Here is a 52809-nt window from a genome sequence, read left to right as displayed (position 1 = left end):
GTCGTGACGGCGATGCCGCTCACGACGGCGGCGCGCAGGCCCGACAGGCTCGGGCTCGTCGCCGCGAGCCGGAAGGGGCGCCGCGCCGCTTCGAGCGCCGAGATGGAAGCAGACCGAAAGCCGCAGGGCGGGTCGAGCACGGCCAACGGAAGCTGCGCATCGACCGTCGCCAGCCCCCTGTCGGAGCAGAGCCAGATCATCCCTTCTTTGAGGACGAGCAGTTCGTCGGTCGCAGCCGCCTGCCGCATGGTGAGCAGAACGTCGACCTGCCCCTGATCAAAGGCCAAGGCCAGCTCCTTCGACCTGCCGATCCTGAGATCGAGGCGAACTCTCGGATGGGAGCGGGCGAAGCGGCGCAGGAGGTCCGGCAGCGTCGTATCGGCGAAATCCTGCGTGCTGGCGAGCGAAATCCGACCGTCGGCGCGCGCGCCGCTGAGGCTGAGCCAGGCATCCCGATGCGCGTCGAGAATGCGGCGAGCATGATCCACGAGTTCCTCGCCGACTGGTGTCAGCGAACGTCCACGGCCGGCGGGCGCCAGAAGCGGTTCGCCGATGAGCGCTTCGAGACGCTGCATCTGGGCCGTCACGGCGGAGGGGGACCGGTTCACGACCGCCGCGGCGCGGGCGAGCGAACCACCTTCGGCGAAGGCAAGAAAAGTGCGCAGGAGATCGGGGTCGATTGCATCCATAATTCGATTGTACAGAAGCATTCGTGCAAAACAATTTGATTTTTTCGATGTACCGCTGGTGGCAAGGTCTGTCCCAAGGCAACAGCATGAGAGAAGGAGCCTGATATGCCCATCATCAACATCACCGTCACCGGCCGGCCGGATCCGGATCGCTCCGCGGAGATCGCAGCGAAAGTGAGCGATCTTACCCAAGAGCATCTGCGCAAAGATCCGACCGTCACCGCCGTTGCGGTGACCTATGTCGATCCGCAGCACTGGTTCGCCGGCGGAAAGTCGATCGCCTCGCAGGAGACGAACAGTTTTTGGCTCGACATCAAGGTGGTCGACGGCACCAATACCAAGCAGGAACTGGCCGCTTACATCGAAGCCATCTTCGCTGGCTTCGAGATGCTTCTCGGAAAAGTCCATCCGGAGAGCTACGTGCTCGTTCACGAAGTTTCCGCCGCTGCCTATGGCTATGGCGGCAAGACGCAGGAATTCCGCTTCATCAGCGGCAAGCTCAAGTCGGCTGCGTAGAGCATTCCAGGAACATGCACAAAGGGCGCCCTTGCGGGCGCCCTTTGTGACATTCAATCGTCACCCCAGCCTATGCCGCCTGGCGGTCGGTGTGGCTCGTCGGCGTCACCATGGCGGCGATGATCGTCTGCAGGTCGATGGCGCCGATCGGCCGGCCGTCGGCATCGACGACATGGGCCGTGTTGATATGTGCGCCGGTCATCGTGCGCGCGGCCGTTTCGAGAACCGTGCCCGCAGCGAGCGGTAGGCCTTCCGGATTACCGGAGAGCGGCCGCATGATCGTCTCCACATGGACGACGCGGCCGCGGTTCACTTCCTTGACGAAGGCGGTGATGTAGTCGTCGGCCGGCGACAGTACGATTTCCTGGCCGGTGCCCTGCTGCACGACGCGGCCGTCGCGCAGGATCGCGATCTTGTCGCCGAGCCTCAGCGCCTCGTCGAGATCGTGGGTGATGAAGACGACGGTCTTCTTCAATTCCTTCTGGAGATCGAGCAGCACCGACTGCATGTCGACGCGGATCAGCGGGTCGAGTGCTGAATAGGCCTCGTCCATCAGCAGGATGTCGGCATCATTGGTGAGCGCCCGGGCGAGGCCCACGCGCTGCTGCATACCGCCCGAGAGCTGGTTCGGATAGTGGTTTTCGAACCCCTTGAGGCCGACGCGTTCGATCCAGCCGAGCGCCCGCTTTTCGCTCTCGCGCCGCTCGATGCCCTGGATCTCGAGCCCGTAAATCGTGTTTTCGAGAACGGTACGGTGCGGCAGCAGCGCGAATTTCTGGAACACCATCGCCGTCTTGTGTCGGCGAAACTGGCGAAGGTCGTTTTCGTTCATTTTGCAGACGTCGGTGCCGTCATAGAGCACCTCGCCCGCAGTCGGGTCGATCAGGCGGTTGATGTGGCGAATGAGCGTGGACTTGCCGGAGCCGGACAGGCCCATAACCACCGTGATGCAGCCGCCGGGCATCAGGATGTTGATGTCCTGCAGACCCAGGACATGGCCGTGTTTCTCGTTGAGCTCGGCCTTGCCCATTCCCTTTTTGACGACATCGACATAGTCCTCGCCGCGCGGACCGAAGATCTTGTAGAGGTTCTTTACCTCGATTGCGTGACTAGCCATGAATAACCTCCGAATGCTTCTGCAGCCGCCTGCCGAAGGCCTGGCTGGTACGATCGAAAATGATGGCGATGCCGACGAGGGCAAAGCCGTTTAGGAAACCGACGGTGAAGAACTGGTTGGCGATCGCCTGGAGCACGTTCTTGCCGAGTCCGCCGACGCCGATCATCGAGGCGACCACGACCATCGCCAGCGACATCATGATCGTCTGGTTGATGCCGGCCATGATGGTCGGCAGCGCCAGCGGCATCTGCACGTTCTTCAGCTTCTGCCAGGCGGAGGAGCCGAAGGCGTCGGCCGCCTCCAGCACTTCCTTGTCGACGAGCCGGATACCAAGATTGGTGAGCCGGATCATCGGTGGCACCGCATAGATGACGACGGCGATCAGCCCCGGCACCTTGCCGATGCCAAAGATCATCACCACCGGGATCAAATAGACGAAGCTCGGCATCGTCTGCATGACGTCGAGGGCCGGGTTGACGAAGGCCTGCACCCGGTCGGAGCGCGCCATAAGGATGCCGATCGGAATGCCGATCACGATCGAAATCAATGTGCAGACAGTGACCATGGCGAGCGTGATCATCGTGTCGTTCCAGAGTCCGACGAGGCCAATCGCCACCATGGACAGCGCCGTGCCGATGGTAATCTTCACGTTGCGGCTGCCGAAATAGACGACGGCAACCATGATGATCAGCACGAAAATCCAGGGCGAACCGACGAAGACCCGCTCCAGATAGTTCAGGAACCATTGAAGCGGCTGGACTACCGCGTCGATGGCATTGCCGTAGCTGCGCACAAACCCCTTGAACCCGTCGTCGACGCTCTTGCGCGCCATGCGAATAGTGCCATCGTCTATGGCCGGGAACTTGCAGAGCAGTTCCGGCAAGAAACTGCAGATAGCCATTTTTCCCCCTTCTTGGCCCGGAAGTCTTATGCCGCCGGCTGCGTCTTCGGAACGACCGCGTGCGGCACTCCAGCGCAGACCTGCTTGTGACCTCTTATGTGTCCCGGCGTAAGAAATGTGACAGCGGAACGGCGGTTCCGCTTTACTGTTTGCGACGTCAGCAAAAGCACTGTGCCGCTGTGAGCCTAATCAGGCCGTGCAATCGCTTGCCAAGGCACGGGCGGCGGCCGAATCGGCTGCCGCCCACCTGCGTTGCCTCTGTCAGAGGGCCGCCTTGACCTTCTCGGCAACCTCGGGACTGACCCATTGCGTCCACATGTCCTGATAGTTTTCGAGGAAGTGCTTCGCGGCGTCCTCGTTGGTTCCCTGGTTCTGGTCCATCCACGCCAGAACCTTGTTCACCGTGCCGTTGTCCCACTTGCGGACTTTGACATAGTCCATTGCAACGCCAGCCTTTTCGGCAAACGACTTCGTCACCACGGTGAACACATCCGAGATCGGATAGGAGTTGACCTTCGGGCTCGGGCAATCGGGAACTGCGGAGCAGGCGTCCCACTCCTTCTTGTCGTGCTCGACGCCGAAGGAGAGGCGGGTCATCTCGTATTTGCCGAGAATGGCAGTTGGCGCCCAATAGTAGCCGAGCCAACCGGTCTTCTTCTCGAAGGCGTTCGCGATCGAGCCGTCGAGGCCGGCGGCCGACCCGGTGTCGATGAGTTCGAAGCCGGCCTTGTCCGCTTCGAGTGCCTTGTAGAGATTGGCTGTCGAGACCTGGCAGTTCCAGCCGGATGGGCAATTGTGGATCGCCGCCTTGGAGGGGTCTTCCGGCGCCGGGAACAGGTCCGGGTGCTTCAGCGCGTCCTGAACGGTCTTGATGTCCGGATGGGCGTCGGCCAGAAATTTGGGGATCCACCAACCCTCGACGCCGCCTTCGCTGAGGAGCGGTGCGGCCTGGATAAGGCGGCCTTCCTTGATCGCTGCATCGAGCGGCGTGCGCACGGCGTTGACCCAGAGTTCCGGCGCCATGTCCGGTTGCGCCTTCTCGTTCATCGAGGCGAAGGTAGGCATAGTGTCGCCGGTGACGAGCTCCACGGTGCAACCGTATCCGTTTTCGAGGATGAACTTGTCCACGTGGGCGGCAACGCCCGCGGAGGCCCAGTTCATCTCGGCAATACTGACGCTGCCGCATTCCGCGGCTTGCGCCGAGCCCGCTACGGCGTAAAGACCCGCGGCGAGAAATGTGGACGCGAGAAATTTCTTCATCTTTGCAAGACCTCCCAGTCTTTGTGCAGCCAACGATCCAGGGTGCCGCAGGGTTACTGCTGTTCCGACACCAGACTTTATTCAGTGAGCAGCGCGAGGTTCGCCATCGGAAAGGCCAAAGTCATGCCCCGCTGCAGCAGTGTGGGAGTTCTTTCAAATCCTGGCCGCGGAACCCTGTCGCCGGCCGGATCTCCTCTGCACCGCTGCGGCAAGCCTAGATATTCCCGAAGAGAAATCAACCTCTTCAATCGGAGGGCGGCGTCGAATGGCGTTGTCAGGCGCTTGTCCGCGCCCCTTGTGGCGTGTGCAATTTTTTCGCCGTTGGCTGCGAATTTGAGCATTTACGACAACAATTGCCCCAAAATGCGGCCCGCAGGTCCGGGCCGTTTTCGAACATGGTTCAATCCGGACGTTTCCTGTCGCGATTGCGTCGCGGCATCGACCCGAAGATGTCGCGAAAAAAATTCAAAAAAAACCGCGATTCACCATTGATCAAGCCCTCAATAACCATCCGGTAACGATGTCAGGCTAATTGTTTGCCCTGCGGCGGGCGACTGCCGCAGGTCCGGATCAGGTATTGCGTGCCGGACCTTAGACTTCCCGATCTGGCTTGTTGTGCGGACGGGCAGGGCGCTCTCGAGCCCGAAGAGAGTAGCGATTTTCGGCGTGTTGTGCCGGAGAGATCATGTGTTATCTTGACGGCCGCATCCCCTCGGTGGAAGTCGGGTGCGGCTTTCGTGTTGAGGCCCCCTACCAAAACCGGCCAATAAAAAAGCCGCCCCGAATGGAGCGGCTTGAAGCGGGAAAGCGCCCGATTATCCGATGTTGTACGTACGGATGAAACCGAGCGGGCCGCGAGGCGCGTCCATCTCGACATTGCGCACGCGGGACTGGCTCGACGGCGCCTTCGAGTTCCAGGCGATCTGAACGAAATTGGGTTTGCTGAAGACGAACAGCATGACTTTTCTACCTTGGGAGTCCGGGTCACCCCGGAGGTTGTTACGATGGCGTCGATATAGGCGCGAGCCAGTGGAATTTAAATGCCATTGTCGCCATCGCATGTCGCAATTTCGCTAGTCCAGTCGCGATTTCGAACAAGCTCCGTGAGTGGCCGAAACGGGCCGTGATCGCGAATGGCGAAAGGAGGTTGAATCCCGTCGAAAACGGGCCTTTGCCGGCGATGGTTTCGATGGTACGGGAGGTCGCATGACACAGAAAATTATGCTGCAAGGGACCGGCTCGGATGTCGGAAAATCGGTATTGGTGGCTGGGCTCTGCCGGCTCGCCGCCAATCGTGGATTGAAGGTCAGGCCATTCAAGCCGCAGAATATGTCGAACAACGCCGCCGTTTCCGATGACGGCGGCGAGATCGGCCGGGCGCAGTGGTTGCAATCGCTGGCCGCGCGGGTGCCGTCCTCCGTCCATATGAACCCGGTGCTCTTGAAACCGCAGTCGGACGTCGGGAGCCAGATCATCCTCCAGGGCAGGGTGGCAGGCCAGGCGAAGGGCAGGGAGTACCAGGCGTTGAAGCCGAAGCTGCTCGGCGCCGTTATGGAGAGTTTCGAACTGGTCTCCGCCGGGGCCGATCTTGTCGTCATCGAAGGCGCCGGGTCGCCAGCGGAAATCAACCTGAGGCCCGGCGACATTGCCAATATGGGCTTTGCCACGCGGGCGGGCGTGCCGGTGGTGCTTGTCGGCGACATCGACCGCGGCGGAGTCATCGCCTCGCTCGTCGGCACGCACGCGATCCTGCCGGAAGAGGACCGGCGTATGGTCAGCGGCTATCTCATCAACAAGTTCCGTGGTGACGTGACGCTTTTCGACGATGGCATTGCGGCCGTTCACCGCTTCACCGGCTGGCCCTGCTTCGGCGTCGTGCCATGGCTGAAAAGTGCGTCCCGGCTGCCTGCCGAGGATTCGGTGGTGCTCGAAAAGCTCGCGCGCGGCGGCGGCAAGGCGCTGAAGGTCGCGGTGCCGGTCCTGTCGCGGATCGCCAATTTCGACGATCTCGACCCGCTGAGGGCCGAGCCGGAGGTCGATCTCGTTTTCGTTCGCCCCGGCACACCGCTCCCCGACGATGCCGGGCTCATTGTCATTCCCGGCTCGAAATCGACGATTTCAGACCTCAAGGATTTTCGCGCCGAGGGCTGGGATCGCGACCTCGAACGCCATGTGAGGCGCGGCGGTCGCGTGATCGGAATTTGCGGTGGCTACCAGATGCTGGGTGCGCGCGTCACCGATCCGCTCGGAATCGAAGGCAGCGAACGCGAGATCGCCGGCCTCGGCCTGCTTTCCGTCGAAACCGAGATGGCGCCGGAAAAGACCGTGCGCCACAGCCGGGCCTGGTCGCTGGAACACGACGTGGCGCTCGATGGCTACGAGATCCACCTCGGCAGGACTGCGGGCGCCGATTGCGACCGCGCGCCGGTTTCGATCGACGACCGCCGTGATGGGGCGAGGTCCGCCGACGGCAAGGTGATGGGCACTTATCTGCACGGGCTCTTCGGCAGCGACGCCTATCGGGCCGCGCTGCTCAGAAGCTTCGGCATCGAGGGCGGTGGAGGCAACTACCGCCAGTCCGTCGATGCGGCGCTTGACGATATCGCCGGCGAACTCGAAGCCGTGCTCGACCCCGCCTGGCTCGACCGGCTGCTGGTCGGTGAGCGCGAGACGGCGTGAAGTCACGCGGAGCGCCGAAGAGGCCCAGGGCGCTGCGCCCGGCGGTGCCAATTTGTTGCTTCTCCGGATTCCGCATTTAAGCTACGCTTAAAATGTTCTGGCCAGATGCCGCAGGAGCGGCTGTCCTTGTGGAACAGAAGCTCGCAGTGATCTTCGCCGCCGACGTCGCTGGCTACAGCCGGCTTGTCGCTGCCGATGAGGAAGGGGCGCCTGCGACGCTTGGCACCTACAGCGCCGCGACCCGCGATCTCGTCGCTGAGCATGGCGGGCGCATATTCGGTTCGGCCGGCGACAGCGTCTTGGCGGAGTTCCACAGTGCCGTGCAGGCGGTGCGGGCCGCGGTCGCGATCCAGCGGGCGCTGTACCGTCGCAATGCCGATCTTAGTCCCGATCAGAGGATGGAATTCCGCATCGGTCTCAACCTTGGCGATGTCGTCGTCGAGGGTGACGATCTTCTCGGCGACGGCGTCAACGTGGCGGCCCGGCTCCAGGAGGTGGCGCTGCCGGGCGGCATCTGTATCTCGGGCGCGCTTCACGACCAGATCGTGGGCAAGCTCGACTTCCCGACTGTCCATCTTGGCGACCGTAGCCTGAGGAACATTCCGCGTCCCTTGCCGGTCCACAGGGTCGATTGGCGTCGCGAGGATCCGGTCGAAGCTGGTGTGCTCGGCGGACCGCTCAACCTTCCCGACAAGCCCTCAATCGTCGTCCTTCCGTTCGTCAACATGTCCGGCGATCCGGAGCAGGAGTATTTTGCCGACGGGCTGACCGAAGACATCATCACCGCGCTTTCGCTCTATCGCTGGTTCTTCGTCATCGCGCGGAATTCCTCTTTCGCGTACAAGGGGCGCGCCGTCGACGTGAGGCAGGTCGGCCGCGATCTCGGCGTTCGCTACATCGTCGAAGGCAGCGTGCGCCGGGCGGGGACACGTCTGCGCGTGACCGGTCAGCTTATCGAGGCCGAGACTGGCGTCCATCTCTGGGCCCAGCGCTACGACCGCGAACTTGCGGATATCTTCGCCATCCAGGACGAACTCACCCAGAACGTCGTCGGCGCCATCGAGCCGGAAATCCTCATCGGCGAGAGTCGGCGCGCCTTGCTCAGCCCCACCCATAATCTCGACGCCTATGAATGTCACATGCGCGGCACATGGCTGCACAACGCGCAGGACACCGCCGAGCACTTCAAGGAAGCGATCGTCTGGCATCGGCGGGCGATCGCCCTCGATCCCGAGTTCGGTCGCGCGCATATGATGCTTGCCCGCTCGCTCCATGCGCGCTGCTTCCATGGTTTCAGCGACGATGTCGATCGCGACGGCGCCGAACTTTACGCGGCTGCCGAGCGCGCCGTCGCGCTTGAAGAGCGCGATCCCTATTCGCACTATGCCATGTGCCTTGCCCATTTCACCGCACAGCGCGCGCCCGCGGCCGTCGAAGAGGCGCAGCGGGCGCTCGACCTCAACCCGAACCTGGCCCTTGCCCATATGGCACTCGGCTGGGCGCGGATATTCACCGGACACTTTGCCGAGGCGCTCGATCCGCTCCACATGGCGCTGCGGCTCAGTCCGCATGACCCGCTGACCTATCTGTTCCTCGACAGGATCGCGCTCGCCCATTACCACCTCGGGAACTACGAGGAGGCGCGGCACTATTCGGAGCGAGGCGTTTCGCTTCGCCGCGCTTACTTCAACCGGGTGGTGCTACTTGCAAGCCTCGGTCAGCTTGCCCGTGAGGATGAGGCGCGCGAGCTCATCCCTGAGATCACCGGCAGCATTCCCGCCGACCTCGCCCACCACTGGCGGATGCTCACGCCCTATGTCGAGCGGGATCATTATGCGCATTTCATCGAGGGGCTGCGCAAGGCCGGCTTGCCGGTCATTGCTTAGGCTACTGTGCTGTCGGACGCGCCCTCAGACGTTCACCTGCAGAAGGCAGAACACGCGCTCGATAGCGCAGGGAATGGGGGCGATGATAGGTGTTTCGAAAAGCGGCTGCAATTGCTCGGCCGCCTGTCCGAGTGGGCCGCCACCGATGATGACGGCTTCGGCACCGTCGATTTCGATGCAGGCCCGGACTGCTTCGGCAAGCGATTGCCTGAGCAGTGTTTCGTCGGCGGCGAGGGCGACAGGATCGCCGGCCGTGCAGCGGATGCCGGTATAGAGATGAGCGACGCCGAGGTCGCGGGCCCGATCGCCGATCGCCTCCAGCAGGTCCGGTGTCGTGGTGGCGACGCCGAACCGTCGCCCGGCACGCGAGGCCTCGATCATCGACGCTTCGCAAATCCCGACGACTGGGATGTCGACGCGTTCCCGAAGCGAAGCTAGGCCCGGGTCGCCGAAGGCGCTGACGACGATGCCGAGGCAAGCCGAATCGTGCTTCGAGCCGAGCTCGATGACCTCGGCGGCGGACGCCTTCAACTGCTCCGGGGTTACGATCATCGGGGGGGTACGCTCAGCCGTGGCAATTGCCACGGCCAAGCGCCCGGTTGCAGCCTTGCGCGCGATGGAGACCATCATGTCGCTCGTCGCGCGCGAGCTGTTGGGGTTGATCAGGAGGATGTGCGAGGTCACGTTCTCAGTTCCACTCCGACGCGGACCTGTTGCTGGGCAGCCTTCGGCTGCTCCGCTTCGGCCGGTTGCTGAAGATCTTCCATCGACATGCCGTAGGTCTCCGGGCCGAGCTGTATGCAGAAGGCGAAGACCGCATACATCGCCGCCGCCAGAGCGAAGACGCCGACCATGCCGTAGCTGTCGAACAGTGCGCCGGAAATCGTCGGCACGAAGGAGCCGGCCGCCGATCCCGTTGCCAGGATGAGCGCCACGCCGAAGGCGCGGATGCGCGTCGGATAGAGCTCGGGAGCGTAGATCCAGATCGACGTGTTGAGCAGCAGCACGAAGAACTGGAAGACGGCGCCGAACAGCAGGACGAGGTAGATATTGGTGCCGAGATAGGCGATCGAGATCGCTGCCAGGCAGGCAAACACGGCGCCCAGCGTCAGGACTTTCTTGCGCGGGAAGTAGTAGCCGAAAGTGGAGGCGGCGATGGCGCCGAGCACGCTGCCGCTCTGGATGATCATGCTGTAGAGCAGGCTTCCGGAGAGCGTATACCCCATCGAAACGAAAATGACCGGCATCAGCGTCAGCACGGAGAGCTGGGCGCCGTAGCTCATCAGGATCGCGATCGCGACAGGAATGGTTCGTCCAAGGAACGGTGCCCGGAAGAGTTCCTTCCAGTCGCTTTTCTGCGGAGCCTCATCCTGGACGTGGTCTTTCGTCAGATATTCCTGGACGACCAGATTCCGGGGCCGAAGCGATCCGGAGGCAAGAATGGACAGGACCTTGTTTGCCTCGTCGATCTTGTTTTTCGATGCGAGGAAGCGCGGCGTCTCCGGGACAAAGCGACGATAGAAGACGACGAGCAGCGCGGGCAGGGCAAGCGCGGCGAACAACCAGCGCCAGCTGTTTTCGCCCGGGAAGAGCGTGAAGATCAGCAGGCCGAAGGCCGGGGCGAGGAAATTGCCGAAACCGCCGGCGCCGACATTGACGAGACCCGCCGCCGTGCCGCGGAATTTCGGTGAGCAGAATTCCGACAGCATCGTCACCGCGGTGGAGATCTCGCCGCCGACGCCGAAGCCGACGATCGCCCGGGCGAAGCAGAGCGTCGCGAAATTCGGCGCAAGCGCGCAGGCGGCCGAGCCGATGGTGAAGAGCAGAAGGTTGATCGTCAGCATCACCCGCCGGCCGTAGCGGTCGCCAAGTATGCCCGACAGCAGCCGGCCGAGCGCGGCGCTGCCGAAGGTGATCGTGTTGAGAAAGCCGATGTCGGTGCCGGTCAGCCCCCAATGCTCCTTCAAGATGGGACCGGCGACGCCGATGGTATTCTGTTCGAAGCTGTCGAACAGGCAGCCAATCAGAACGAGAGCCAGGATCTGCTTATGCGCTCCCGTAACACCGATTTTCGTGAAAGCCGATTCCAGTTGTCGTATAACCGGCGAACTCCCGCCGGACTGCACCATATTTTCCGCTGCCATGGTTTGTTCCCCTTGTTGGCTAACAATGTGAAAACCTAGTTTCATGAATCTACACTATGAAACGAGAATTTCATAACGAATTTTCGCCTGGTGGAAGGTGATTTGCATTGGCCGAACCGTAACAAAGACATACGGATGCCATGCGCCGCGTGATCTCCCTGGACACCAAAGGGAATGCAGATTTCATGCCAATGTTAGTGAAACGCTGGTTTCGCCTCTTGGAATCAAGCATCTATCGCCAGAACTTCAAAATTCGTGCGCGTGAAACTGTCGTTTTGTGTGATTAAACAATGTTCTGCAGTTCCAGGCAGGTGCCCGAACGGCAATCAGAGTTCTTCAAGCGCGTCGTTCAGCGCCTCGATGGCACGCAGGCGGTTTCGACCGGCGACGCCGGCGATCTCGATGCAGCGGGTTGTGAGCAGATGGCAGAGCGCCATGACCGAGACATGGTTGAAGAGCGGCCCCGGCGCCAACGTCTGGCAGCGGAAATGCCACTCCGCCTGGCTGAGAAAAGGCACGCCTTCATCGGTGATGTACAGCAGCTTGGCGCCGGATTTCTCCACTTGCGCCAGCAGGCTGTCCATCAGTGCGATGCGACGGCGCAAGCCGAAGACGATGACGACGTCCTCGTCCGAGAAGCTGACGAGATGTTCGCCCATCGTTTGCCCGCCGCCCGGAATGGCCGCGATGTTCTCGATAACCTGCGTCAATTGCCACTGAAGGTAGGTGGCGAAGGAATGGCTGGCGCGAAAGCCGATGACCCAAACCTTGCGCCCTTTGAGAATTGCTTCCGACGCGGCGTTTATCTGGGTCTCCGCAATGGCGAGAAATGTGGCCTCCAGGTTGGCGACGCTTTGGGCCACATGTGCGGCGACCGACTGTTCGCCGCCGGAATCGGTGGCGGTCGCCAGGAACAGCCGCGATCCGGTTTGCTTGTCCGCGCGCGCGTGCCGGCGTGCCGCCTCGTAATTCTCATAACCGAGCCGCTGGATGAAGCGCGATACGGTGGCCTTGGACACGTGTGCGAGCGCTGCGAGTTCCTGCGCCGAATAGCTGGCGATCTCGCCCGGAAAGTCGCAGAGGAAGTCGCCCAGGCGCCGCTCTGCCGGGTGTAGCTCCGGCAGAACCTCGCGCACGCGGGTGAGGAAGGATCGTTCCTTGGCGTTCATCGTTGATTCCGTGAAATCGTCGTTTCACGGGAATGTCCGATTTCCGAGCGGCCTTGGCAATAGCGATACCGCGAAACCGCCGCGTGGCTGTCCGTCATGGTTGCTGGCGTATTTCGGGGCGGCCCATGTCGCAGCCCGTCGATTGACTTTGCGGATTCTGCTTCATAATTAACGATAAAGGATGGTTCCCCCGCGCCGGAGCGGAGCGGGGGAGTAAATGGGAATGTGACGGGGCGGACCCAAACCGGGCGCCCTTATCGCAGCCGACCCCGCGACTGTAGAACGGTCAGGGTTCGCCATCGGGCCTGTCGCCTTCTCCTGACGAGCTGCATGGGGCAGTCTCGCGGGATCGGACGGCCGGCCGGAAAAGCCACTGGCATGGCATCGTGATCAGCCGGGCTGGACGCCTCTTCTTCTACGAATCGTCCGCCTTTCACGATACCGCAAATGCCGGGAAGGCGAGGCGGGCCCGTTCGGCTTCCGGCAGCTTGCATTCGGGCGATCGCTTGAACGCAAGCTGCTTCGAAGTCGTGACGCCGTGAGCCAGGAGACCTGCCATCCGTCAGGGCATTCCGCCCGAAGGGGAGACCGTTCCCCGATGCCAGCACGGAGGTTGTCGTGGCTCAAAAATTTCTCTTGCGAACACGCAGTCGGCGTGTTGGCCATTCATTTCTGCTGCAAGCCGTCAGGGCGCTGGGGCCGGCAGCATGATCATTCCCCATGCCGGACCGATTCTCGTCCTTGGCGGCGCCCGCTCCGGCAAATCCTCTTTCGCTGAAAAACTCATCGCGGCCTCCGGGCAGCCGATGCATTACGTCGCGACGGGGCGAGCCTGGGACGACGAGATGCGCGATCGCATCCGCCACCATCAGGATACGCGCCGCGGCAAAGGCTGGACGACGCATGAGGAACCGGTCGACCTTGTGGGATTGCTTCGCCGCATCGACGATCCGGCGCGCGCGATTCTCGTCGACTGCCTGACCCTCTGGGTCACCAACCTGATGATGGAAGAGCGCGACATGGGGGCGGAATTCGCCGCGCTCGCCGCCTTCCTGCCCGAGGCGCGGGCGCGCCTCGTCTTCGTTTCCAATGAGGTCGGTCTCGGCATCGTTCCGGAAAACCGGATGGCGCGCGATTTCCGTGACCATGCCGGCCGCCTCCACCAGATCGTCGCGGAGAAATCCGCCGAAGTTTACTTTGTCGCGGCCGGACTGCCGCTGAAAATGAAGGGTTGATCCATGACACTCGCTAAGGCCCAGCAGGGCAAGATCCCGGCCACCGTCATCACCGGCTTCCTCGGCGCCGGCAAGACGACGATGATCCGCAATCTGTTGCAGAATGCCGACGGCAAGCGCATTGCGCTGATCATCAATGAGTTCGGCGATCTCGGTGTCGACGGCGACGTCCTGAAGGGCTGCGGCGCGGAAGCCTGCTCTGAGGAGGACATTATAGAGCTCACCAATGGCTGTATCTGCTGCACGGTCGCCGATGATTTCATCCCGACGATGACGAAGCTGCTCGAGCGCGAGAACCGGCCCGACCACATCGTCATCGAGACCTCTGGCCTTGCGCTGCCGCAGCCGCTGGTCGCCGCCTTCAACTGGCCGGATATTCGCAGCGAAGTGACGGTCGACGGCGTCGTGACCGTGGTCGACAGCGCCGCCGTTGCCGCCGGCCGCTTTGCCGATGATCACGACAAGGTCGACGCGCTGCGCGTCAACGACGACAATCTCGATCATGAAAGCCCGCTCGAAGAACTGTTCGAGGACCAGTTGACGGCCGCCGACCTCATCGTTCTCAACAAGACCGACCTTATCGACGCCTCGGGCCTCAAGTCGGTGCGTGACGAGGTGGCCTCCCGCATCAGCCGCAAGCCGACGATGATCGAGGCGAAGAACGGCGAGGTGGCCGCCGCCATCCTGCTCGGCCTCGGCGTCGGCACCGAGGGGGAGATCGCCAACCGCAAGTCGCATCACGAAATGGAGCACGAGGCCGGCGAGGAGCACGACCATGACGAATTCGACAGTTTTGTCGTCGAGCTCGGCGCGATCAGCGATCCCGCCGCCTTCATCGACCGGCTGAAGGGCGTGATCGCGGAGCACGACGTGCTGCGCCTCAAAGGCTTTGCCGACGTTCCCGGCAAGCCGATGCGCCTGCTGATCCAGGCGGTCGGCAGCCGCATCGACCAGTATTACGACCGGGCCTGGGCGACGGGCGAAGCACGCGGCACGCGGCTCGTCGTCATCGGCTTGCACAACATGGACGAGGCCGCAGTACGCGCTGCGATTTCGGCGCTCGCCTGATCGGATAGAAGATGCACCTGCTTCTCGCCCAGAAAGGCACGATCGCGGATGGTAACGAGGCGATCGACCTGGGGCAAAGCCCGGCCGACATCCTGTTCCTCTCGGCCGCCGATACCGAGCTTGCCTCGATCGCCGCGGCCTATGGGCGGCGGGCGGGGGCGAGAACGCTGCGTATCGCCAGCCTGATGAACCTGATGCATCCGATGTCGGTCGACACCTATGTCGAGCGCACGGCGCGGCATGCGAAACTCATCGTCGTGCGCCCGCTCGGCGGCGCCAGCTATTTTCGCTACGTTCTGGAGGCGCTGCATGCGGCGGCGGTGATGGGCAAGTTCCAGATCGCGGTGCTTCCCGGCGATGACAAGCCGGACCCGGGTCTCGATCCGTTTTCCACGGTGCCGGCGGAGGACCGCGAGCGCCTCTGGGCCTATTTCACAGAGGGCGGCGCCGATAATGCCGGGCTTTTCCTCGATTACGCCGAAGCGCTAATTTCCGGCGGCGAGAAGCCGCAGCCGGCACGACCGTTGTTGAAGGCGGGTATCTGGTCGCCCGGCGAGGGGGTGATTGGTGTCGACCGGTGGCGCACGATTGCGACCAGCACTGAGAAGAGGGAAGCCGAACCCACCGTTGCCATCTGCTTCTACCGCGCCCTCGTCCAGAGCGGCGAGACGAAACCCGTCGAAGCCTTGATCGAGGCGCTTGCGGCTGAAGGCATGCGGGCGCTCCCTGTCTTCGTTTCGAGTCTCAAGGATCAGGTCTCGATCGGCACGCTGCAGGCGATTTTCGCTGAAGCCGCTCCGGACGTGGTGATGAACGCAACCGGTTTTGCAGTTTCCGCGCCTGGTGCCGATCGTCAGCCGACGGTGCTCGAATCGACCGGCGCGCCTGTCCTGCAGGTGATCTTCTCCGGTTCCTCGCGCGCCGCCTGGGAGGCTTCCCCGCAAGGGCTGATGGCGCGTGATCTCGGGATGAATGTCGCGCTGCCGGAGGTGGACGGCCGCATTCTCTCCCGCGCCGTCTCGTTCAAGGCGGCGTCCGTCTACGATCCGGCGGTGGAAGCCAACATCGTCGGGCACGAACCGCTTGCAGATCGCGTCCGCTTTGCCGCGCGGCTTGCCGCCAACTGGGCACGGCTGCGTCGGGCAAGGCCGGAGGCGCGCCGTGTTGCGATCGTCATGGCCAATTATCCCAACCGCGACGGGCGCCTCGGCAACGGCGTCGGCCTAGACACGCCGGCCGGCACCGTCGAAGTTCTTAAGGCGATGGCCGCGGAAGGTTATCCCATCGGCGACCTTCCCGAGGACGGCGACGCGCTGATGCGCTTCCTGATGGCCGGGCCGACCAATGCGGCAAGCCGCGACCGCGAAATCCGCGAGGTCATTTCGCAGGATCATTACAGGGATTTCCTCGCCTCTCTTCCGAACCAGATTCAGGACGAGGTGACGGCACGCTGGGGCGAACCGGAAGCTGACCCCTTCTTTCTCGACGGCGCCTTCGCGCTGCCGCTCGCGCGCTTCGGCGACGTGCTTGTCGGCATCCAGCCGGCGCGCGGCTATAACATCGATCCGAAGGAAACCTATCACGCGCCGGACCTCGTTCCGCCGCACGGCTATCTCGCCTTCTACGCCTTCCTGCGGCAGGTCTTCAAAGCCGACGCGATCGTCCACATGGGCAAGCACAGCAATCTCGAATGGCTGCCCGGCAAGGCACTGGCGCTTTCGGAGAATTGTTATCCTGAGGCTGTCTTCGGCCCAACGCCTCACCTTTATCCCTTCATCGTCAACGATCCGGGTGAGGGAACCCAGGCCAAGCGCCGGACCAGCGCCGTCATCATCGACCATCTGACACCGCCCTTGACGCGGGCGGAGTCCTATGGGCCGCTCAAGGACCTTGAGGCGCTGGTTGATGAATACTACGAGGCGGCCGGCGGCGACCCGCGACGGCTCAGGCTCTTGAGCCGACAGATCCTCGATCTCGTCCGCGACATCGGGCTTGATCATGATGCCGGCATCGACCAGGGCGACAGCGACGACAAGGCGCTGGAAAAGCTCGACGCCTATCTTTGCGACTTGAAGGAGATGCAGATCCGCGACGGGCTGCACATCTTCGGCGTCGCGCCGGAGGGGCGGCTGTTGACCGACCTGACCGTGGCACTGGCGCGCGTGCCGCGCGGCCTTGGGGAAGGCGGTGACCAGAGCCTGCAGCGGGCGATTGCGTTAGATCTGGGATTAGATGCTTCTCACCCGGCACAACCCTTCGACCCTCTCGATTGCGTTATGCCCGCCCCGTGGAACGGCCCGAAGCCCGCGTCTCTCGCCGCCGTCTCGGATGTACCCTGGCGCACCGCCGGCGATACGGTTGAGCGTATCGAACTCCTTGCGGCGAAGCTGGTGTCCGGCGAGATTGCCTGCCCGGCGGACTGGGTGGCGACACGTGCCGTTCTCGACGAGATCGACAATCGACTGAAACCCTCAATCGAAGGCTCGGGCGAGGCGGAGATAAAAGGCCTGCTTACCGGCCTCGACGGCCGTTTCGTGGCACCCGGGCCGTCCGGCGCACCGACGCGTGGCCGCCCCGACGTGCTGCCGACCGGCCGCAATTTCTACTCCGTCGACAGCCGCGCCGTACCGACGCCGGCGGCTTATGAGCTCGGCCAGAAATCCGCCGAGCTGCTCATCCGCCGCTATCTGCAGGACCATGGCGAATGGCCGTCCTCCTTCGGCCTTACAGCCTGGGGAACCTCCAACATGCGCACCGGCGGCGACGACATCGCTCAGGCTCTGGCGCTGATCGGCGCCAGGCCGGTCTGGGACATGGCCTCGCGCCGGGTGACCGGCTACGAGATCGTGCCGCTAGCGGTGCTCGGTCGTCCGCGCGTAGATGTTACGCTCAGGATTTCCGGCTTCTTCCGCGATGCCTTCCCGGAGCAGATCGCGCTTTTCGACAAGGCGATCCGCGCGGTCGGGGCTTTGGACGAAGACGACGCCGACAACATGATTGCCGCGCGCATGCGTGCCGAGACGAGACGGCTCGAGGAGAAGGGCGTGGAGCCGAAGGAGGCCGCGCGGCGCGCTTCCTATCGCGTTTTCGGCGCCAAGCCGGGTGCCTACGGGGCCGGCTTGCAGGCGCTGATCGACGAGAAGGGCTGGGACAAGCGCGGCGATCTCGCCGATGCCTATCTCACCTGGGGCGGCTATGCCTACGGCGCCGGCGAGGACGGCAAGGCGGAGCGCGGTTTGTTCGAGGAACGGATGCGGTCGATCGAGGCCGTCATTCAGAACCAGGACAACCGTGAACACGACCTGCTCGACAGCGACGACTACTATCAGTTCGAGGGCGGCATGGGTGCTGCCGCCGAGCATTTGAGTGGCACACGCCCGGCGATCTACCACAACGATCATTCGCGCCCGGAAAAGCCGGTGATCCGCTCACTGGAAGAGGAGATCGGCCGGGTGGTGCGCGCCCGCGTCGTCAACCCGAAATGGATCGATGGCGTGATGCGCCACGGCTACAAGGGCGCCTTCGAGATCGCCGCGACGGTCGACTACATGTTCGCCTTCGCCGCGACCACTGGCGCCGTCCGCGACCACCATTTCGAGGCCGCCTACCGGGCTTTCATCACCGACGAGAAGGTCCTCGACTTCCTGCGCGACAAGAACCCGGCCGCACTTGCCGAGTTGTCGGAACGCTTCCTGGAAGCGATCGATCGCGGTCTCTGGAATCCGCGTTCCAACTCGGCGCGTTTTGAACTGAACAGCCTGTCCGCAGACGTGGCCGCCCGTCGGCTGCGTGCCGGAAACAAATAGGGAGAGATCACCATGAGCGACGAAACGGTAAACAGCGGCGAAGTTGCGCCGGAAAAGGACGAGGCCCGCCATGCCATGAAGATGGCGAAGAAGAAGACCGCGCGCGAGAAGATCATGGCGACGAAGACGGACGAAAAGGGTCTGATCATCGTCCACACGGGCAAGGGTAAGGGCAAGTCCACCGCCGGATTCGGCATGATCTTCCGCCACATCGCCCACGGCATGCCGTGCGCTGTCGTGCAGTTCATCAAGGGCGCCATGCAGACCGGCGAGCGCGACCTGGTCGAAAAGCATTTCGGCGATCTCTGCCAGTTCTACACGCTCGGTGAAGGGTTCACCTGGGAAACGCAGGACCGCGCCCGCGATGTGGCGATGGCGGAAAAGGCCTGGGAAAAGGCCAAGGAGCTGATCCGCGACGCGCGCAACTCCATGGTGCTGCTTGACGAGATCAACATCGCGCTTCGCTATGACTACATCGACATCGCCGAGGTCGTGCGCTTCCTCAAGGAAGAAAAGCCGCACATGACGCATGTGGTCCTGACCGGCCGCAACGCCAAGGAAGACCTGATCGAGATCGCCGACCTGGTAACCGAGATGGAACTCGTCAAGCATCCCTTCCGCTCCGGCATCAAGGCGCAGAAAGGCGTCGAGTACTGATGGCACAAAGCTGGCAGTTCTGGGCGTTGCTTTCAGCCGTGTTCGCGGCGCTCACTGCCATCTTCGCCAAGGTCGGCGTCGCGAATGTCAATTCCGACTTCGCGACGCTTGTCCGCACGGTCGTCATCCTCGTGGTGCTCGTCGGCATCGTCGCGGCGACCGGGCAATGGCAAAAGCCGGCGGAGATTCCGGGGCGCACATGGTTGTTTCTCGCCCTTTCCGGCCTTGCCACCGGCGCCTCCTGGCTTGCCTATTTCCGCGCCCTGAAACTCGGCGATGCCGCTCGCGTCGCCCCGATCGACAAGCTCTCGATCGTCTTCGTCGCCACGTTCGGCGTGCTTTTTCTCGGCGAGAAGCTCAGCCTGATGAACTGGCTCGGCGTCGGCCTGATTGCCGCCGGCGCGTTGCTGCTCGCGGTATTCTAAGGCCCCGCGTTCAAATCAGACGCGAGCTGTATCACTTTGGATTACTGTATGATTTCGGGCATCTTCGCCACGGTTGGGACCGTCGTCATCCTCGTTCCGTTCCCGGGATCGGTCTCGACAGTCGCGGAATGAGCATCGGCACCCTGCTGGCGTAATCAGAATAACCGGAAAAGGTGGCCCGCAATACGCGTTCTTCATTGAACATTCGCCGGAATTGGAAGGCAAAGTGGGCTGCGCCCACCAGGAATGCCGCAAGCGACCAGTTCGCGATCAGAAAACCCACGGTACTGGTGGCTTCCGCGGCATAGAGCGGATGCCGAACGATCGCGTAGGGGCCGCCGGTGACCAATTCGCGCGCGGTGGCCATTATCGAGAATGAACGCCCAAGCCAAAACAGGCAGTAGATGGACAGCGCGAATCCGGCTGTGACGAGAACGGTGGAAAAGAGAAGCAGACCTGGTCCGATCGAGGCGGCAGGCAGGACAGGGATGATCATGAGGATGAATGTGCCGGCAAGAGCACTTAGCCTCGGCTCTGCACCTTCCGCATTTCGTCGCGGCGGCAGGCGGATCAGCGTGAGATACACGACCATGCAAAGGAACAGCAGGCCCAAGGCGCGCGAGGTAAGAGCCAGCCCCCAGTAATCGGTGGTCTCGCGATGGTTGATCATCACCATGATTGCCGCGCCCTGTTGGACGGCGAAGAAGAAGAAAACGACAATGATGAAACCTTTGCCGATCAGGTCTTCGAGTCTGTCGCTCATCAGCGTGCTTTCTCCGGAATTTGCGCCTCAGATGTCGATGCTCGGTGTGTTTGCATCTTGATCGGATAGGCGAGCTGCTGGTGATAAAGTGTCGGTACCGGCTCATCGGTGCCATAGGCAGTCGGCATTCGCGAGGGCATGTAGAGGGTGCCCGCCAACACGTCGATGAATGACAATTGCCCCGCGAAATTCTTGTCAAATGCCTGGCGCTCGTTCGCATGGTGCCAGTGGTGGAACTGCGGCGAGGCGAACAGCCATTTCAACGGGCCGAGACCGATCCGCGTGTTTGAATGGATCAACAGGGATTGCGCTTGGTAGAGGAAGGCATAGATCGCGACTGCGGAGCCCGAGAATCCAAGGGCAAATATCGGCAAAAGCGAGGCCGTCATCGTCGCGACTTGGTCTACCGGATGGACGCGATGTGCGGCGAGCCAGTCCATTTCCTCAATGCTGTGGTGGATCGCGTGGAACTTCCACAGCAAGGGAACGGCGTGGAAAGCTCGGTGCGCAAGGTAAAAACCCAAGTCCGCGATCAGGATCACCTCGATTGATTGGAGCCAGATCGGTTGCGCTTGCACATAGGCAGGGAGGCCTTCTTCCGGAATCATCACCCGTATTGCGATCATCAGCGAGCCAACGACAAGGAGCAAACCGAGTTTGATCAGGATTCCGTTGAAAAAGAGATAGATCACATCGTTGAGCCAGTGCCTGCGGAGCACCTTTTGTTCCGGATGAAGCGGAAGCAGTCGCTCCAGAGGAATGAAAATCAGCGCGATGATCAGGATCGATTTCAGGCCTAGCAATTCCATCATTGCGGATGACCCGGAGCTTGTCTCAAGACCTGTGCAGAGAAAAAAGTCGAGAAAAGAAGAACTGCCATGATCGAGACATAGGCGTTCACGGCGTGGTGCCAGCCGAAGTACGCTGAACCAGCGAGCATCAGTGCCGCAAAGGCGAGAAGCCCTGCGGTCCGGCGCATGCGGAGGAGAAAAAGCACGTCAGGGGTGGCGCCAGCCGCAGCAATGCTGGGCATCACGCAAACCCCGGCAAAGTAGCTCGCCCCAGCCTCGGTCATCGTTTTGAGTCCCCACTCGAAGGCAATAGAACCACGGCCGGCGAATCGCGGCAAGCTCAGCCTTTCGGATTAGTTAACGGCTCGAGTAGTAGCGGAGGTCGGCGGGTCTGGAGGGCGACCTCACATGCCGAGCCAGATCCGTAGCGGATGCGCCGGGTCGGCGAGCAGCCGGATTGCCAGCGCGATCGAGGTGATGACGAGCAGCGGCTTGATGATCTTCGCGCCCTTCGCCATCGCGAAGCGCGAGCCGACCTGCGCGCCGAGGAACTGACCGGCGCCCATCGTCAGGCCGACCTTCCAGAGCACCACGCCATAGGCAAGAAAAACGAAGAAGGCGCCGAGATTGGAGCCAAAGTTCAGGAACTTCGTGTGGGCGGTTGCTTTGATGATCCCGAAGCCGCCGAGTGTGACGAAGCCAAGCATGAAGAAGGACCCGGTGCCGGGACCGAAGACGCCGTCATAAAAGCCGATGAGCGGTACGAAGCTGAGGGTGAAGGTGAGTTTCGAGATACGGTGGTGCCTTTCGATCTCACCGATGTTGGGCTTGCAACCGAAATAGACGGCGATGGCGATGAGCAGAAAGGGCAGAGCGGCCTTGAGCGCGTCGGCAGGAACGACCGTCGCGAGCAGCGCGCCCAGGACAGAGCCGAGCGCCGCCGTTGCGGCCATCGGCAGCTGCTCTTTCAGACTCACGTGGCCATATCGCGCATAGGCGAGGCTTGCGGAACCCGAACCGAAGAGCGATTGCAGCTTGTTGGTGCCGAGTGTTTCGAGCGGCGGAATGCCCGCGATCAGCATGGCGGGAATGGTGATCATCCCCCCGCCGCCTGCGATTGAATCGATGAACCCGGCTATGAAGGCGGCAGCGAAGAGGAAGAGCAGGATGTGAAGGGCGAGATCGTGCACGGAAAGCTCGGGAAGCGGAGTTGTTTCCGCCTTGTGTCAGAGCTGGCGGGGAAATGCAAAGGGTGATGGTGTCCGTCGCCAGAGTCTTCCGCGCCGATTACGACACGTGGATGGCGCAATCCGGTTTGACCGGCCGGATGGGCTCCGGTAAAAATGACAATCATGCGACGGCGTCCGCTTCGAGCGGACTGTAAGAGCGTCCGGTGCGGCCGACCCATGCAGGGGGCCCGATCCGGTGCTGTCCAGACCGGTGCGGGTATCTGCCCAGGCCGGCGCTTCGTATGGAACGCCGACCGCTGCATGTATTCCCCGATGACTTGGGGAACCGTGCGGCAAATCAAGGAGCAGCTTGCGTATCGAGGCGGATGCGCGGCGCTGCAGAGGAGCCGCACAGCAGATGCCTTCGGTCAATGGACCAACCGTCACCACCACCAAGCTTGTCCTTGGCCTCGGCTGCGAGCGGAACACCGCGCCGGAGGAAGTGATCGCGCTTGCCGAGCGGGCGCTTGCCGAAGCCGGTGCCGACAAGGAAGAGATTGAACTCGTCGCCTCGCTCGATGCCCGCGCCGAGGAGGCGGCGATCCATGCTGTCGGCCGTCTTTTTTCGGCGCCCGTACGCTTCTTTGACGCCGCGGCGCTGGAGGCGGAGGCGGCGCGATTGCAGAACCCCTCGGAGATCGTATTCGCCCATACCGGCTGCCACGGTGTGGCGGAAGGCGCGGCACTTGCCGGAGCGGGCCTGGATGCGGTGCTGATCGTGCCGAAAATCCGTTCGGCCCGCGCGACGGCGGCCATTGCTGGCCCTGCGCACGAGGCTGGCAGGACTGCTATCCGGACGAAGCGCGCGGGGGCGACCTGATGGCGTTGTCCAGTGATCTGCAGGTGCCCTTTGATGAGCAGATTCAATGCTCTGTCGTCAGTTTCTATGAAAATAAATTACCTGCCTCGCGGGTTGAATCAGGTCTGCAGTCCCGCCGGACCTCAAGGATTATTTCATGACGGATGCACTTTTCGCCGGCCTGCCCGAACTTGAACCCGGTAGCGTCTGGCTGGTCGGTGCCGGTCCGGGTGACCCTGCCCTTCTGACGCTGCACGCCGCCAATGCGCTGCGCCAGGCGGACGTGATCGTCCATGATGCGCTGGTGAGCGGCGACTGCCTGAAGCTCGCAAAGTCCGGCGCAACGCTGGAATTTGCCGGAAAACGCGGCGGCAAACCCTCGCCGAAGCAGCGCGACATCTCGCTGCGCCTTGTCGAACTGGCGCGCGCCGGAAACCGCGTGCTCCGCCTCAAGGGCGGCGATCCCTTCGTTTTCGGCCGGGGCGGCGAGGAAGCGCTGACGCTCGTCGAGCACGGCATTCCGTTCCGCATCGTTCCGGGCATCACCGCCGGCATCGGCGGTCTTGCCTATGCCGGCATTCCGGTGACGCATCGCGAGGTCAATCATGCGGTCACGTTCCTGACCGGGCACGACTCCTCGGGCGTCGTGCCGGATCGGATCAACTGGGAAGGCATCGCCAAGGGCTCTCCGGTGATCGTCATGTACATGGCGATGAAGCATATCGGCCAGATCGCCGCGAATCTCATTGCCGGCGGCCGCTCGCCGGAGGAGCCGGTCGCCTTCGTCTGCAATGCCGCGACGCCGGAGCAGGTGGTGCTGGAGACCACGCTGTCGCGCGCCGAAGCCGATGTCGCGGCGTCCGGCCTCGAGCCGCCGGCAATCGTCGTCGTCGGCGAGGTCGTTCGCCTGCGCGCGGCCCTCGACTGGCTTGGGGCACGTGATGGCCGCGTGCTCGCGGCCGATCCCTTCGCGAACCGTGTTGTTCGGGATCGCGCATGAACGGTCTGTTGATTGCTGCCCCGAGCTCCGGCTCGGGCAAGACGACGGTGACGCTCGGGCTGATGCGGGCGCTGAGGCGGCGCGGCATCGCCATTGCGCCCGGCAAGGCCGGGCCCGACTATATCGATCCCGCCTTCCACACTGCCGCAAGCGGTGAACCCTGCCTCAATTACGATCCCTGGGCGATGCGCCCCGAATTGCTCGTCGCCAATGCTGCGCAGGCGGCTGCGGACGGGCGTACGCTTGTCGTCGAGGCGATGATGGGGCTTCACGATGGCGCCGCCGACGGCAGCGGCGCGCCGGCGGATCTTGCCGCGACCCTTGGCCTGGCCGTTATCCTCGTCGTCGACTGCGCCCGTCTGTCCCATTCGGTCGCGGCGCTGGTTCGCGGTTACGCGGACTACCGAGACGATATCCGCGTCGTCGGCGTCATCCTCAACAAGGTCGGCAGCGATCGCCACGAGATGATGCTGCGCGATGCGCTCGAGCGTGCCGGCGTGTCGATCTTCGGCGTGCTTCGACATGAGGGCACGCTGAAACTGCCGGAGCGTCACCTGGGCCTTGTGCAGGCGGGCGAGCACGGGAGCCTTGAACCGTTCATCGACCACGCCGCGGACCTTGTCGAGGCGAATTGCGATCTCGACGCGATCCTGGCTGCCGCGACACCCTCGCCACCGCAGGCGGCCAAATCGGAAATAGCCACTCTGAAGCCGCTCGGCCAGCGAATCGCCGTCGCCCGCGACGTCGCATTCGCCTTCTGTTACGCGCACCTCGTTTCCGGCTGGCGCGGGCAGGGTGCGGAAATTTCGTTCTTTTCGCCGCTTCAGGACGAAGCGCCCGAAAGCGGCGTGAGCGCGATCTATCTGCCCGGCGGCTATCCCGAACTGCACGCCGAAATACTGGCCGGGGCGACGCAGTTCCGCAAGGCCATGCAAGAGGCGGCGGAGGCAGGCGCGCGCATCTTCGGGGAGTGCGGCGGCTACATGACTCTCGGCGAGGGGCTTGTCGCAGCGGATGGCAGGCGTTACGAGATGCTCGGCCTCTTGCCGCTGGTGACCAGCTTTGCGGAGCGCAAGCGGCATCTTGGATACCGGCGCGTCGCGCCGCTCGACAACGCATTTTTCGATGGACCGATGACGGCGCACGAATTCCATTACGCGACGATTGTCTCCGAAGGGGCGGCAGAACCGCTCTTCGCGGTCCGTGACGCCGCGGGTGTCGATCTCGGCCATGCTGGCCTCCGGCGCGGCAATGTCGCCGGCTCCTTCATGCATCTCATCGATCTCTCGGACAGGCGATGACCGCTCCCATCCTTCATGGCGGCGGGATCACCGAGGCCGCCGCGCGTTTCGGTGGCACGCCGGGTGACTGGCTCGATCTTTCGACCGGCATCAACCCGTGCCCGGTTTCTCTGCCGGAGATCGACCGGCGCATCTGGCATCGCCTGCCGGACCGCTATGTCGAAGAGGGGGCTCGACTGGCTGCGAGCCGCTATTACCGAACCGGCGATATCCTGCCCCTGCCGGTGCCCGGGACCCAGGCGGCAATCCAGTTGCTGCCGCGGCTGGTGGAGACGAGCAAGCGCGCCGCCGTATTCGCGCCGACTTATGGCGAATATGCCCGCGTGCTCGCAGTCGCCGGCATTGCGGTCGACTCCGTCGAGCGCGCTGACGATCTCACCGCGGCGCATCGCCTTGCCGTGGTCGTCAATCCCAACAATCCGACCGGGCGGATCTTCCCGCCGGAGGAAATTTTTGCGATGGCCGAGGCCATGAAAGCGCATGGGGGCTTGCTCGTGGTCGACGAGGCCTTCGGCGATCTTGAGCCGGATGCGAGCGTCGCCCGATATGCCGCCGCATTCGACAATCTCATCGTCTTCCGCTCCTTCGGCAAGTTCTTCGGGCTTGCGGGCCTGAGGCTCGGCTTCGTCATCGCCGGCGCTCCCGTGCTTAGGGGGTTCGGCGAATGGCTCGGTCCCTGGGCGGTTTCCGGCCCGGCGCTTGCCATTTCCGCGAAACTCATGGAAGGCGACACCGATGCGATTGCGCGAGGCATTCTCGCGCGCAAGGCCGAGCTCGACGCGGTGCTCCGCACGGCCGGCCTGAAGATCGCGGGCGGTACGGGGCTTTTCACCCTAATCGAAAATGAGCGCGCCCACGAGCTTCATACCGCGCTCTGCGAAGTGCACGTCCTGACCCGCAGGTTCGACTACAACCCGCACTGGCTCAGGATAGGACTCACCCCGGACGAAAACGGTGATCGGCGCCTCGCCGATGCCTTGCAGCGGACAGGTGTGTAATGACGGCTGAAATTTTCCTCATCCTCATCGTTGCGCTGATAATCGACCGTCTCGTCGGCGATCCCGACTGGCTCTGGTCGCGCGTGACGCATCCGGTCGTTTTTTTCGGCAAGGCGATCGGGCTTTTCGATCGGGCGCTCAACCGCGGCAGCGCGGGAGCGGGCGCCCTGAAAATGCGGGGCTTGGCGACGATTCTGCTCCTGCTGATGGCGAGCATCGTAGTCGGCGTCGTTCTTAACCGCCTGTTCGGCGAGCTGGGTGCCATTGGCTTCCTGCTGGAAGCGTTCCTCGTTGCGGTCTTTCTCGCCCAGAAGAGCCTCGCAGAACATGTGGTGCGCGTGGCGCAAGCTCTGCGTGGCGAAGGCCTCGAAGGCGGCAGGGCGGCGGTGTCGATGATTGTCGGGCGCGATCCGAAGACGCTCGACGAGCCCGGCGTCTGCCGGGCGGCGATCGAGAGCCTAGCCGAAAACTTTTCCGACGGCGTCGTGGCTCCCGCCTTCTGGTACGCAATCGCCGGGCTTCCGGGCCTGTTCGCCTACAAGATGCTGAACACGGCGGATTCGATGATCGGCCACAAGAGCCCGAAATATCTGCATTTCGGCTGGGCCTCCGCACGGCTGGACGATCTTGCCAACTGGCCTGCCGCGCGGCTTTCGATCCTGCTCGTTGCCGCCGGCGCCCGCCTTTATCGCGGCATCGAGGCGGCGCGCAATGCCATCGCCGTTGCCTTGCGCGACCATGGCCTCCATCGCTCGCCGAATTCCGGATGGCCCGAGGCGGCGATGTCGGGTGCACTCGACATCCAGCTGGCTGGGCCGCGGACCTATAGCGGCGTGAGGGTCGACGAGCCGATGATCAACGAGCCCGGAAGATCGGTCGCGATCCCGGAGGATATCGATGCCGCGGTTTCCGTCTTCTACGGGGCATGCTCGGCCATGACGCTGGCTTTTGCCGCCGCGGCTCTGGTGGCATTGCTGTTCTGAATTTCTTCTGTTTTTGTCTGATCCCCGGTATATCAGATGTGATGACCTCATTGTGGAACGAGACATCCAAACGCCAGCCGCTCATCATCGCTCATCGCGCCGGTGGGGCTCTCGCCACTGAAAATACCGTCGGCGCTCTCAAGGCGGCAGCGGCGGCCGGCGCCGATGCCATCGAGACGGATGTCCGCCGGACAAGCGATGGAGCCCTTGTCTGCATGCACGATGCCGATCTTCGGCGGCTGTGCGGTGACGCGCGTGCAGTGGCCGAGCTCGATCTGGCAACCCTCCGCAGCCTGCTGCCGTCGGTAATGACATTAAGGGATGCCCTTGCTGCCTCTCATCCGTTGGGCATTCTGCTCGACGTCAAGCTGACGGAGGAACGGCTTCTTTCGCAAACCATCGGCGAAATCGTGCTCATGGACGCGGTCGAGCGAACTCTGCTTGGATTGCGTGACATCGGACTTATCGGTGCCGCGCAAGACATCGTGGCAGATATCGCTGTTCTTGCTTTCCTGGAACAGCCGGACTCCGCACCAGAGGCGCGGCGAGCGGGTGCAAGCTGGTTCAGGCTGTGGCAGCGCGATGCGACCGCCGAACGTGCTGCCACCGTGCGTAACGCCGGCATGCGGCTTGCCGTGATGGTTGGTCAGCCGCGGATGGTCCCTCGTGCCGAGTACCCGCCGTTTCCCGTCGGCTTGGTCGATCGGGAAGGGCTTGAACGGCTACGACAGATCGCACCGGACGCGATCCTTCTCGACGATCCGCGCTTGGCCGTGGAAGGCAGCTTCAAATAGAACTTCGATTCGCGGTGCAACGCACCGTGCTGTCAATCCATACCGGCGAAGCGCATCAGTCGGTCGACGTCGGGCACTATGACCCGGCGGCTGTTCTCGACGCGGATCACGCCGTCCTTGCGCAGCTTCGTGATCTGACGGCTTACCGTTTCGATGGTGAGACCGAGGTAGTCGGCGATATCGGCGCGCGACAGCGGCAGGTCGAACTCGGTTGCATCGCCATGCTCCGGATCGATGTGCGTGGCGATGAGGTAGAGGAAGCTCGCGACCTTTTCCTGCGCGGTCTTGCGTCCGAGCGTCAGCATCCAGTCGCGTGCTTCGTCGAGTTCCTTTAGAGCCTGCTCGTGCAACCGATGTTCCAGCCCGGGCGCCTCCGCGACCAGCCGCTCGACGACGGCGCGCGGGAAGGCGCAGATATCGATGCCGGTTGCCGCTTCCGCGCTCAATGCGCTCTCGCGAGTGAAGGGCCTGCCCATGAAGTCGGGTGCGAACTGCAGGCCGACGATCTGCTGGCGACCGTCGGAGAGCATCTTGCTCAGCTTCACCACGCCGCGAATGATGTTCGCATAATTGTTGGTCGCTTCGCCCTGGCCGACCATCTCCCTGCCCGGATCGATGCGTCGGCGGGTCGAATGGCGGCTGAGTTCGGTGAGTTGGCTTGGCGTGAGTGTACTGCACACGCCGCCGTGGCGCGCCTCGCATGCAACGCAGACGACCGGGATGTCCGAATTATGGATGTCCTTGCGGCTATGTTCGCTGACGATTTGCAATTCTTCCGTGCCCCACTGTGTAACAGCGTCCTTTGCGCGTTTGATAAGACGCGCGGCGCTGAAGGAACCAAAGAGGATTGAAGTTCTCAAATCAAGAGTTGACAGGTGCCAGTTCCGGAACCGCGAAACTATGTCTCAGATGAAATTGCGAAGTGTCAATTTTTCGAAGTTCGCGGCTTACTTGATCAAAATCAAAGGCGGCCGCGCCACTCTCGCTTATCTCTCCTTCACCTTCTTGGAGAGAAAGATGGAAGACGCACTCGTTCTGAAATATGCGGCGGCGGTGCCGCGCTACACCAGCTACCCAACCGCGCCGCACTTCTCCGGAGAAATCGGCAACGCGGAATACGAGAGCTGGCTCGGTGCGATCGGCGAGAGCGACAGCCTGTCGCTCTACGCGCATATTCCCTATTGCGACCGCCTCTGTTGGTTCTGCGCCTGCCATACGAAGCAGACGCTGCGCTACGAACCCGTGGCCGCCTATCTGGCGGGCCTCCACCAGGAGATCGAGGCTGTCGGTAACCGGGTAACGTCGAGCGCACGCGTGACCGCGCTGCATCTCGGCGGCGGTTCGCCGACACTCGTGCGACCTGGTGATCTTATCGCGCTGAAGAACCGGTTCTCGCGGCATTTCACCTTTGCCGAGGATTGCGAGATTAGCGTCGAGATGGATCCCAACGATCTCGACGAGGCGCGCCACGATGCGCTGGCGGCGATCGGCATGACCCGGGCGAGCTTCGGCATCCAGGATTTCGATCCGGTCGTGCAGAAGGCCATCAATCGCATCCAGACCTACGAGCAGACGCGCAATGCGATCGAGGCGTCGCGGGCGCGCGGCGTGCGTTCCGTCAATTGCGATGTGCTCTACGGTCTGCCACATCAAACGATGGCGACGCTCGAGCGGACCATCGAGGCAGTGTTGTCTCTCGGCCCCGATCGGGTCGCACTGTTCGGCTATGCCCATGTGCCGTGGATGAAGAAGCATCAGCAGATGATCCCGGAAGAGAGCCTGCCGGACGTACTCGCGCGCTACGCCCAGATGGCGCGGGCAGCGGAGATGCTCGTCGCCGCCGGCTACGAGGCGATTGGCATCGACCATTTCGCGCGTTCCTCCGACAGGCTCGCCGTTGCCAGCCGGGAAGGGCGGTTGCGGCGGAATTTCCAGGGCTACACCGACGACAGTGCTGAAACCCTGATTGGTCTCGGCGCTTCGGCGATCGGCCAGTTCCGCCAGGGTTACGTGCAGAACATGCCGGCGACCGGTGAATATCTGCGCCGGGTAGAGCAGGGCGGCCTTGCGGCTATTCGCGGCTACACCCTGACGCCGGAGGATCGGCTGCGGGCGCGGGTGATCGCTCTCGTCATGTGCGAGTTCGGCTTCTCCTTCGCTCGCATCGAAGCGGAATTCCCGGCGCTCGCCGCATCAGTCATCGACGAGGCACGGCTCTTCCGTGCGCGCGACACCGATGGCCTCTCGACGATCGAGGCTGGCGTCTTCAAGCTCACGGCGCGCGGGAGGCCCGTCGCCCGCTCGGTCGCCGCCGTCTTCGACGCTCATCTTTCGAACGGGCGCGGCCGGCATTCGGTCGCCGTTTAGCAACACCGTTTTTTTAATCGCCACGGCAATCACCACGGCAAAAGCCAAGAGGCATTGGCTTTTGCCGTGCATTTTTCTATAGGGATCGCCAAGACTCGATTTTCATGAGGTATGCGCGTGACAGCAACATTCGACAAGGTCGCCGATATTATTGCGGAAACCAGCGAGATCGATCGCGAGACGATCAAGCCGGAAAGCCACACGATCGATGATCTCGGCATCGACAGCTTGGACTTCCTCGACATCGTTTTTGCGATCGACAAGGAATTCGGGATCAAGATCCCGCTCGAGCAGTGGACCCAGGAGGTCAACGAAGGCAAGGTGTCGACCGAGGAATACTTCGTGCTGAAGAACCTCTGTGCGAAAATCGATGAACTTCGGGCTGCCAAAGCGGGATGAGGAAAGGTGTGAAGCGGGTTTCCGCCCGCATCCCGCTTTACTTTGTTGGAATCGATCACGTTTATGATTTTGGTTTTTCAAACCAAAATCACGTGATCTAAAGCCTGACAGACCTTCCACTGACGCGGTTCGTTCCGTTTCCCGATGCCGCCTGTCGCGTCCCGCGCTTGACAGGCGGCATCGGCGTTTTTACTTGAGCCCGAAACCAACGGGGGTCAGCCTTCATGCTCCTTGAATACTTCCAGATGATCGACCGCGTCGAAACGGTCGATCTCGCGGCGGGTCGCCTGACGGCACGGTCCGTCGTTCCGGAAAAGAGCCCCGTGTTCGAGGGACATTTTCCGGGTTATCCCTTGGTTCCAGGCGTGCTCCTGATCGAGACGATGGCGCAGGCCTCGGGTTTCCTCGTGCTTGCCGCGACGAAATTTGCGGCGATGCCCTTCCTGATGTCGGTCGACGGCGCCAAGATGCGCACCTTTGTAGAGCCTTCCACCGAGCTTGAGATCGAGGCGCTGCTGGAGCATGAAGGATCCGGCTTTGCCGTAACAAAGGCGAAGATCACCTCGGGCGGCAAGAAGATATGCGATGCCCAGCTGAAGCTGAGGACGATGCCGTTCGACCAGGTGCCGCTCGGCGATATCGTCCGAAAGCGCGCCGAGGAACTGGGACTGATGGCCGCGACGGCCGGTTCGGAGAACTGAAGATGACGAAATCCGCAAACGACGTGGTGATCACCGGCGTCGGTATCGTGACGAGCCAGGGCGTCGGTGTTGAGCCGCATGTCGCACTCTTGAGCGCCGCCGAGCCGCCGAAGGCGCGCATCGAGACGGAACGCTTCGCCCCTTATCCGGTGCATCCGCTGCCGGAGATCGACTGGTCGCAGCAGATCGCCAAACGTGGCGACCAGCGGCAGATGGAGAACTGGCAACGCCTTGGCGTCTTTGCCGCCGGCCTGGCACTCGATGATGCGGGCCTGAAAGACAATCTCGAAGCCTGCGGCAGCATGGACATGATCGTGGCCGCCGGCGGCGGCGAGCGCGACATCAACGTCGATTCGCTGATCGTCGACGAGGGCCTGAAGCGCAACGATCGGGAGCAGCTCCTGAACGAGAAGCTGACGACGGAGTTGCGTCCGACGCTCTTTCTTGCGCAGCTTTCCAACCTGCTCGCCGGCAATATTTCCATCGTCCACAAGGTGACCGGCTCGTCGCGCACCTTCATGGGCGAGGAGGCGGCCGGCATTTCCGCCTTCGAAACTGCCTTCGCCCGCATCAAGGCCGGCCAGTCGAGCCACACGCTCGTCGGCGGCGCGTTTTCGGCCGAGCGCATGGACATCATACTGCTGATCGAAGCCATCCAGGGCCATGCCCTCGGCGACTGGCACCCGATCTGGTCACGCAAGCCTGAGGATGGCGGCGGATTGATCCTCGGTTCCGTTGGCGCCTTCCTTGTTCTCGAATCGCGCCAATATGCCGAGGCGCGCGGCGCCCGCATCTATGCCTCGATCGAGGCGATCGGCGGCGATCGCGGCAGCCGTCAGGATGGGCGGCTGGAGGCACGTCTTGCCGATCTCGCGGCACCGGCAGCGGCCTTCGAGCCGCAGTCGAGCGTCGTCTTTTCCGGCACCAGCGGCTTCCACGATCTCGCCCGCCGCGAGAAGGCGTTTCTCGAAACGAAGCTCGCCTACCGGCCCGTTCGCGCCTATGGCGGTATCGTCGGACACGGCATCGAGGCGCAGTTTCCGGTGGGGCTGGCGCTCGCGGCGCTCTCTCTCGGCCATGCCGCAACGGTTCCGCCCTTCGATCCCGAGGCGGAGGCCGCGATGACGGCGCCGGCAAAGACGGCGATCGTGACGACCATCGGCCACGCCCGCGGCGAAGGCATCGCCGTGCTTTCAGCGGAATAAGGGGGCTCGAACCATGAGCAAGGCATATACGGATCATCTCGGCCGCCCGATCGTCGCCGTGACCGGCATGGGCGTCATCACCTCGCTGGGCCAGGGTCTCGAAGACAACTGGGCGGCGCTGACCGGCGGCGTTTCCGGCATCCACAAGATCACCCGCTTCCCGACCGAGGGACTTTCGACCCGCATCAGCGGCACCGTCGATTTCATCGAACTGCCGGCGGAAAATGCGGTCGAGCGCTCCTATGCGATGGCGCGCGAAACGACACTGGAGGCGCTGGCGCAGGCCGGTCTTTCCGGTGATTTCAACGGTCCGTTGTTCCTGGCCGCCCCGCCGATCGAGCCGGAATGGAGCGCACGCTTCGAGCTTGCCGACCGTTCGCCGCCGTCCGAGCGGCCGGGCGACGCCTATAACCGCTTCCTTGCTGCGATGCGGCAGAAGGCGGATCCGGTGTTTCACGAGGCGGTGCTCTTCGGTTCGATCTCGGAACGGCTTGCCGACCGCTTCGGCACGCGCGGCCTGCCGGTCACGCTTTCGACGGCCTGCGCTTCCGGCGCCACCGCGATCCAGCTCGGCATCGAGGCGATCCGTCAGGGCCGCACCGATCGGGCACTGACGGTCGCAACGGACGGCTCGGTCAGTGCCGAGGCGCTGATACGCTTCTCGCTGCTGTCCGCCCTCTCGACCCAGAACGACCCGCCCGAGAAGGCTTCGAAGCCCTTCACCAAGGACCGCGACGGCTTCGTCATCGCGGAAGGCGCTGCGACGCTGGTGCTTGAATCGCTGGAGGCGGCGGTTGCCCGGGGCGCGCGCATCTACGGCATCCTCAAGGGCTGCGGCGAAAAGGCAGACCTTTTCCACCGCACGCGCTCGTCGCCGGATGGCGGCCCCGCCATCGCGACGATCCGTGCCGCGCTCGAGGACGCCGGCATCGACGAGACGGGCATCGGCTACATCAATGCCCACGGCACCTCGACGCCGGAGAACGACAAGATGGAATATCTGTCGATGTCGTCCGTCTTCGGCGAGCGCCTGCCGACCATTCCGGTTTCGTCGAACAAGTCGATGATCGGCCATACGCTGACGGCCGCAGGCGCGGTCGAGGCGGTCTTCTCGCTCCAGACGATGCTGACCGGGACGCTGCCGCCGACCATCAACTACCAGAACCCCGACCCGGCGATTGTTCTCGACGTGGTGCCGAACGTGAAGCGCAGCCAGCAGGTCACTGCCGTGTTGTCGAACTCCTTCGGCTTCGGCGGTCAGAACGCCAGCCTTGTCATGGCGGCGGAGCCGGCTTGAGGATGGCGCAAGCGCTACCCCCCCTCTGGCCTGCCGGTCAGAGGGGGGTACAGCGCCGCCACCGGCATAGCGACACACTCACAACACGTGTATATGCCCTGAGAGTCGGCACGACCCCGCCCTTCGGCGATCCGAATATTCAAAGGAAAGACCATGCGCGCCCTGCAACTGCTCGATGACCGCAAGCTTGAAATCACCGACCTTCCGGAGCCGGAAACGCCGGGTCCCGGTGAAGTCACGCTCCGCGTCAAGGCCGTCGCGCTCAACCATATCGACGTTTGGGGCTGGCGCGGCATGGCCTTTGCCAAGCGCAAGATGCCGCTGGTGATCGGCGCGGAAGCGTCCGGCGTGGTCGAGAGCATCGGCCCAGGCGTCGCCAATGTCCTGCCCGGCCAACTCGTCTCGATCTACGGCGCGCGTACCTGCGGGCTCTGCCGCCCCTGCCGCGAGGGTCGCGACAATCTCTGCGAACATGTGGGCGGCGTGCACGGCTTCCACCTCGACGGTTTCGCGCAGGAACTGGTGAACCTCCCGGCGCGCCTGCTCGTTCCCGCGCCTCCGGGCGTCGACGCTGTCGGTGCTGCGCTGGCACCCGTCACGTTCGGCACGGTCGAACACATGCTCTTCGACAACGCCAAGCTCGAACCCGGCGAAACGATCCTCGTCCATGCCGGCGGTTCCGGCATCGGCACGGCCGCGATCCAGCTTGCCAAGAAGATCGGCTGCACGGTGATCACGACTGTCGGCTCGGACGACAAGATCGAGAGGGCAAAGGCGCTCGGCGCCGATCATGTCATCAACTACCGCACCGACCGCTTCGAGGGCGTGGTGCGCAAGCTCACCAAGAAGAAGGGCGTCGACGTCGTTTTCGAACATGTCGGGAAGGACACCTGGGCAGGCTCCATGCTGTCGATGAAGCGGGGAGGGCGTCTCGTCACCTGCGGCTCCACCTCCGGCGTATCGACCGACATGAACCTGATGATGCTCTTCCAGCAGCAACTGAAGCTGCTCGGCTCCTTCGGCTGCCGCATGGAAAACATGGCGAATGCGATGCAGAAGATGGGCCGCGGCCTCGTGCATCCGGTGATCGATACCGAAGTCGGCTTCAATGATATCGATCGTGCCTTGGAGCGGATGGAATCGCGGCAGGTCTTCGGCAAGATCATCCTTCGGATGGACTGAACATCGTGCGGATGCTTATCACCCGGCTGGTGCTGGCCGCCAACCATTTTCGGCAATGGCTGATTGCGCAGTTCGTGTTTCTGCTGCTGACTGTGCTGAAGCTCTTTCCGCCGGATACGGCGATCAACTTCATGGACCGCGTCGCCCGGTGGATCGGTCCGAAGACCGGGCGCTACAAACTGACACTGACCAATCTGCGCAACGCCTTTCCGGAGAAGAGCGAGGCGGAGCTCGAGGAAATTGCGCTCGACAGCTGGGGCAATATGGGTCGTATGGCGGCGGAATACGTCTTCCTCGACCAGCTCTTCGATTTCGATCCTCATCGGCCAGAGCCGCGCAGGGTTGAGGTCTCCGGTATTCCGCTGTTCCTGGACCTGCGCGACAATCCGCGGCCCTTCATCGTCTTTACTGCGCACAGCGGCAATTTCGAAATGCTGCCCGTCGCGGGCTCGGCCTTCGGCCTCGACGTCACGGTCCTCTTCCGCCCGCCGAACAATCCCTACATGGCTGACAAGGTCTTCGAGTTCCGCAAGGCGCGGATGGGCAATCTCGTGCCCTCCCATGCCGGTTCCTCCTTCGCGCTCGCCCGCCAGCTTGAGCGGGGCGGCGGTGTCGGCGTTCTGGTCGACCAGAAGTTCCGCAAGGGTCTAAAAACCAAGTTCTTCGGCGGGGACGTGCAGACCAATCCGCTTCTTGCCAAGCTCGTGCGCCAGTTCAACTGCGAGGTCTATCCCGCCCGCTGCATCCGTTTGCCGGGCGGCCGTTTCCGGCTGGAGCTCGAGCCGGCGATCACGATCCCGCGCAGGACGGACGGCAGCGTCGACGTCAATGCTACGGCCCAGATGCTGAACGACAAGGTCGAGAGCTGGGTGCGCGAATATCCGGGCCAATGGCTCTGGTATCACGACCGCTGGAACATCAAGCGCAGCCTCTAAAGGCGCCCCCCGCTAGCAGGCGGTGTTATAAATGACGGGAACCAGTTCAACGGCATGCGTGGCGCCACCGTGAACCACTTGTTCTCGGCCTTGCGAATAGTTGTAGTTCAAGCTGCGGTAAGGGCCGCTCCATTCGCTCGCCGTTGGATGGAGACCGTTGTTCGAGGTGTAAGGGTCCGTTGCCGATGCCGGCAGAGACTACGGGGCCGCCGGGAGAAATATCGCTAGCGCCGAAATCCGAATGCCAAGCCTATAAAGTCCCCGCATCATGCGTGCCCCCTCGATCCGGATATGGTCCCGAATTGCAATGTATCACGGAAGATCGGGCGCCAGCAGCGATCCTCAACTGGAGGAGGTAGCCCGAGATTCTCGCTGTGCGCTCTCGATTCTGGCTGCGGCTCGCTACTCGGCTGTCCTTCGCCGCGTCCCCGAGTAGTTCATTGCCATGATCCGAAAATGCTTAATGCGCGCGCTTTCTCCCTGTTGAACGATGCAGCAATGAGTGTAAACTCATCGTTGTGGTATGGGGGCTGCTGCAAGCGCTGTGGGGTGACAGGCCCACCGCAGTTTGGTGGGCGAGGGGAAATCATCAAAATCCGGATATCGTCTGCGACATTACCGTCTGTCTTGAAGTGCATCGACACGGCCTTGCCGTGGGGGAATGGGGATTCGAATTGAACGCACTGATTGAACTGTTCTGGTTCAAGTATTCGCAGTTGCAGTATGCCGTGAGCGTGGCTGACGAACATCTGATCGGCATTCTGGATCGTGAGCTCGATCCTATTCTGAGGGCGGTCTATGACGAGAAGGCCGCAAGCGTGGAAGACGCCCGGCTGCAGTTTCAGTTCCTGGTCGACATTCTGCGCGCCGAGGCGGACGACATGTCCTGCGTGCTGCGCCATTCGCACTTGCTTCAATCGCTGATCGATCGCTATTTCGCGGCGACGGGGGTGGCAGACCTCGCCGGTCTCGACCTCGACCGCCAGGCAAAATTGCCGAGCAAGGGGCGCGCCGACGAGGGATTGCTCAACGAGGCGATTCTCGACTGCTTTCCCGACCGGATCGCCGTCATCACGCCGGATTACCGCTATCTCTACACCAATCCCTTGAATGCAAATCATCTCGAAAGCAGGCCGATTGATCTCATCGGCCGGCACATCGTAGAGTTCATCGGCCTCCAGCGCTTCGAGCAACGCGTGAAGGCCCATCTTGACCGCTGCTTCGGCGGCGAAGTCGTCGACTACACCTTTGCCAAGACCGTCGATGCGCGCACGGTGGTGGTTCGCTGCCGCATGACGCCATGCCTGTCGAGCAACGGCAAGCTGATCGGCGCAAATCCTGGTCATACAGGAACATGTCGACCGACGCAGGGCAATTGCGGCCTGAGCGCTGAGGGTAGGGCTGTAGCGCGCCGATGTCGGCGTCGTGCCTCCGGGAAATCGATAGCCCGCGCTGAGAAAAACGCAACGCGGCGCGGGCGATGGGCTTCGATCCTGAGCCGCAGCGCCGTCGATCAATGGCGCTGCGGCAAGGCACAGCGAGGCAGTCGTTCACGGCGTGATCACCGGCTGCGATATCTGCGCTGTCGGATTCAAGAGCCGTGCGGGGTTACGGCCTAGCCATCATAGTGACCAAAATGCGGCCTCGGCAGACGTGACGGTCACCGCCATGTCCACGCCCTTTGTCACGATTGTGCCGCTTGCGCGAAGGTCCGTCACTGTCTTGAGCCCGCCTGCCTTGGGCGGATCGAGAGGCACTACGCTCCCGGCATCGGTTAAAATCCTGCCTCCTTCAGTCCTTCACGGTAGAGATCCTTGTGCCATTGCTCCTTGCTCGGAACGGCGGCCAGCCACCGGTCGACGCTTGGCCGGATGTTATCGCCGATCACGCGGATACGTTGGTCCATTGTTCGCGCCCTGCTATGGCCTTGCAGAAGATTGAGCGCGCGATCGAGTTGAACCCTCTCAGCCCGGACGCTTATCTCTGGACCGCTGCGGGAGCCAACTACGCTCTCAGCCATTTCGAGGCATCGCTGGATTACATTAGCCAGATGGAAGATCGCAGCTTGGCTGACAGGTTTTCAGCTGCCCACTGGGCGATGTTGGATCACATGGATAAGGCGCGTTTTTTTGTGCGCAGAGTTCGCGAAGCCAATCCGGCTTTCGACGCTAAGAGCATCGATGCCTCGCGAAATTGAACTGCTCCTCTGCTCAAAGAAACGTCGCAGTTCCTCAACGTCTTTTTCCGAGCCGAATATTTTTACGAGGAATTGGAGCGTATCCGGATCCGCGGGTTCGGCTCGGAAGAGGAGGATGGCCGCATCATTGACGACTTCAGATTCGGCTTGGGTGCGGGCCAAAGGTGCCGCTCGCTCCAGCGAATCTTTGAGGAGGCTCTTGTGCTGTTTTCTGCGTTCCGCAAGCCAGCTGTCAAAATCGGAGCTGTCGCAGTCACCGCGCCGATGAAGGACTGCTTCAATAGGTCTATGAGGCGCACGAGCCGAGCAACAGGCTCTGCCACACCCTCCTTGTCAATCGACAGGAGATCGGAGGACAGAGACCCCCGATCAACGTAAATCATGGCTTCCGTGAAGGAAAGGAACTGCGCTCCGAGTTCATTTTGGCGAGTCTTTATTCTCGAAACGGTCTTACGCAAGTTCGAAAGCGAAACGGCCTTGTCCTCGTTGCTCCACAAAAACGCGGCCAACTCCTGTCGATACGCGGAGCCGTTTGAGGTTGTGAGCAAGTAAACGAGAATCAGCAATCCCTTTTCCGGAAAAGCAACGTGGTTGCTTTCCGAGTCGACAAGCCTCAAACCTCCAAAGGTCTGCAGACAGGAAGCCATTTTGTCCTTCACGACGCGACCCGATGCAAAAGACGTGCCGGGGCCGGAGGAAAGCTGCCGACTATGTATCAGCGGCAGTTTGTTCCAACCGCGCATTAATTTCAACAACTGCGTTCATTTCTTGGCACGCTATCGTTAGGGTAGATCTCAGCAGCAAATTGCGCGACGATTTCGAGATGTTTGCGACTCTTGCACATCACGGAAGCTGAGCACGATCGACGGTAGGCGGGCGGAGTGCACCGGTTCGAAACGCTCACATCGCCGGTGTTCGAGAGACATACTATGGAAGGTCATGACGAAATCTGAGCGCATGTCTTTTTTGATTACCCAGATGAACGAGGTAGACCTCGAGGCGGCAGCAACCATCATTTCTCGCGCATACGCGGCGCCTCCCTGGAATGAGGACTGGTCAGTCGAAGCCGCAACTGAGCGTGTCTCGCAGCTCTTGGCCGCGCCAAGGCGAATAGCGTTAGCCGCTTGGGATGCAGATAATCTCGTTGGGATCGCAATCGGCACATGGCATCGACACTATGCGGGCCAGTTGCTGTACTTGGAGGAGGTTGCGGTGCTTCCAGCTGCGCAGGGTGCCGGTGTCGGAACGGCACTGCTCGGCGCCATCGTCGAGGCGGCAAAAGCGGCGGGATGTCACAAAGTGTGGCTGGTATCGCAACGCTCGGGTAAAGTATCCGAGTTCTACCGTCGGAATGGATTCGTCTCCAGCGACAAACTCGATATCTACTCCAAAGTGGCTTGAGTTCTAGCAGGCTAGTTGCGGGAGCATTAGCAGGGCGTTTCGCCTGAACGCCGGACAAGCACGCTGCGAAGGCACTCCTGCTCGAAGCTGATGTGGCGACGCACATTGGTGAAGAAGCCGCGCAGCATGTAGCCGGCGGTCTCGGCATTGACGGTCCTGTCCGCCGCGCCAATGCGACCGAGCATTTCGGTCAGTTCCTCGGCGAAACACTCGTCCTCGCAATGCTCGTATTTCAGGCGCTCAAGCAGGGCATGCACTGACGTGTCGTCCGGGAAGCGTTGCTCGATCCAGGCAAAGACCAGCCCTTCCTCGCCGGCATGAAAATCCCTGATCATCGGCCCGAGCATCTTTGCGGCATAGGCGCAGGTCTCGCGGTTGATCTCATCCGGCAGGCTGTCGGCAATGGCTTCCAGGCTGTCGCAGAGCGCGAGCTGGTCCTGATGGGCGCCGGCCAACCAGGTCAACGGCTCAACCGGCGACTCTGTAAAAGCCGGGGGAAGTGTGCCCAACGTACGGCCGTTGATTTTTGCTCTCATGCGCTCCGGCCCTTCCCGCCACCGCCTCATGTGCCGCCTCCATGATCGCAAGATGCATCGAAGGGGGAGTGCGGGCCTTGATTTGAATCAAGGTTGTCGGCGCGCGATTCTGACAGATCAGGGCAGGTTGCGGCGGCATGCGTCGGTGCTCCGTCGTCAGCGATTTGAGAAAGTTGGGGACCCAACCATGAAATACACATTCGAGATGATCGTGCTCGGGGTCGGCGCCTTCCTGGCGCTGGTTGGGGCCGGCTTCGCTCAAGATCGCCTCTTCGGGGCGCATATGTGGGTGCTATTCTTCGTGCTGCTCGGCGGCACGATCCTATTGCTGCAGCGGATCGAGTTCCGCCCGGCGATCGCGGGTGCGGCACCCCGGCAGTCGGAATATTTCGACGAGGTCGTGAAATACGGCGTCATCGCCACGGTCTTCTGGGGCGTCGTCGGCTTCCTGGTCGGCGTCGTCGCGGCGCTGCAGCTTGCCTTTCCGGACCTCAATGTCGAGCCCTGGTTCAATTTCGGGCGCGTCCGGCCGCTGCACACCTCCGCCGTCATCTTCGCCTTCGGTGGCAACGCGCTGATCGCAACCTCGTTCTACGTCGTTCAGCGCACCAGCCGCGCACGCCTCTTCGGCGGCAATCTCGGCTGGTTCGTGTTCTGGGGTTACCAGCTTTTCATCGTGCTGGCGGCAACGGGCTACCTGCTCGGCATCACTCAGAGCCGCGAATATGCCGAGCCTGAATGGTATGTCGACCTCTGGCTGACGATCGTCTGGGTCGCCTATCTCATCGCCTTCCTCGGCACGATCCTGGTGCGCAAGGAGCCGCACATCTATGTGGCCAACTGGTTTTATCTCGCCTTCATCGTCACGATCGCCATGCTGCACATCGTCAACAATCTGGCGGTGCCGGTCTCGTTCTTCGGTTCGAAGAGCTACTCGGCCTTCTCGGGCGTCCAGGACGCGCTGACGCAATGGTGGTACGGGCATAATGCCGTCGGCTTCTTCCTGACGGCCGGCTTCCTGGCGATGATGTATTACTTCATCCCCAAGCAGGTGAACCGCCCCGTCTACTCCTACCGGCTGTCGATCATCCACTTCTGGGCGCTGATCTTCATGTATATCTGGGCGGGTCCGCACCATCTCCATTATACGGCGCTGCCAGACTGGGCGCAGACCCTCGGCATGGTCTTCTCCGTCATGCTCTGGATGCCCTCCTGGGGTGGCATGATCAATGGCCTGATGACGCTTTCGGGCGCCTGGGACAAGGTCCGCACCGATCCCATCGTCCGCATGATGGTCATGTCCGTGGCCTTCTATGGCATGGCGACGTTCGAAGGGCCGATGATGTCGATCAAGACGGTCAACTCGCTCAGCCACTATACCGACTGGACCATTGGCCACGTGCATTCCGGCGCGCTCGGCTGGAACGGGCTCATCACCTTCGGCGCGATCTATTATCTCGTCCCGAAGCTCTGGAACCGCGAGCGGCTCTACAGCATGCGCATGGTCAACTGGCACTTCTGGCTCGCCACCCTCGGCATCGTCGTCTACGCCGCCGTCATGTGGGTCGCCGGCATCCAGCAGGGGCTGATGTGGCGTGAATACGACGACCAGGGCTTCCTCGTCTATTCCTTCGCGGAATCGGTCGCGGCCATGTTCCCTTACTATGTGCTGCGTGCTGCCGGCGGCGGCCTGTTCCTCGCCGGAGCGCTGCTCATGGCCTTCAACGTAACAATGACGATCCTCGGACGCGTGCGCGACGAAGCCCCGATCCTCGGTGCGACGCCGCTGCCGCAGCCTGCGGAATAGGAGGACAGACCCATGTCCATTCTCGATAAACACGCCACCCTTGAACGCAACGCCACGCTCCTCCTGGTCGGCTCGCTGCTCGTCGTTTCGATCGGCGGCATCGTGGAAATCGCGCCGCTCTTCTATCTCGAAAACACCATCGAGAAGGTCGAAGGCATGCGGCCCTATTCGCCGCTGGAACTCGCCGGACGCGACATCTATGTCCGTGAAGGCTGCTATGTCTGCCACAGCCAGATGATCCGGCCGTTCCGCGACGAAGTCGAGCGCTACGGACACTACTCGCTGGCGGCGGAGTCGATGTACGACCATCCGTTCCAGTGGGGCTCGAAGCGCACCGGGCCCGATCTCGCACGCGTCGGAGACCGCTACTCCAACGAATGGCACGTCCAGCACATGATCGAGCCGCGCTCGGTCGTGCCTGAATCGGTGATGCCGAGCTACGCTTTCCTCAAGGAAACGCCGCTCGAGGTGACGAACGTCGCCATGAACCTCAAGGCCAACAGGGCCGTCGGCGTTCCCTACACGGACGAGATGATCGATAACGCGGCTCAGGACCTGAAGGCGCAGGCCGATCCCAACGCCGACACCGCCGGTGTCGAGGAGCGTTACCCGAAGGCCAAGCTCGGCGACTTCGACGGCGATCCGCAAAAGTTGACGGAGATGGATGCGCTCATCGCCTATCTCCAAATGCTCGGCACGCTTGTCGACTTCTCCTCCTATGACGACACCACCGGCTACCGCTGAGGAAGGAAACCGACATGGAAACCTACACGCTCATGCGCCACTTCGCCGACAGCTGGGGCCTCGTCGCCATGATGGTCTTCTTCCTCGGTGTCGTCGCTTTCATCTTCCGGCCGGGCGCCAAGAATGCCGCCCATCAGGCCGCCTTTATCCCTCTGAAGGAGGATTGATCCATGGCGGATAAACACATTGACGAGATCAGCGGCGTCGAGACCACCGGCCATGAGTGGGACGGCATTCGCGAGCTCAACAACCCCATGCCGCGCTGGTGGGTCTACAGCTTCTACGCAACGATCATCTGGGCAATAGGCTACGCAATCGCGTACCCCTCGTGGCCGATGCTGACCGACGCGACCAAGGGCGTGCTCGGCTATTCGAGTCGCTCCGAGGTCAGCGTCGAGCTTGCCAATGCCAAGGCGGCGCAGGCCGGCAACCTGGAGCGGATCGCTTCGAGCTCGCTCGATGAGATCATTGCCGATCCGCAACTGCAGCAGTTCGCCGTTTCGGCCGGTGCTTCCGCCTTCAAGGTGAACTGTGCGCAGTGCCATGGCTCCGGTGCGGCGGGCGGGAAAGGCTTCCCGAACCTGAACGACGACGATTGGCTCTGGGGCGGCAAGCCCGACGAGATCTACCAGACGATCGCGCACGGCATCCGCCATCCCAGCGACGGCGAGACCCGCGTCTCCGAGATGCCGTCCTTCGCGGAGATGCTGGAGCCCGAGCAGTTGAAGCAGACGGCGGCCTTTGTCGTGAGCCTTACCGGCACGCCGTCAAACCCGGCACTGGTCGAGCCCGGCAAACAGCTCTTCGCGGACAACTGCGCTTCGTGTCACGGCGAGGATGCGAAAGGCAGCCGCGAGATGGGCGCGCCTGACCTTGCCGATGCGATCTGGCTGAATGGCGAGGGCGAGCAGGCGATCATCAACCAGATGAAGGCGCCGAAGCACGGCGTCATGCCGGCCTGGCTGCCTCGCATCGGCGACACCACGGTCAAGCAGCTCGCGGTCTTCGTTCACTCGCTCGGCGGCGGGGAATAGGGCCACCGCGGCGCTGCGGTTCGAAGCCGAACCGAACATCAATCGTCCATATCGCCGAAAATATCATAGTCGATGCGACGGCCCACGAGTCGCAACGAGCGATCCGGTTCGATCACATAGGTTTCGTAGACCCGGTGGCCGAAATTGTCGAAGAACTGGTGCGGCACGATGCTGCCGACCGGCGCCTTGGTCAGCCTCGTGCGCGGCTGGCCGCCATAGGTTATGCTGCCGGGAATGGGCTCGAGATAGCGCCCGTAGCCGACCGACGGCGGCGGCGTGGCCGTGCAGGCGCCAAGCAGTAGGGCGGCAAGGAGGGCGAGCGAGGCATGTTTCATGGCAATCCATCCTATCGGTCGCTCGGGAGGTCATAGTCGATGCGGCGACTTATCAATTGCAGCGAACGGTCCGGCTCTATGACATAGGTTTCGGAGACCTGACGCCCGAATTTGTCGCGGAACCGGTGCGGCACGATGCTGCCGACCGGCGCCTTGGTCAGCTTAGTGCGCGGCTGACCGCCATAGGTTATGCTGCCGGGAATGGGCTCGAGATTGCGCGAGTAGCCGATCGACGGCGGAGCGGTGGAGCCGCAGGCGGCGAGCAGAAAACCCAGGCAAATGGCGGGCAGGGCGATCTTCATGACGGTTTTCCTTGGCTCCGGCGATTGCGTCCCTCTCCGTTGCGCGAGGGCCCCGTTGATACACGCTAAACTGGCTGCATATCTTATTCCTTCTTCAACAACGATCAAAGGAGCCAACGAGTTTCGGCGCAGTTTCCTGGTGACGTTTGGTGCTTCGATGCGAATTCTGTTGCATCCGGTGGCCGCTTTGAAGGATGTAAGGAGCCGGACTCGCCGGAGGGCCACGGTCGCGCGAACAGCAGTTCGTGCGTTTTGTTGGGGCTGCCTGCGTAGGCCGCTTTTTGGAAGGCCATCGCCCGACCCGCGTTGCTTCAGGTACTGCCCATGACCGCCGAACAATCGCTCTCGTTTCTCGTCATCGGCACCATGATGGCCTTTTTCATCTGGGACCGCTTCCGCTACGACATTATCGCGTGTTCGGCGCTGATGCTCTCGGTCGCGGTCGGCATCGTACCCTTCGACCATGCCTTCGACGGCTTCAGCGACGATATCGTCATCATCGTCGGCAGCGCGCTCATCGTCAGCGCGGGTGTTGCGCGCTCCGGCGTTGTGGATGCGGCGATCCAGCGCTTCCTGCCGGACCTGACCTCGGTGAGGGCGCAACTCGCGCTTCTCGTCGTCACCGTCACGGTGCTTTCCGCCTTCATCAAGAATATCGGGGCGCTGGCGATCATGATCCCGGTCGCCTTCCAGTTCGCGCGGCGGTCGAACGTGCAGCCTTCGGTGTTCCTGATGCCGATGGCCTTCGGCTCGCTGATCGGCGGGCTTATGACGCAGATCGGCACCTCGCCCAACGTGGTCGTGTCGCGGATGCGGCAGGATCTCACCGGCGAGAGCTTCACGATGTTCGATTTCACCCCCGTCGGCGCATCGCTGGCGGCGGTCGGTGCGGTGTTCCTGCTTTTCGCCTATCGGCTGGTGCCGGAGCGCAAGAGCCAGCACGTTTCCGTCAACCAGGCGATCGAAATCACCGACTATACGTCCGAAGCGATTGTCCCGGCCGGCTCGCCGATGATCGGCAAGCCGCTCGGAAACCTGGTCAAGCTCGGCGACGGCGGCGCCGTCGTCATCGCCATCTTCCGGCGCGGCACGCATCTGGCACCGCTGCCCGATATCAAGGTCGAGTCCGACGATATCCTGCTGCTCGAAGGCGGGCCGGCGGCGCTCGACCGCATCGTTTCCCAGGCGAAGCTCAGGATTTCCGGCGACCGCTCGCCGGCAGCCAGCAATGGCAAGGCGCCGGCCGACATCGAGGCGGTCGAGGCGGTGATCGCCAGCGGCTCGCCGCTCGTCGGCATGACAGCGCAGCGGCTGGCACTCTTCAACAATCACAACATCAACCTCTTGGCCGTCAGCCGCCAGGGCGAGCGGCTAAAACAGCGTCTCGGCAACATCCGGCTGCAGGCCGGCGACATCGTCGTCTTGCAGGGGACGCGGCGCGACCTGCCGCCCTTCCTGCAGGATTTCGGCTGCCTGCCGCTTGCCCAGCGCGAAATCCTGCTCGGCACAATCCGCCGCGCGACCGTGCCGCTGCTCGTGCTCGCCGCCGCCATGGGGGCGACTGCGATCGGCGTCGTGCCGGTGCCGGTCGCGTTCTTCGCGGCGGCGCTGGCCATGGTGATCTTCCGCGTCATCCCGCTGCGCGACGTCTACCGCGCGGTCGACGGGCCGATCCTCGTCATGCTGGCGGCTCTGATCCCGGTCAGCGACACGCTGCGCACCACCGGCGGCTCGGACCTCATCGCCGGCTGGCTGAGCGGCATTGCCTCGGGTCTCCCGCCCGCGGGCGCGCTTGCCCTCATCCTCATGGCAGCGATGGCCGTCACGCCCTTCCTCAACAATGCCGCCACCGTGCTCGTCATGGCGCCGATCGCCGCGAGTTTCGCCGCGGCGCTCGAATATCGGCCGGATGCCTTCCTGATGGCGGTGGCAATCGGCGCGGGCTCGGATTTCCTGACCCCGATCGGCCACCAGTGCAACACGCTGGTGATGGGTCCCGGCGGCTACCGCTTCAGCGACTATCCGCGCCTTGGCCTGCCGCTTTCCGCCGTCATCGTGCTCGTTGCCGTACCGATGCTGATGTGGGTCTGGCCGCTCCACTAGGCATATTGACAGTGGGCAGGGGCCGTCGCTTGGTCCAGATAGTTCCTCTTGTACCAGTCGGCGATTTCGCCACCGGTCGCGAGCCACACTTCGCGCCGTGAGGTGATATGGGCCAGCGCTCTCTCGAGGTGTTTGCTGCGGTGGGGATGGCCGATCAGGAACGGGTGCAAGCAGATCGCCATGACCCGGCCCGTTTTCGCGCCGTCCTCATAGAGCACGTCGAACTGGTCGCGGATCGTTTGCGCAAAAGCCTCGCCGCTCTGGCCCTGTTCGAGAAAGGCGGCAAAGTCGTTGATCTCGACCGAATAGGGCAGCGACAGCATCGAGCCGCTTTTCACTCGCATCGGGTAGGGCTGCTCGTCATTGACCCAGTTGGCGACATATTCGATGCCGGCTTCGGCGAGCAGGTCGAGCGAGCGGTGTGATTCCGTCAGTCCGGGGCTCAGCCAGCCGCGCGGCCGCTTTCCGGTGCTTCGCTCGATCGTCTCGACCACGGTTCTGACGATCTGGCGCTCCTCTTCCTCTGGCTGGCCATTGATCATCGTCGAGTTGTTGGTGCCGTGGCCCATCCATTCCCAGCCGAGCGCCTTGCCGGCCTCGATGATGCGCGGGTAGTGGTCGCAGACGTCGGAGTTGAGTGCCACGGTGCCCCTGACCCCGTATTTCTCCATCACCTCCATCAGCCGCCATACGCCGACGCGGGCGCCGAAATCGCGCCACGAATAGTTGAGCACATCCGGCACGAAGCCGGCGGTCAGTTGCGTGATCGAACTCGAAGGCCGGTCGAACAGGAAGTGCTCGACATTGGGCACGACCCAGACCGCAACCCTTGCGTCGCCCGCCCAGCGCAGCGGCGGACGGTCGACGATGGCGGAATATTCAAAGCGGTCGTGGTGCTGCGGTGCCGTTGAAATCTGGGACATGGTCTTTCTCCTTCAGTTGATCATGGACGCAGCAGGGCCTTCCGAAGAGGGCGATCTGCCGCCTGCGCTGAAGGTAAGCCACTCGATGTATCCGAAAAATGCGCTACAATTCCGAGCACAACGGACAATAATGTCCGAAATGGAGTTGGCAGATGGACAGTCTCGGATCGCTCAACGCTTTCGTCCAGGCGGCGGACGCCCGCAGCTTCACGCTCGCCGGGCGGCAATTGGGCGTATCGTCCTCGGCGGTCGGCAAGGCGGTGGCGCGGCTGGAAGAACGGCTCGGCGTGCGGCTTCTCCATCGCTCGACGCGCTCGATCACGCTGACACCGGAGGGGGCGCTCTTCCTCGAACGCTGCCGACGCATCTTCTCGGAGGTCGAGGCGGCAGAACAGGAGATCGCCCAGACGCAGGGCGCGCCACGCGGCAAGCTACGCATCAGCATGCCGCTCATCGGCATGCTGATGATGCCGGCGCTTTCAGCCTTCATGCGCGCCTATCCCGAGATCGAACTCGACCTCGATTTCAGCGACCGGCTTGTCGACGTGATCGACGAAGGTTTTGATGCCGTTGTGCGCGCCGGCGAGGTCAGCGACTCGCGGCTGATGATTCGATCGCTCGGCACCTTCCGACTCATGCTCGTCGGCTCGCCCGACTATTTCGCGCGAAGGGCCGTGCCGCGTACGCCGGAAGATCTGAAATCCCATGCCTGCCTGCAGCATCGCTACGCGACCAGCGGCAAGCTTGAACGCTGGCCGCTCAAGCGCGGGCAGAGGGACATCGAACTGCCGACGACGGCGGTCGTCAACACGATCGAGCCACTGATCTATATGGCAGAGCAGGGGCTCGGCATCGCCTGCCTGCCGGATGTCGGTATCCGCCGCCAGCTTCGTGACGGCACGCTCGTCAGCGTGCTTGACGAGCACGTCGAACATTCCGGCCCGTTCCGGATCCTCTGGCCTTCCAGCCGCTACCTTTCACCCAAACTTCGGGTTTTCGTGGATTTCATGGCGGAGAACCTATTTTCGGTGTGAGGCGTTCGGGGCGCGCGCCCTATCAAGAGTCTCCGGTGCCCAAGGACTTCGGCGCGCTGGATTCCTGCGACGAGCAGAGGGAATGAGGGGAATTTGCTGCAGTGGCCCGGCACGATTGGCGACCGACGCGTCGGTAATGTGATTGGCTCTGCCGTTCGGCCACTGACCGCCAACGGCGACAAATCACGCGTTGTGACGAAGTTTCTGCCTTGTATTGTGTTATGTTATTTAGTAACAGAATACCGCCACAACGAGACACCCACCCGTGTTGATATCTCCCTGCCTCCCTCATCCACCGGTTGCTTACCATTGCGATTCATGTCACCAAGGGCGCGATGGTGCTGCTTCCGTGACCCGGGAGCGGCTGAAAAGGGAACACGGTGAGGACGACCCAGGAGGGGCCGAAACCGTGGCTGCCCCCGCAACTGTGAGCGGAAAGCGCATTCACACTATGTCACTGGCGACAAGCCGGGAAGACGTGGATGCGCGGCGACCCGCGAGCCAGGAGACCTGCCATCGAACCGATCAACCACAACGGACGGGGTGTTCCGATGGAAAAGAACTGGCTTCTGCTTGGCGGGCAACCGTCTTCTTGCATTTTCGCCGTTTTCTCTCCGGCCCAGCCCGGCGGAGATGAGCCATGGCGAAATCAGACTTCCGACAGCACAAGATAACCCTTTGCACCGATTGCCGCTTCACCGGAGGGCCGTGCCGGCCCGGCGCCGCGCTGCTCGCGCAGTTGAACCGCAGCGTCTGCGCCCTCGGCAGGCCGCTCGACCGGGATTTCGCCATCGCCGGCACCGTCGCGATGACCGCCTGCACACGGCCTTGCACCATCGCCTTCCAGGCGACCGGCAAAGCGACCTACCTCTTCGGCGACATTTCGCCGGAGGAAAACATCGACGATCTCGTGAGCTTCGCCGCCACTTTTGCCAAGGGGCAGGGCAGCGTCTTGCCCTCGGCCGTGCGTGACGGCCAGTCGGAGCAGGACGGACACGGCGAGTCGTTTCCCGCTTTTCCGCGTCCGGGCTTCGGGCCGGACGCCAAGGGCCTTTCCCGCATTCCGGCAGCGATCCTCGTCTCCGAGGAAACCGCAGGGCGGTTCCAATGAGCGAAGAGGGCACTTTCATGAGCTGTGACAAGTTCAGTGGGCCGCCGGATGCGGGCGGAAAACCGCTTCACGCCTTTCCTGATCCCGCTGCGGGCGTCAGCCTCCGCGTCGAAGGGCTGGAATGGGGGCCGCGCCCTGGTCTCCGCCTCGTCCGCGACATCGGCTTTTCCGTCGCGCCGGGCAGCCGGCTGGCGATCATCGGCCCGAACGGCGCCGGCAAGACCTCGCTCTTGCGCTGCCTCTACCGCGCGGTCGAGCCGATCGCCGGCCGCGTCGAGATCGACGGCGTGAGCCTCTGGGCGATGACCGCCCGCGAGGCGGCAAGGACGATCGCCGTGGTGCTGCAGGAAATGCCCGGCGATTTCCCCTTCAGCGTGCGCGATGTCGTGATGATGGGGCGGATCCCGCGCCGCGAGGGGATCAGCGGCTGGAGCGATCGCGACCGCGAGCGGGTGGCGCATGCGCTCGAGCATCTCGACCTTGCCCACCTTGCGCGGCGGCAGTTCGCCACGCTTTCGGGCGGCGAGAAGCAGCGGGTGCTGATTGGCCGCGCGCTTGCCCAGGAGCCGAAGATCATCATCCTCGACGAGCCGACCAACCACCTCGACATCCGCCACCAGCTCGAAATCCTCAATCTCCTGCAGACGCTGAAGCTGACGATTGTCACGACGCTACACGACATCAATCTCGCGGCCGAGTTCGCGACCGATGTCGCGATCCTTACGGACGGGCGGCTCGCCGCCTTCGGCCCGCCGGAGACGGTGCTGGAGCCTTCGGCGCTCTCGGCCGCCTTTGGTGTCTACGCGACCGCGCATGACGATGCCACCGGCTGCTCCCGCTTTTCCTTCACGCTCTCGCCGCCCGCAGCGCCTGCCGTCGCGCGATCTTCCCGTTCCACAGGAGCCACACGATGAACAGACTTCTTTTTGCCGCCGGCCTGTTTGCCCTTGCGGCGGCGCCGGCGCTTGCCCATCCCGTGACCGTCAAGAGCTGCAACCGCGAAGTCAGCTTCGACACCGCGCCCAAGCGCGCGATCTCCAACGACGTTAATCTCACCGAGATGATGCTGGCCTTGAAGCTGCAGGATCGCATGGTCGGCTATACCGGCGTTTCGGGCTGGAAGACGCTGGACGAACGCCTGCGCGAGGGCGTCAAGGAGTTGCCCGAACTCGCGGAAAAATATCCGACAAAGGAAGTGCTGCTCAACGCTGATGCCGATTTTTACTTCGCCGGCTGGAACTACGGCATGAAGGTCGGCGGCGAGGTGACGCCGGAGACGCTGTCGCCCTTAGGCATCAAGGTCTATGAGCTCACCGAGAGCTGCATCCACATCATGGCCAAGGGCAAGCCGACGATGGAGGACGTGTTCATCGATCTCCTGAACCTTGGCCGCATCTTCGGTATCGAGGAGCGCGCGGAGGCGCTGGTCGCGGGCTACCGTCATGAACTCGCCGGCATCACCGGCAAGATCAAGAGCGCCGAGCGACGGGTGCGCGTCTTCGTCTACGATTCCGGCGAGGAAAAGCCGTTTACCTCCGGCCGCTACGGCATCCCGACGGCGATGATCGAGGCGGCCGGCGGCGTCAACATCGTTGATGATGTCGAGAAGAGCTGGACGGAAATCTCCTGGGAGCCGGTGATCGACCGCAATCCGGAGGTGGTCGTGATCGTCAATTACGGCGAAGTGAGCGCCGAGCAGAAGATCGCCTTCATGAAGAACAATCCGGTCTTCAGGAATGTGGACGCGGTGAAGAACGACCGCTTCGTCGTGCTCGAATATGTCGAGGCGACGCCCGGGCCGCGCAACATCGAGGCGATCGGGCGGTTGGCGAAGAGTTTTCACGCAGAAGCGATGTGAGTAGCGATGGCGTGAAGAGGGATTGCGTCAGCTTTCCGCGCTTGCTGTCGCGGCGTCGCGGCACTGGCGGAAGTCGCGATGACTCACGCCAGAGCCTCACTCCCGTGCTCGTCACGGGGATCCACCAGCGCCCACGTCGGCGGCGCGCAAGAGCGGCTGCTCATCACCGCGACCGCATGAAGAAGGCTCTGCAACCTAATGATTTCTAATAATGATGCCGCGGCATCTGGCCCTCAAGTCCGGGAAACCCGAAGGCTGCAACCGACGTGAAATCCGCGCTTTTCTTCCTCGCAGCGGCGTTGTTGTTCTGCCTGACTGTCACCGCCGCCGTTTCGCTCGGCTCGGCGCCGATCCCGGTTGCGACCGTCTGGTCGATCATTGCGGCGAAGATCGCGCCGGGCAGCGTCGAGGTCCTGTGGTCGGCCGGTCGTGAAAGCATCGTCTGGGACGTGCGCCTGCCGCGCGTCGTGCTCGCCGGACTCGTCGGGGCGGGTCTTGCCGTGACCGGCGCCGTGCTGCAATCGGTGACGCGCAATCCGCTGGCCGATCCGCATCTCCTCGGCGTCTCGGCCGGCGGGGCGCTCGGGGCCATCGTCGCTCTGCTCCACACCGGTCTTGTCCTTGGCCTTGCGACGGTGCCGCTCTTCGCCTTCGCCGGTGCGCTCGGCGCCACTGCGCTGGTGGCGCTCGTCACCCGCGTGCTCGGCACCGGCGCCGACCGCCTCGTGCTTTCCGGCGTCGCCGTCGCCTTCACGCTCACGGCGGCCGGCAATCTCCTGATTTTTCTGGGCGACCCGCGCGCCGTGCACACGGTGATCTTCTGGATGCTCGGCGGTCTCGGCCTCGCGCAGTGGCCGCATCTCGTCTACCCGGCGCTGGCGCTCGCCGTCTGCCTCGGCTGGCTCACCATCCGGGCGCGCGAGATCAACGCGCTCGCCATGGGCGACGAGACGGCGATGACGCTCGGCATTCCGGTGCGCCGTTTCCGCCTGATGCTCTTCGTGATCACCGCGCTGCTTACCGGGGTGATGGTGGCGTTCTCCGGCGCGATCGGCTTCGTCGGGCTGATGATCCCCCATTTCGTCCGCCTCTTCGCCGGCAAAGGCCGAAAGCGGGATGAGTCGGACA

General features: G+C 62.8%; 52 protein-coding genes, 1 pseudogene and 2 riboswitches. Of the genes and pseudogenes, 34 read left to right on the top strand and 19 right to left on the bottom strand.

All coding sequences use genetic code 11. The annotated features are described in order from the left end of the window. Nucleotides 1-689 (bottom strand): LysR substrate-binding domain-containing protein (locus QN219_RS28140; protein WP_284003573.1); only part of this gene is annotated, 689 nt, incomplete at its 3' end. A gap of 105 nt (nt 690-794) precedes the next feature. Between QN219_RS28140 and QN219_RS28135 the strand changes: the two genes are divergently transcribed. Further along, on the top strand, nt 795-1205 hold the full coding sequence (locus QN219_RS28135) for a 4-oxalocrotonate tautomerase family protein (protein WP_284003571.1): 411 nt from the start codon (nt 795-797) through the stop codon (nt 1203-1205). A 70-nt stretch (nt 1206-1275) separates the two neighbouring features. Here the strand turns inward: QN219_RS28135 and QN219_RS28130 are convergent, their stop codons facing one another. The 4 genes from QN219_RS28130 to QN219_RS28115 form a co-directional block, all read right to left on the bottom strand. After that, on the bottom strand, nt 1276-2322 hold the full coding sequence (locus QN219_RS28130; protein WP_284003569.1) for a glycine betaine/L-proline ABC transporter ATP-binding protein: 1047 nt from the start codon (nt 2320-2322) through the stop codon (nt 1276-1278). Then, nucleotides 2315-3223: a proline/glycine betaine ABC transporter permease gene (locus tag QN219_RS28125; protein WP_284003566.1), complete on the bottom strand. Its 909-nt coding sequence runs from the start codon at nt 3221-3223 to the stop codon at nt 2315-2317. Before QN219_RS28125 ends, QN219_RS28130 begins: the two co-directional genes overlap by 8 nt. Nucleotides 3224-3484: 261 nt before the next feature. Next, nucleotides 3485-4483 carry an ABC transporter substrate-binding protein gene (locus QN219_RS28120; protein ID WP_284003564.1) on the bottom strand — a complete coding sequence of 333 codons (999 nt, stop codon included), beginning with the start codon at nt 4481-4483 and terminating at the stop codon, nt 3485-3487. Nucleotides 4484-5298: 815 nt separating this feature from the next. Beyond that, nucleotides 5299-5442, bottom strand: a complete 144-nt coding sequence (locus QN219_RS28115) for a hypothetical protein (RefSeq protein ID WP_284003562.1) — start codon at nt 5440-5442, stop codon at nt 5299-5301. Between the two features lie 247 nt (nt 5443-5689). On the opposite strand from QN219_RS28115, the gene QN219_RS28110 reads away from it, so the two are divergent. Next, nucleotides 5690-7162: a cobyric acid synthase gene (locus QN219_RS28110; protein ID WP_284003561.1), complete on the top strand. Its 1473-nt coding sequence runs from the start codon at nt 5690-5692 to the stop codon at nt 7160-7162. Nucleotides 7163-7290: 128 nt separating this feature from the next. Continuing rightward, complete coding sequence (locus QN219_RS28105) at nt 7291-9048, top strand: adenylate/guanylate cyclase domain-containing protein (protein ID WP_284003560.1); 1758 nt, start codon at nt 7291-7293, stop codon at nt 9046-9048. 24 nt (nt 9049-9072) lie between these two features. Here QN219_RS28105 and QN219_RS28100 read toward each other — a convergent pair whose 3' ends face one another. The 3 genes from QN219_RS28100 to QN219_RS28090 form a co-directional block, all read right to left on the bottom strand. Then, nucleotides 9073-9732, bottom strand: coding sequence for an aspartate/glutamate racemase family protein (locus QN219_RS28100; protein ID WP_284003559.1), 660 nt, complete (start codon nt 9730-9732; stop codon nt 9073-9075). Further along, the gene (locus QN219_RS28095; protein WP_284003558.1) at nt 9729-11192 is read right to left on the bottom strand and encodes an MFS transporter; all 1464 of its coding nucleotides are present in this window, start codon (nt 11190-11192) and stop codon (nt 9729-9731) included. Before QN219_RS28095 ends, QN219_RS28100 begins: the two co-directional genes overlap by 4 nt. 326 nt (nt 11193-11518) lie before the next feature. Next, a complete protein-coding gene (locus QN219_RS28090; RefSeq protein WP_284003556.1) occupies nt 11519-12361 on the bottom strand; it encodes a MurR/RpiR family transcriptional regulator in 843 nt (280 codons plus the stop codon). A gap of 165 nt (nt 12362-12526) precedes the next feature. Then, a riboswitch (cobalamin riboswitch) is annotated at nt 12527-12936 on the top strand. 132 nt (nt 12937-13068) lie between these two features. Here QN219_RS28090 and cobU point away from each other — a divergent pair. Genes cobU through QN219_RS28065 form a run of 5 tightly spaced genes read left to right on the top strand, consistent with a single transcriptional unit; the run spans nt 13069 to nt 19552 of the window. After that, nucleotides 13069-13596, top strand: coding sequence for a bifunctional adenosylcobinamide kinase/adenosylcobinamide-phosphate guanylyltransferase (cobU, locus tag QN219_RS28085; RefSeq protein WP_284003555.1), 528 nt, complete (start codon nt 13069-13071; stop codon nt 13594-13596). A gap of 3 nt (nt 13597-13599) precedes the next feature. Beyond that, entirely contained in the window at nt 13600-14664 is a 1065-nt protein-coding gene (cobW, locus tag QN219_RS28080; protein ID WP_284003554.1) for a cobalamin biosynthesis protein CobW, read from the top strand. Between the two features lie 11 nt (nt 14665-14675). Continuing rightward, nucleotides 14676-18470, top strand: coding sequence for a cobaltochelatase subunit CobN (gene cobN / locus QN219_RS28075; protein WP_284003553.1), 3795 nt, complete (start codon nt 14676-14678; stop codon nt 18468-18470). A 12-nt stretch (nt 18471-18482) separates the two neighbouring features. After that, complete coding sequence (cobO, locus tag QN219_RS28070) at nt 18483-19127, top strand: cob(I)yrinic acid a,c-diamide adenosyltransferase (protein WP_284003552.1); 645 nt, start codon at nt 18483-18485, stop codon at nt 19125-19127. Continuing rightward, a complete protein-coding gene (locus tag QN219_RS28065; protein WP_284003550.1) occupies nt 19127-19552 on the top strand; it encodes an EamA family transporter in 426 nt (141 codons plus the stop codon). The genes cobO and QN219_RS28065 overlap by 1 nt, the downstream gene beginning before the upstream one ends. An 85-nt stretch (nt 19553-19637) precedes the next feature. Here the strand turns inward: QN219_RS28065 and QN219_RS28060 are convergent, their stop codons facing one another. The 4 genes from QN219_RS28060 to QN219_RS28045 all read right to left on the bottom strand — a co-directional run bounded on the left by QN219_RS28060 (nt 19638) and on the right by QN219_RS28045 (nt 22296). Then, nucleotides 19638-20315 (bottom strand): isoprenylcysteine carboxylmethyltransferase family protein, encoded by a 678-nt coding sequence (locus QN219_RS28060; protein WP_284003549.1) that lies wholly within the window; start codon nt 20313-20315, stop codon nt 19638-19640. After that, complete coding sequence (locus tag QN219_RS28055; protein WP_284003548.1) at nt 20315-21127, bottom strand: sterol desaturase family protein; 813 nt, start codon at nt 21125-21127, stop codon at nt 20315-20317. Before QN219_RS28055 ends, QN219_RS28060 begins: the two co-directional genes overlap by 1 nt. After that, on the bottom strand, nt 21124-21390 hold the full coding sequence (locus tag QN219_RS28050) for a hypothetical protein (protein WP_284003547.1): 267 nt from the start codon (nt 21388-21390) through the stop codon (nt 21124-21126). The genes QN219_RS28055 and QN219_RS28050 overlap by 4 nt, the downstream gene beginning before the upstream one ends. 120 nt (nt 21391-21510) lie before the next feature. Then, a complete protein-coding gene (locus QN219_RS28045; protein ID WP_284003546.1) occupies nt 21511-22296 on the bottom strand; it encodes a TSUP family transporter in 786 nt (261 codons plus the stop codon). Between the two features lie 397 nt (nt 22297-22693). Here QN219_RS28045 and QN219_RS28040 point away from each other — a divergent pair, with 397 nt between their 5' ends. The 6 genes from QN219_RS28040 to QN219_RS28015 all read left to right on the top strand — a co-directional run bounded on the left by QN219_RS28040 (nt 22694) and on the right by QN219_RS28015 (nt 28210). Then, nucleotides 22694-23155: a cobalamin biosynthesis protein gene (locus tag QN219_RS28040; protein ID WP_284003545.1), complete on the top strand. Its 462-nt coding sequence runs from the start codon at nt 22694-22696 to the stop codon at nt 23153-23155. A 136-nt stretch (nt 23156-23291) separates the two neighbouring features. Continuing rightward, nucleotides 23292-24134, top strand: a complete 843-nt coding sequence (gene cobA / locus QN219_RS28035; protein ID WP_284003544.1) for a uroporphyrinogen-III C-methyltransferase — start codon at nt 23292-23294, stop codon at nt 24132-24134. After that, on the top strand, nt 24131-25435 hold the full coding sequence (locus QN219_RS28030; RefSeq protein ID WP_284003543.1) for a cobyrinate a,c-diamide synthase: 1305 nt from the start codon (nt 24131-24133) through the stop codon (nt 25433-25435). The genes cobA and QN219_RS28030 overlap by 4 nt, the downstream gene beginning before the upstream one ends. Beyond that, nucleotides 25432-26433: a threonine-phosphate decarboxylase CobD gene (gene cobD / locus QN219_RS28025; protein WP_284003542.1), complete on the top strand. Its 1002-nt coding sequence runs from the start codon at nt 25432-25434 to the stop codon at nt 26431-26433. The genes QN219_RS28030 and cobD overlap by 4 nt, the downstream gene beginning before the upstream one ends. Then, a complete protein-coding gene (gene cbiB, locus QN219_RS28020) occupies nt 26433-27416 on the top strand; it encodes an adenosylcobinamide-phosphate synthase CbiB (RefSeq protein WP_284003541.1) in 984 nt (327 codons plus the stop codon). The genes cobD and cbiB overlap by 1 nt, the downstream gene beginning before the upstream one ends. 41 nt (nt 27417-27457) lie before the next feature. After that, nucleotides 27458-28210, top strand: a complete 753-nt coding sequence (locus QN219_RS28015) for a glycerophosphodiester phosphodiesterase family protein (RefSeq protein ID WP_284003539.1) — start codon at nt 27458-27460, stop codon at nt 28208-28210. Between the two features lie 32 nt (nt 28211-28242). On the opposite strand, the gene QN219_RS28010 is transcribed toward QN219_RS28015, so the two are convergent. Then, the gene (locus tag QN219_RS28010) at nt 28243-28980 is read right to left on the bottom strand and encodes a Crp/Fnr family transcriptional regulator (RefSeq protein WP_284003538.1); all 738 of its coding nucleotides are present in this window, start codon (nt 28978-28980) and stop codon (nt 28243-28245) included. A 247-nt stretch (nt 28981-29227) separates the two neighbouring features. On the opposite strand from QN219_RS28010, the gene hemN reads away from it, so the two are divergent. The 8 genes from hemN (at nt 29228) to QN219_RS27970 (ending at nt 37915) form a co-directional block, all read left to right on the top strand. Further along, nucleotides 29228-30577 (top strand): oxygen-independent coproporphyrinogen III oxidase, encoded by a 1350-nt coding sequence (gene hemN / locus QN219_RS28005; protein WP_284003536.1) that lies wholly within the window; start codon nt 29228-29230, stop codon nt 30575-30577. Nucleotides 30578-30688: 111 nt separating this feature from the next. After that, on the top strand, nt 30689-30976 hold the full coding sequence (locus QN219_RS28000) for an acyl carrier protein (RefSeq protein WP_010969581.1): 288 nt from the start codon (nt 30689-30691) through the stop codon (nt 30974-30976). Nucleotides 30977-31200: 224 nt separating this feature from the next. Continuing rightward, the gene (locus QN219_RS27995) at nt 31201-31677 is read left to right on the top strand and encodes a 3-hydroxyacyl-ACP dehydratase FabZ family protein (RefSeq protein WP_284003535.1); all 477 of its coding nucleotides are present in this window, start codon (nt 31201-31203) and stop codon (nt 31675-31677) included. 2 nt (nt 31678-31679) lie between these two features. Then, nucleotides 31680-32882, top strand: coding sequence for a beta-ketoacyl-ACP synthase (locus QN219_RS27990; RefSeq protein WP_284003534.1), 1203 nt, complete (start codon nt 31680-31682; stop codon nt 32880-32882). Between the two features lie 13 nt (nt 32883-32895). After that, complete coding sequence (locus QN219_RS27985; protein WP_284003533.1) at nt 32896-34179, top strand: beta-ketoacyl-ACP synthase; 1284 nt, start codon at nt 32896-32898, stop codon at nt 34177-34179. Between the two features lie 153 nt (nt 34180-34332). Beyond that, on the top strand, nt 34333-35361 hold the full coding sequence (locus QN219_RS27980) for a zinc-binding dehydrogenase (RefSeq protein ID WP_284003532.1): 1029 nt from the start codon (nt 34333-34335) through the stop codon (nt 35359-35361). An 11-nt stretch (nt 35362-35372) separates the two neighbouring features. Next, a complete protein-coding gene (locus QN219_RS27975) occupies nt 35373-36296 on the top strand; it encodes a lipid A biosynthesis lauroyl acyltransferase (protein ID WP_284003601.1) in 924 nt (307 codons plus the stop codon). Nucleotides 36297-36970: 674 nt separating this feature from the next. Then, entirely contained in the window at nt 36971-37915 is a 945-nt protein-coding gene (locus QN219_RS27970) for a PAS domain-containing protein (RefSeq protein WP_284003531.1), read from the top strand. 155 nt (nt 37916-38070) lie between these two features. On the opposite strand, the gene QN219_RS27965 is transcribed toward QN219_RS27970, so the two are convergent. Continuing rightward, nucleotides 38071-38202 carry a hypothetical protein gene (locus QN219_RS27965; protein WP_284003603.1) on the bottom strand — a complete coding sequence of 44 codons (132 nt, stop codon included), beginning with the start codon at nt 38200-38202 and terminating at the stop codon, nt 38071-38073. On the opposite strand from QN219_RS27965, the pseudogene QN219_RS27960 reads away from it, so the two are divergent. After that, nucleotides 38161-38463 (top strand): annotated as a pseudogene (locus QN219_RS27960) (hypothetical protein); the annotation flags it as partial. The gene QN219_RS27965 and the pseudogene QN219_RS27960 overlap by 42 nt on opposite strands. 92 nt (nt 38464-38555) lie before the next feature. On the opposite strand, the gene QN219_RS27955 reads toward QN219_RS27960, so the two are convergent. Next, on the bottom strand, nt 38556-39248 hold the full coding sequence (locus QN219_RS27955; RefSeq protein ID WP_284003530.1) for a hypothetical protein: 693 nt from the start codon (nt 39246-39248) through the stop codon (nt 38556-38558). Between the two features lie 184 nt (nt 39249-39432). On the opposite strand from QN219_RS27955, the gene QN219_RS27950 reads away from it, so the two are divergent. After that, nucleotides 39433-39894: a GNAT family N-acetyltransferase gene (locus QN219_RS27950; protein WP_309486632.1), complete on the top strand. Its 462-nt coding sequence runs from the start codon at nt 39433-39435 to the stop codon at nt 39892-39894. 26 nt (nt 39895-39920) lie between these two features. Here the strand turns inward: QN219_RS27950 and QN219_RS27945 are convergent, their stop codons facing one another. Then, nucleotides 39921-40430: a hemerythrin domain-containing protein gene (locus tag QN219_RS27945; protein ID WP_284003529.1), complete on the bottom strand. Its 510-nt coding sequence runs from the start codon at nt 40428-40430 to the stop codon at nt 39921-39923. 187 nt (nt 40431-40617) lie between these two features. Between QN219_RS27945 and ccoN the strand changes: the two genes are divergently transcribed. The 4 genes from ccoN to ccoP are packed head-to-tail and all read left to right on the top strand — an operon-like array spanning nt 40618 to nt 44015. Then, nucleotides 40618-42237 (top strand): cytochrome-c oxidase, cbb3-type subunit I, encoded by a 1620-nt coding sequence (gene ccoN / locus QN219_RS27940; RefSeq protein WP_284003528.1) that lies wholly within the window; start codon nt 40618-40620, stop codon nt 42235-42237. Between the two features lie 12 nt (nt 42238-42249). Then, entirely contained in the window at nt 42250-42981 is a 732-nt protein-coding gene (ccoO, locus tag QN219_RS27935) for a cytochrome-c oxidase, cbb3-type subunit II (RefSeq protein ID WP_284003527.1), read from the top strand. A 14-nt stretch (nt 42982-42995) separates the two neighbouring features. Then, entirely contained in the window at nt 42996-43148 is a 153-nt protein-coding gene (locus QN219_RS27930; RefSeq protein ID WP_284003525.1) for a cbb3-type cytochrome c oxidase subunit 3, read from the top strand. A 3-nt stretch (nt 43149-43151) separates the two neighbouring features. After that, the gene (ccoP, locus tag QN219_RS27925) at nt 43152-44015 is read left to right on the top strand and encodes a cytochrome-c oxidase, cbb3-type subunit III (RefSeq protein WP_284003523.1); all 864 of its coding nucleotides are present in this window, start codon (nt 43152-43154) and stop codon (nt 44013-44015) included. A gap of 38 nt (nt 44016-44053) precedes the next feature. Here ccoP and QN219_RS27920 read toward each other — a convergent pair whose 3' ends face one another. Continuing rightward, a complete protein-coding gene (locus QN219_RS27920) occupies nt 44054-44350 on the bottom strand; it encodes a hypothetical protein (RefSeq protein ID WP_284003521.1) in 297 nt (98 codons plus the stop codon). A gap of 11 nt (nt 44351-44361) precedes the next feature. Continuing rightward, nucleotides 44362-44652: a hypothetical protein gene (locus QN219_RS27915; protein WP_284003519.1), complete on the bottom strand. Its 291-nt coding sequence runs from the start codon at nt 44650-44652 to the stop codon at nt 44362-44364. A 324-nt stretch (nt 44653-44976) separates the two neighbouring features. On the opposite strand from QN219_RS27915, the gene QN219_RS27910 reads away from it, so the two are divergent. Beyond that, entirely contained in the window at nt 44977-46755 is a 1779-nt protein-coding gene (locus QN219_RS27910) for an SLC13 family permease (protein ID WP_284003517.1), read from the top strand. Here the strand turns inward: QN219_RS27910 and QN219_RS27905 are convergent. Then, complete coding sequence (locus QN219_RS27905) at nt 46752-47678, bottom strand: polysaccharide deacetylase family protein (protein WP_284003516.1); 927 nt, start codon at nt 47676-47678, stop codon at nt 46752-46754. The genes QN219_RS27910 and QN219_RS27905 overlap by 4 nt on opposite strands. 152 nt (nt 47679-47830) lie before the next feature. Between QN219_RS27905 and QN219_RS27900 the strand changes: the two genes are divergently transcribed. The 5 genes from QN219_RS27900 to QN219_RS27880 form a co-directional block, all read left to right on the top strand. Further along, nucleotides 47831-48712: a LysR family transcriptional regulator gene (locus tag QN219_RS27900; RefSeq protein WP_284003514.1), complete on the top strand. Its 882-nt coding sequence runs from the start codon at nt 47831-47833 to the stop codon at nt 48710-48712. A gap of 319 nt (nt 48713-49031) precedes the next feature. Then, nucleotides 49032-49245, top strand: a riboswitch (cobalamin riboswitch). Between the two features lie 107 nt (nt 49246-49352). Then, nucleotides 49353-49823 (top strand): DUF1636 domain-containing protein, encoded by a 471-nt coding sequence (locus QN219_RS27895; RefSeq protein ID WP_284003512.1) that lies wholly within the window; start codon nt 49353-49355, stop codon nt 49821-49823. A gap of 17 nt (nt 49824-49840) precedes the next feature. Further along, nucleotides 49841-50737, top strand: a complete 897-nt coding sequence (locus QN219_RS27890) for an ABC transporter ATP-binding protein (protein ID WP_284003510.1) — start codon at nt 49841-49843, stop codon at nt 50735-50737. Next, a complete protein-coding gene (locus QN219_RS27885; protein ID WP_284003508.1) occupies nt 50734-51681 on the top strand; it encodes an ABC transporter substrate-binding protein in 948 nt (315 codons plus the stop codon). Before QN219_RS27890 ends, QN219_RS27885 begins: the two co-directional genes overlap by 4 nt. A gap of 266 nt (nt 51682-51947) precedes the next feature. Further along, nucleotides 51948-52809: iron ABC transporter permease (locus QN219_RS27880; protein ID WP_284003507.1), on the top strand; the 862-nt coding region annotated here is incomplete at its 3' end.

Source organism: Sinorhizobium sp. 8-89 (assembly GCF_030124325.1).
GTDB lineage: Bacteria > Pseudomonadota > Alphaproteobacteria > Rhizobiales > Rhizobiaceae > Sinorhizobium.
This window is presented reverse-complemented; position numbering and strand designations above follow the sequence as displayed.

Bases quoted from the DNA above. Each gene is read 5' to 3' on its own strand.
- QN219_RS28135 (WP_284003571.1), top strand. From the start codon at position 795: ATGCCCATCATCAACATCACCGTCACCGGCCGGCCGGATCCGGATCGC.
- QN219_RS28130 (WP_284003569.1), bottom strand. From the start codon at position 2,322: ATGGCTAGTCACGCAATCGAGGTAAAGAACCTCTACAAGATCTTCGGT.
- QN219_RS28125 (WP_284003566.1), bottom strand. From the start codon at position 3,223: ATGGCTATCTGCAGTTTCTTGCCGGAACTGCTCTGCAAGTTCCCGGCC.
- QN219_RS28120 (WP_284003564.1), bottom strand. From the start codon at position 4,483: ATGAAGAAATTTCTCGCGTCCACATTTCTCGCCGCGGGTCTTTACGCC.
- QN219_RS28115 (WP_284003562.1), bottom strand. From the start codon at position 5,442: ATGCTGTTCGTCTTCAGCAAACCCAATTTCGTTCAGATCGCCTGGAAC.
- QN219_RS28110 (WP_284003561.1), top strand. From the start codon at position 5,690: ATGACACAGAAAATTATGCTGCAAGGGACCGGCTCGGATGTCGGAAAA.
- QN219_RS28095 (WP_284003558.1), bottom strand. From the start codon at position 11,192: ATGGCAGCGGAAAATATGGTGCAGTCCGGCGGGAGTTCGCCGGTTATA.
- QN219_RS28090 (WP_284003556.1), bottom strand. From the start codon at position 12,361: ATGAACGCCAAGGAACGATCCTTCCTCACCCGCGTGCGCGAGGTTCTG.
- cobU (WP_284003555.1), top strand. From the start codon at position 13,069: ATGATCATTCCCCATGCCGGACCGATTCTCGTCCTTGGCGGCGCCCGC.
- cobW (WP_284003554.1), top strand. From the start codon at position 13,600: ATGACACTCGCTAAGGCCCAGCAGGGCAAGATCCCGGCCACCGTCATC.
- cobN (WP_284003553.1), top strand. From the start codon at position 14,676: ATGCACCTGCTTCTCGCCCAGAAAGGCACGATCGCGGATGGTAACGAG.
- cobO (WP_284003552.1), top strand. From the start codon at position 18,483: ATGAGCGACGAAACGGTAAACAGCGGCGAAGTTGCGCCGGAAAAGGAC.
- QN219_RS28065 (WP_284003550.1), top strand. From the start codon at position 19,127: ATGGCACAAAGCTGGCAGTTCTGGGCGTTGCTTTCAGCCGTGTTCGCG.
- QN219_RS28060 (WP_284003549.1), bottom strand. From the start codon at position 20,315: ATGAGCGACAGACTCGAAGACCTGATCGGCAAAGGTTTCATCATTGTC.
- QN219_RS28055 (WP_284003548.1), bottom strand. From the start codon at position 21,127: ATGATGGAATTGCTAGGCCTGAAATCGATCCTGATCATCGCGCTGATT.
- QN219_RS28050 (WP_284003547.1), bottom strand. From the start codon at position 21,390: ATGACCGAGGCTGGGGCGAGCTACTTTGCCGGGGTTTGCGTGATGCCC.
- QN219_RS28040 (WP_284003545.1), top strand. From the start codon at position 22,694: ATGCCTTCGGTCAATGGACCAACCGTCACCACCACCAAGCTTGTCCTT.
- cobA (WP_284003544.1), top strand. From the start codon at position 23,292: ATGACGGATGCACTTTTCGCCGGCCTGCCCGAACTTGAACCCGGTAGC.
- QN219_RS28030 (WP_284003543.1), top strand. From the start codon at position 24,131: ATGAACGGTCTGTTGATTGCTGCCCCGAGCTCCGGCTCGGGCAAGACG.
- cobD (WP_284003542.1), top strand. From the start codon at position 25,432: ATGACCGCTCCCATCCTTCATGGCGGCGGGATCACCGAGGCCGCCGCG.
- cbiB (WP_284003541.1), top strand. From the start codon at position 26,433: ATGACGGCTGAAATTTTCCTCATCCTCATCGTTGCGCTGATAATCGAC.
- QN219_RS28015 (WP_284003539.1), top strand. From the start codon at position 27,458: ATGACCTCATTGTGGAACGAGACATCCAAACGCCAGCCGCTCATCATC.
- hemN (WP_284003536.1), top strand. From the start codon at position 29,228: ATGGAAGACGCACTCGTTCTGAAATATGCGGCGGCGGTGCCGCGCTAC.
- QN219_RS28000 (WP_010969581.1), top strand. From the start codon at position 30,689: ATGCGCGTGACAGCAACATTCGACAAGGTCGCCGATATTATTGCGGAA.
- QN219_RS27995 (WP_284003535.1), top strand. From the start codon at position 31,201: ATGCTCCTTGAATACTTCCAGATGATCGACCGCGTCGAAACGGTCGAT.
- QN219_RS27990 (WP_284003534.1), top strand. From the start codon at position 31,680: ATGACGAAATCCGCAAACGACGTGGTGATCACCGGCGTCGGTATCGTG.
- QN219_RS27985 (WP_284003533.1), top strand. From the start codon at position 32,896: ATGAGCAAGGCATATACGGATCATCTCGGCCGCCCGATCGTCGCCGTG.
- QN219_RS27980 (WP_284003532.1), top strand. From the start codon at position 34,333: ATGCGCGCCCTGCAACTGCTCGATGACCGCAAGCTTGAAATCACCGAC.
- QN219_RS27975 (WP_284003601.1), top strand. From the start codon at position 35,373: ATGCTTATCACCCGGCTGGTGCTGGCCGCCAACCATTTTCGGCAATGG.
- QN219_RS27965 (WP_284003603.1), bottom strand. From the start codon at position 38,202: ATGGACCAACGTATCCGCGTGATCGGCGATAACATCCGGCCAAGCGTC.
- QN219_RS27950 (WP_309486632.1), top strand. From the start codon at position 39,433: ATGACGAAATCTGAGCGCATGTCTTTTTTGATTACCCAGATGAACGAG.
- QN219_RS27945 (WP_284003529.1), bottom strand. From the start codon at position 40,430: ATGAGAGCAAAAATCAACGGCCGTACGTTGGGCACACTTCCCCCGGCT.
- ccoN (WP_284003528.1), top strand. From the start codon at position 40,618: ATGAAATACACATTCGAGATGATCGTGCTCGGGGTCGGCGCCTTCCTG.
- ccoO (WP_284003527.1), top strand. From the start codon at position 42,250: ATGTCCATTCTCGATAAACACGCCACCCTTGAACGCAACGCCACGCTC.
- QN219_RS27930 (WP_284003525.1), top strand. From the start codon at position 42,996: ATGGAAACCTACACGCTCATGCGCCACTTCGCCGACAGCTGGGGCCTC.
- ccoP (WP_284003523.1), top strand. From the start codon at position 43,152: ATGGCGGATAAACACATTGACGAGATCAGCGGCGTCGAGACCACCGGC.
- QN219_RS27920 (WP_284003521.1), bottom strand. From the start codon at position 44,350: ATGAAACATGCCTCGCTCGCCCTCCTTGCCGCCCTACTGCTTGGCGCC.
- QN219_RS27915 (WP_284003519.1), bottom strand. From the start codon at position 44,652: ATGAAGATCGCCCTGCCCGCCATTTGCCTGGGTTTTCTGCTCGCCGCC.
- QN219_RS27910 (WP_284003517.1), top strand. From the start codon at position 44,977: ATGACCGCCGAACAATCGCTCTCGTTTCTCGTCATCGGCACCATGATG.
- QN219_RS27905 (WP_284003516.1), bottom strand. From the start codon at position 47,678: ATGTCCCAGATTTCAACGGCACCGCAGCACCACGACCGCTTTGAATAT.
- QN219_RS27900 (WP_284003514.1), top strand. From the start codon at position 47,831: ATGGACAGTCTCGGATCGCTCAACGCTTTCGTCCAGGCGGCGGACGCC.
- QN219_RS27895 (WP_284003512.1), top strand. From the start codon at position 49,353: ATGGCGAAATCAGACTTCCGACAGCACAAGATAACCCTTTGCACCGAT.
- QN219_RS27890 (WP_284003510.1), top strand. From the start codon at position 49,841: ATGAGCTGTGACAAGTTCAGTGGGCCGCCGGATGCGGGCGGAAAACCG.
- QN219_RS27885 (WP_284003508.1), top strand. From the start codon at position 50,734: ATGAACAGACTTCTTTTTGCCGCCGGCCTGTTTGCCCTTGCGGCGGCG.